At 69.5% G+C, this 56,957-nt stretch carries 55 protein-coding genes and 1 riboswitch (2 of these 56 running past the window's edge); of the genes, 26 read left to right on the top strand and 29 right to left on the bottom strand.

The genetic code is table 11. The features are described 5' to 3' along the window. Positions 1-783, top strand: the 3' portion of a protein-coding gene (locus tag ASE01_RS14505) for a hypothetical protein (protein ID WP_056753315.1). It extends 234 nt beyond the left edge of the window; the window shows 783 of its 1,017 coding nt (coding positions 235-1,017); its start codon lies beyond the left edge, outside the window; it ends in the stop codon at positions 781-783. 26 nt (positions 784-809) lie between these two features. After that, on the top strand, positions 810-2,015 hold the full coding sequence (locus ASE01_RS14500) for a molybdopterin-dependent oxidoreductase (RefSeq protein WP_056753312.1): 1,206 nt from the start codon (positions 810-812) through the stop codon (positions 2,013-2,015). A gap of 32 nt (positions 2,016-2,047) precedes the next feature. Here the strand turns inward: ASE01_RS14500 and arfB are convergent, their stop codons facing one another. Together arfB and ASE01_RS14490 are read right to left on the bottom strand one after the other, a co-directional pair. Next, complete coding sequence (gene arfB, locus ASE01_RS14495) at positions 2,048-2,470, bottom strand: alternative ribosome rescue aminoacyl-tRNA hydrolase ArfB (RefSeq protein WP_056753309.1); 423 nt, start codon at positions 2,468-2,470, stop codon at positions 2,048-2,050. A gap of 13 nt (positions 2,471-2,483) precedes the next feature. Next, on the bottom strand, positions 2,484-4,595 hold the full coding sequence (locus ASE01_RS14490; protein WP_235536031.1) for a molybdopterin-dependent oxidoreductase: 2,112 nt from the start codon (positions 4,593-4,595) through the stop codon (positions 2,484-2,486). Positions 4,596-4,829: 234 nt separating this feature from the next. Here ASE01_RS14490 and rpsO point away from each other — a divergent pair, with 234 nt between their 5' ends. The 5 genes from rpsO to ASE01_RS14465 all read left to right on the top strand — a co-directional run bounded on the left by rpsO (position 4,830) and on the right by ASE01_RS14465 (position 11,408). After that, the gene (gene rpsO, locus ASE01_RS14485) at positions 4,830-5,105 is read left to right on the top strand and encodes a 30S ribosomal protein S15 (RefSeq protein ID WP_056753299.1); all 276 of its coding nucleotides are present in this window, start codon (positions 4,830-4,832) and stop codon (positions 5,103-5,105) included. Positions 5,106-5,346: 241 nt separating this feature from the next. Then, complete coding sequence (locus ASE01_RS14480; RefSeq protein ID WP_056753295.1) at positions 5,347-7,593, top strand: polyribonucleotide nucleotidyltransferase; 2,247 nt, start codon at positions 5,347-5,349, stop codon at positions 7,591-7,593. Then, a complete protein-coding gene (locus ASE01_RS14475) occupies positions 7,590-8,984 on the top strand; it encodes a M16 family metallopeptidase (RefSeq protein WP_056753291.1) in 1,395 nt (464 codons plus the stop codon). Before ASE01_RS14480 ends, ASE01_RS14475 begins: the two co-directional genes overlap by 4 nt. A 10-nt stretch (positions 8,985-8,994) precedes the next feature. Continuing rightward, on the top strand, positions 8,995-9,822 hold the full coding sequence (locus ASE01_RS14470) for an SDR family NAD(P)-dependent oxidoreductase (RefSeq protein WP_056753288.1): 828 nt from the start codon (positions 8,995-8,997) through the stop codon (positions 9,820-9,822). Then, on the top strand, positions 9,819-11,408 hold the full coding sequence (locus tag ASE01_RS14465) for an aldo/keto reductase (protein ID WP_056753277.1): 1,590 nt from the start codon (positions 9,819-9,821) through the stop codon (positions 11,406-11,408). The genes ASE01_RS14470 and ASE01_RS14465 overlap by 4 nt, the downstream gene beginning before the upstream one ends. Here the strand turns inward: ASE01_RS14465 and ASE01_RS14460 are convergent. Both ASE01_RS14460 and ASE01_RS14455 read right to left on the bottom strand, forming a co-directional pair. Continuing rightward, complete coding sequence (locus tag ASE01_RS14460) at positions 11,386-13,161, bottom strand: BCCT family transporter (RefSeq protein WP_157537363.1); 1,776 nt, start codon at positions 13,159-13,161, stop codon at positions 11,386-11,388. The two genes, ASE01_RS14465 and ASE01_RS14460, sit on opposite strands and share 23 nt — an antisense overlap. Before the next feature lie 72 nt (positions 13,162-13,233). Beyond that, positions 13,234-13,749, bottom strand: coding sequence for a class I SAM-dependent methyltransferase (locus tag ASE01_RS14455; RefSeq protein WP_056753270.1), 516 nt, complete (start codon positions 13,747-13,749; stop codon positions 13,234-13,236). A 51-nt stretch (positions 13,750-13,800) separates the two neighbouring features. Between ASE01_RS14455 and dapB the strand changes: the two genes are divergently transcribed. Then, a complete protein-coding gene (gene dapB, locus ASE01_RS14450) occupies positions 13,801-14,583 on the top strand; it encodes a 4-hydroxy-tetrahydrodipicolinate reductase (protein WP_056753266.1) in 783 nt (260 codons plus the stop codon). A gap of 144 nt (positions 14,584-14,727) precedes the next feature. Here dapB and ASE01_RS14445 read toward each other — a convergent pair whose 3' ends face one another. The 3 genes from ASE01_RS14445 to ASE01_RS14435 are packed head-to-tail and all read right to left on the bottom strand — an operon-like array spanning position 14,728 to position 16,297. Continuing rightward, the gene (locus ASE01_RS14445) at positions 14,728-15,033 is read right to left on the bottom strand and encodes an AzlD domain-containing protein (protein WP_056753263.1); all 306 of its coding nucleotides are present in this window, start codon (positions 15,031-15,033) and stop codon (positions 14,728-14,730) included. Then, positions 15,030-15,728, bottom strand: a complete 699-nt coding sequence (locus ASE01_RS14440) for an AzlC family ABC transporter permease (protein ID WP_235536030.1) — start codon at positions 15,726-15,728, stop codon at positions 15,030-15,032. Before ASE01_RS14440 ends, ASE01_RS14445 begins: the two co-directional genes overlap by 4 nt. A gap of 26 nt (positions 15,729-15,754) precedes the next feature. Next, positions 15,755-16,297: a GNAT family N-acetyltransferase gene (locus ASE01_RS14435; RefSeq protein WP_056753256.1), complete on the bottom strand. Its 543-nt coding sequence runs from the start codon at positions 16,295-16,297 to the stop codon at positions 15,755-15,757. Between the two features lie 74 nt (positions 16,298-16,371). On the opposite strand from ASE01_RS14435, the gene ASE01_RS14430 reads away from it, so the two are divergent. Further along, positions 16,372-17,382, top strand: a complete 1,011-nt coding sequence (locus ASE01_RS14430) for an aldo/keto reductase family protein (protein ID WP_056753253.1) — start codon at positions 16,372-16,374, stop codon at positions 17,380-17,382. Here ASE01_RS14430 and ASE01_RS14425 read toward each other — a convergent pair. Genes ASE01_RS14425 through nadA form a run of 3 tightly spaced genes read right to left on the bottom strand, consistent with a single transcriptional unit; the run spans position 17,375 to position 19,873 of the window. After that, positions 17,375-18,040: an EthD domain-containing protein gene (locus ASE01_RS14425; protein WP_200958853.1), complete on the bottom strand. Its 666-nt coding sequence runs from the start codon at positions 18,038-18,040 to the stop codon at positions 17,375-17,377. The two genes, ASE01_RS14430 and ASE01_RS14425, sit on opposite strands and share 8 nt — an antisense overlap. A gap of 45 nt (positions 18,041-18,085) precedes the next feature. After that, on the bottom strand, positions 18,086-18,673 hold the full coding sequence (locus ASE01_RS14420) for a DUF3043 domain-containing protein (RefSeq protein WP_056753244.1): 588 nt from the start codon (positions 18,671-18,673) through the stop codon (positions 18,086-18,088). Between the two features lie 24 nt (positions 18,674-18,697). Then, positions 18,698-19,873 (bottom strand): quinolinate synthase NadA, encoded by a 1,176-nt coding sequence (nadA, locus tag ASE01_RS14415; protein WP_056753241.1) that lies wholly within the window; start codon positions 19,871-19,873, stop codon positions 18,698-18,700. Positions 19,874-19,956: 83 nt separating this feature from the next. Here nadA and ASE01_RS14410 point away from each other — a divergent pair, with 83 nt between their 5' ends. The 4 genes from ASE01_RS14410 to ASE01_RS14395 all read left to right on the top strand — a co-directional run bounded on the left by ASE01_RS14410 (position 19,957) and on the right by ASE01_RS14395 (position 23,178). After that, positions 19,957-21,042, top strand: coding sequence for a glycerate kinase (locus ASE01_RS14410; RefSeq protein ID WP_056753237.1), 1,086 nt, complete (start codon positions 19,957-19,959; stop codon positions 21,040-21,042). A gap of 64 nt (positions 21,043-21,106) precedes the next feature. Then, positions 21,107-21,577 (top strand): DUF4334 domain-containing protein, encoded by a 471-nt coding sequence (locus ASE01_RS14405; RefSeq protein ID WP_056753234.1) that lies wholly within the window; start codon positions 21,107-21,109, stop codon positions 21,575-21,577. Next, positions 21,574-22,692 carry an NAD(P)-dependent alcohol dehydrogenase gene (locus ASE01_RS14400; protein WP_056753230.1) on the top strand — a complete coding sequence of 373 codons (1,119 nt, stop codon included), beginning with the start codon at positions 21,574-21,576 and terminating at the stop codon, positions 22,690-22,692. Before ASE01_RS14405 ends, ASE01_RS14400 begins: the two co-directional genes overlap by 4 nt. Before the next feature lie 69 nt (positions 22,693-22,761). Beyond that, complete coding sequence (locus tag ASE01_RS14395) at positions 22,762-23,178, top strand: HesB/IscA family protein (RefSeq protein ID WP_235536029.1); 417 nt, start codon at positions 22,762-22,764, stop codon at positions 23,176-23,178. Positions 23,179-23,275: 97 nt separating this feature from the next. Here ASE01_RS14395 and ASE01_RS14390 read toward each other — a convergent pair whose 3' ends face one another. Then, positions 23,276-23,488, bottom strand: coding sequence for a hypothetical protein (locus ASE01_RS14390; RefSeq protein ID WP_056753227.1), 213 nt, complete (start codon positions 23,486-23,488; stop codon positions 23,276-23,278). 140 nt (positions 23,489-23,628) lie between these two features. Here ASE01_RS14390 and ASE01_RS14385 point away from each other — a divergent pair, with 140 nt between their 5' ends. Continuing rightward, the gene (locus tag ASE01_RS14385) at positions 23,629-24,561 is read left to right on the top strand and encodes a carbohydrate kinase family protein (RefSeq protein ID WP_235536068.1); all 933 of its coding nucleotides are present in this window, start codon (positions 23,629-23,631) and stop codon (positions 24,559-24,561) included. Here ASE01_RS14385 and ASE01_RS14380 read toward each other — a convergent pair. Then, entirely contained in the window at positions 24,554-24,790 is a 237-nt protein-coding gene (locus ASE01_RS14380) for a sulfurtransferase TusA family protein (protein WP_056753217.1), read from the bottom strand. The two genes, ASE01_RS14385 and ASE01_RS14380, sit on opposite strands and share 8 nt — an antisense overlap. After that, positions 24,787-25,905 (bottom strand): cysteine desulfurase family protein, encoded by a 1,119-nt coding sequence (locus tag ASE01_RS14375; RefSeq protein ID WP_056753214.1) that lies wholly within the window; start codon positions 25,903-25,905, stop codon positions 24,787-24,789. Before ASE01_RS14375 ends, ASE01_RS14380 begins: the two co-directional genes overlap by 4 nt. Before the next feature lie 128 nt (positions 25,906-26,033). On the opposite strand from ASE01_RS14375, the gene coxB reads away from it, so the two are divergent. The 4 genes from coxB to ASE01_RS14355 all read left to right on the top strand — a co-directional run bounded on the left by coxB (position 26,034) and on the right by ASE01_RS14355 (position 30,387). After that, positions 26,034-26,906, top strand: coding sequence for a cytochrome c oxidase subunit II (gene coxB / locus ASE01_RS14370; protein ID WP_056753209.1), 873 nt, complete (start codon positions 26,034-26,036; stop codon positions 26,904-26,906). Positions 26,907-26,974: 68 nt separating this feature from the next. Then, positions 26,975-28,597 carry a cytochrome c oxidase subunit I gene (gene ctaD / locus ASE01_RS14365; RefSeq protein ID WP_082606150.1) on the top strand — a complete coding sequence of 541 codons (1,623 nt, stop codon included), beginning with the start codon at positions 26,975-26,977 and terminating at the stop codon, positions 28,595-28,597. Continuing rightward, complete coding sequence (locus tag ASE01_RS14360; RefSeq protein WP_056753203.1) at positions 28,597-29,013, top strand: cytochrome c oxidase subunit 4; 417 nt, start codon at positions 28,597-28,599, stop codon at positions 29,011-29,013. The genes ctaD and ASE01_RS14360 overlap by 1 nt, the downstream gene beginning before the upstream one ends. A 162-nt stretch (positions 29,014-29,175) precedes the next feature. Further along, positions 29,176-30,387 carry a L,D-transpeptidase gene (locus tag ASE01_RS14355; protein ID WP_235536028.1) on the top strand — a complete coding sequence of 404 codons (1,212 nt, stop codon included), beginning with the start codon at positions 29,176-29,178 and terminating at the stop codon, positions 30,385-30,387. Positions 30,388-30,479: 92 nt separating this feature from the next. On the opposite strand, the gene ASE01_RS14350 is transcribed toward ASE01_RS14355, so the two are convergent. The 4 genes from ASE01_RS14350 to ASE01_RS14335 form a co-directional block, all read right to left on the bottom strand. Beyond that, positions 30,480-32,204, bottom strand: a complete 1,725-nt coding sequence (locus ASE01_RS14350) for a cytochrome b (RefSeq protein WP_056753198.1) — start codon at positions 32,202-32,204, stop codon at positions 30,480-30,482. Then, entirely contained in the window at positions 32,191-33,291 is a 1,101-nt protein-coding gene (locus ASE01_RS14345) for a ubiquinol-cytochrome c reductase iron-sulfur subunit (RefSeq protein WP_056753194.1), read from the bottom strand. The genes ASE01_RS14350 and ASE01_RS14345 overlap by 14 nt, the downstream gene beginning before the upstream one ends. Beyond that, positions 33,288-34,190, bottom strand: a complete 903-nt coding sequence (locus ASE01_RS14340) for a c-type cytochrome (protein WP_082606064.1) — start codon at positions 34,188-34,190, stop codon at positions 33,288-33,290. The genes ASE01_RS14345 and ASE01_RS14340 overlap by 4 nt, the downstream gene beginning before the upstream one ends. Positions 34,191-34,257: 67 nt before the next feature. Further along, the gene (locus tag ASE01_RS14335; protein ID WP_056753190.1) at positions 34,258-34,911 is read right to left on the bottom strand and encodes a heme-copper oxidase subunit III; all 654 of its coding nucleotides are present in this window, start codon (positions 34,909-34,911) and stop codon (positions 34,258-34,260) included. A gap of 116 nt (positions 34,912-35,027) precedes the next feature. Here ASE01_RS14335 and ASE01_RS14330 point away from each other — a divergent pair, with 116 nt between their 5' ends. From ASE01_RS14330 to ASE01_RS14315, 4 genes are all read left to right on the top strand, one after another. Then, a complete protein-coding gene (locus ASE01_RS14330) occupies positions 35,028-35,981 on the top strand; it encodes a cytochrome c oxidase assembly protein (RefSeq protein ID WP_235536025.1) in 954 nt (317 codons plus the stop codon). A 10-nt stretch (positions 35,982-35,991) separates the two neighbouring features. Continuing rightward, the gene (locus ASE01_RS14325; RefSeq protein ID WP_200958852.1) at positions 35,992-36,393 is read left to right on the top strand and encodes a hypothetical protein; all 402 of its coding nucleotides are present in this window, start codon (positions 35,992-35,994) and stop codon (positions 36,391-36,393) included. A 22-nt stretch (positions 36,394-36,415) separates the two neighbouring features. Beyond that, the gene (gene trpD, locus ASE01_RS14320; protein ID WP_056753187.1) at positions 36,416-37,438 is read left to right on the top strand and encodes an anthranilate phosphoribosyltransferase; all 1,023 of its coding nucleotides are present in this window, start codon (positions 36,416-36,418) and stop codon (positions 37,436-37,438) included. A 162-nt stretch (positions 37,439-37,600) separates the two neighbouring features. Beyond that, positions 37,601-39,964 carry a hypothetical protein gene (locus ASE01_RS14315; RefSeq protein WP_056753183.1) on the top strand — a complete coding sequence of 788 codons (2,364 nt, stop codon included), beginning with the start codon at positions 37,601-37,603 and terminating at the stop codon, positions 39,962-39,964. 31 nt (positions 39,965-39,995) lie between these two features. Here ASE01_RS14315 and ASE01_RS14310 read toward each other — a convergent pair whose 3' ends face one another. Next, positions 39,996-40,274 (bottom strand): Lrp/AsnC family transcriptional regulator, encoded by a 279-nt coding sequence (locus ASE01_RS14310; protein WP_056753180.1) that lies wholly within the window; start codon positions 40,272-40,274, stop codon positions 39,996-39,998. A 10-nt stretch (positions 40,275-40,284) separates the two neighbouring features. Then, positions 40,285-42,015 (bottom strand): DEDD exonuclease domain-containing protein, encoded by a 1,731-nt coding sequence (locus ASE01_RS14305; protein WP_056753177.1) that lies wholly within the window; start codon positions 42,013-42,015, stop codon positions 40,285-40,287. 130 nt (positions 42,016-42,145) lie between these two features. Here ASE01_RS14305 and ASE01_RS14300 point away from each other — a divergent pair, with 130 nt between their 5' ends. The 4 genes from ASE01_RS14300 (at position 42,146) to ASE01_RS14285 (ending at position 46,137) form a co-directional block, all read left to right on the top strand. Then, a complete protein-coding gene (locus ASE01_RS14300; protein ID WP_056753174.1) occupies positions 42,146-42,352 on the top strand; it encodes a hypothetical protein in 207 nt (68 codons plus the stop codon). Between the two features lie 138 nt (positions 42,353-42,490). After that, a riboswitch (cyclic di-AMP (ydaO/yuaA leader) is annotated at positions 42,491-42,679 on the top strand. An 86-nt stretch (positions 42,680-42,765) separates the two neighbouring features. After that, positions 42,766-43,689: a C40 family peptidase gene (locus ASE01_RS14295; RefSeq protein WP_235536023.1), complete on the top strand. Its 924-nt coding sequence runs from the start codon at positions 42,766-42,768 to the stop codon at positions 43,687-43,689. 11 nt (positions 43,690-43,700) lie between these two features. Next, positions 43,701-44,894 carry a hypothetical protein gene (locus ASE01_RS14290; protein ID WP_157537361.1) on the top strand — a complete coding sequence of 398 codons (1,194 nt, stop codon included), beginning with the start codon at positions 43,701-43,703 and terminating at the stop codon, positions 44,892-44,894. A gap of 4 nt (positions 44,895-44,898) precedes the next feature. Then, entirely contained in the window at positions 44,899-46,137 is a 1,239-nt protein-coding gene (locus tag ASE01_RS14285; RefSeq protein ID WP_235536022.1) for a M48 family metallopeptidase, read from the top strand. On the opposite strand, the gene ASE01_RS14280 is transcribed toward ASE01_RS14285, so the two are convergent. From ASE01_RS14280 to ASE01_RS14235, 10 genes are all read right to left on the bottom strand, one after another. Next, a complete protein-coding gene (locus tag ASE01_RS14280; RefSeq protein ID WP_056753167.1) occupies positions 46,127-46,306 on the bottom strand; it encodes a Flp family type IVb pilin in 180 nt (59 codons plus the stop codon). The two genes, ASE01_RS14285 and ASE01_RS14280, sit on opposite strands and share 11 nt — an antisense overlap. A gap of 91 nt (positions 46,307-46,397) precedes the next feature. Next, on the bottom strand, positions 46,398-46,583 hold the full coding sequence (locus ASE01_RS14275; RefSeq protein ID WP_056753164.1) for a Flp family type IVb pilin: 186 nt from the start codon (positions 46,581-46,583) through the stop codon (positions 46,398-46,400). 175 nt (positions 46,584-46,758) lie between these two features. After that, on the bottom strand, positions 46,759-47,409 hold the full coding sequence (locus tag ASE01_RS14270) for a response regulator (RefSeq protein WP_056753162.1): 651 nt from the start codon (positions 47,407-47,409) through the stop codon (positions 46,759-46,761). Continuing rightward, positions 47,406-48,983, bottom strand: coding sequence for a sensor histidine kinase (locus ASE01_RS14265; RefSeq protein ID WP_056753159.1), 1,578 nt, complete (start codon positions 48,981-48,983; stop codon positions 47,406-47,408). Before ASE01_RS14265 ends, ASE01_RS14270 begins: the two co-directional genes overlap by 4 nt. A 19-nt stretch (positions 48,984-49,002) precedes the next feature. Beyond that, positions 49,003-49,923, bottom strand: a complete 921-nt coding sequence (locus ASE01_RS14260; RefSeq protein WP_056753155.1) for a type II secretion system F family protein — start codon at positions 49,921-49,923, stop codon at positions 49,003-49,005. Next, positions 49,923-51,833 (bottom strand): type II secretion system F family protein, encoded by a 1,911-nt coding sequence (locus tag ASE01_RS14255; RefSeq protein ID WP_056753154.1) that lies wholly within the window; start codon positions 51,831-51,833, stop codon positions 49,923-49,925. The genes ASE01_RS14260 and ASE01_RS14255 overlap by 1 nt, the downstream gene beginning before the upstream one ends. Continuing rightward, positions 51,830-53,368, bottom strand: a complete 1,539-nt coding sequence (locus tag ASE01_RS14250) for a CpaF family protein (protein ID WP_056753151.1) — start codon at positions 53,366-53,368, stop codon at positions 51,830-51,832. The genes ASE01_RS14255 and ASE01_RS14250 overlap by 4 nt, the downstream gene beginning before the upstream one ends. Continuing rightward, positions 53,365-54,558: an AAA family ATPase gene (locus ASE01_RS14245; RefSeq protein ID WP_056753148.1), complete on the bottom strand. Its 1,194-nt coding sequence runs from the start codon at positions 54,556-54,558 to the stop codon at positions 53,365-53,367. Before ASE01_RS14245 ends, ASE01_RS14250 begins: the two co-directional genes overlap by 4 nt. 11 nt (positions 54,559-54,569) lie before the next feature. Further along, the gene (gene cpaB / locus ASE01_RS14240; RefSeq protein ID WP_082606060.1) at positions 54,570-55,304 is read right to left on the bottom strand and encodes a Flp pilus assembly protein CpaB; all 735 of its coding nucleotides are present in this window, start codon (positions 55,302-55,304) and stop codon (positions 54,570-54,572) included. Positions 55,305-55,480: 176 nt separating this feature from the next. Then, positions 55,481-56,957 carry the 3' portion of an AMP-dependent synthetase/ligase gene (locus tag ASE01_RS14235; RefSeq protein WP_056753142.1) on the bottom strand. Its footprint extends 314 nt past the window's final position, so the window shows 1,477 of its 1,791 coding nt (coding positions 315-1,791); its start codon lies off the right edge, out of view; it ends in the stop codon at positions 55,481-55,483.

Below are 56,957 nucleotides of genomic sequence, written 5' to 3'. Positions count from 1 at the left end.
GTGCTGGCGACGTACGCCGTCGCGACCCTGCGGGCGTGGATCATCGTCGGCTGGGCCGTCCGGCGCACCTTCCGCTCGCTCGGGCTGGTGCTGCCGCTGGTGACGCGCGCGCTGCCCCTGCTGCTCCTGTTCATCACCTTCCTGTTCATCAATGCCGAGGTCTGGCAGGTCGCCGCGAGCCTCGACGGCGGGATCCTCTGGGTCACGGTCCTGCTGTTCGCCGCGATCGCGGTCGGGTTCCTCTTGACCCGATTGCCCGAGGAGCTCGACAACGTCGACGACGAGGTGGAGTCGGCGCAGCTGGTCGAGGCCTGCGCCGGCACACCGCTCGAAGAGGCTGCGCGCGGTCTCGCCGCCAGGGTGGACAAGGTGGGCTCGGTCGATGCCGAGGTCACCGGACTGCAGAAGGCCAACCTGGTGCTGGTCCTGCTGGTCGCCCAGGCCGTCCAGGTGCTGCTCCTGGCACTGGCCGTCTTCGCCTTCTTCATCGTCTTCGGAGTGGTCGCGATGGAGCCGTCGGTGGTCAGCACCTGGACCGGCGGCACCCTCCACCCGCTCGAGGGTCCGCTCGGCGAGGTGGCGGGGGAGCGGCTCAGCCTCGAGCTGCTGCGGGTCTCGACCTTCCTGGCCGCGTTCAGCGGCCTCTACTTCACCGTGTACGCCGTGACCGACGAGCTGTACCGGCGGCAGTTCTTCTCCGTCGTGATCCGCGAGCTCGAGCGGGCGGTCAGCGCCCGGGTGGCCTACCGGTCGCTGCGGGACGGATTCACTGACAATCTCTAGTGACTTAATCGTGTTAATCTTCGGGCATGACGGAGAACCACGTGCGTCGCCGTTCGGTGCTGGGCCTGCCGATCGCCGGACTCGCTGCAGCAGGAGCTGCCCAGGTCGGCCCGCTGGTCGGCCCCTTCCTCGAGCGCGCGGCCGCCGGGTCGCCCTCGATCATCAAGCCGCTGCCCGCAGCATGGTTCACGGACCACGGGACCAACGCCGAGACCCGCTGGGAGTCGGTCGACCCTGATCGGCACCTCACACCTCAGTCGCGGCTCTTCGTGCGCAACCACACCGTGACGCCCGTGATCGACCCCGACACCTACCGGCTGCGGATCCACGGCGACGGGTTGGTTCGCGCACAGGGTGTCTCGATCGGTCTGCGTGAGCTGCGCCGCCGCTTCCGGCACGTCGAGGTGACCTCGGTGCACGAGTGCACCGGCAACGGGCGCAGCTTCTACGACACCCAGCAGGGCCGCAAGGCATCCGGGACGCCGTGGACCCTCGGCGCGGTGGGCGCTGTGAGATGGCAGGGCGTGCGGCTCCGCGACGTCCTGGCGTGGGCGGGCGTGCGCCGCGACGCCGTCTCGGTGCAGGGCGCGGGCCTGGACCCGCACCACGTCGACAAGGGCGTCGACGTCGGTCCGGTGCGCCGGCCCTTCCCGATCGGGAAGGCGCTCGACGACGCGCTGCTCGCCTGGGGGGCCAACGGCGCGCCGCTGCTGCCCGACCACGGGTTCCCGCTGCGTCTGGTGCTGCCCGGGTGGGTGGGCATCGCCAGCATCAAGTGGCTCGGCGACCTCGAGGTGTCGACCAGCGAGCTCACCTCGCCCTGGAACGCCCAGTGGTACAACGTCGGCGGTCCGCTGGGCGTCAACCCGGTGCGATCGGCCTGGGAGCTCCCGTGGGACGCACAGCTGCCCGGCGCTCGCGCGCTCACCCTGACCGGCCGTTCCTGGTCGGGCGCCGCACCCATCGCCCGGGTCGACGTCAGCACCGACGGCGGTACGACGTGGAGCCCGGCCCGGTTGCACCCGGAGCGGGGGCGTGGCCGCGGACGTCGTACCTCCGGGCACAGCTGGTCGCAGTGGAGCCACACGTGGCGCTCGCCGAGAGCCGGCGCCCACGAGCTGCTCGCCCGGGCGACCGACGTGCGCGGGCGCACCCAGCCCGACATCGCGGCGTACAACCCCAACGGGTACTTCTTCGACGCGGTCGTGCGGCACCCGGTCACGGTCGTCTGACCGTCCGAACATCCGGGGGGAGCGGAGTCGGGTCAGTCCTCGACGCGTCCCCGGAGCTGCTTGGTCTGCCCGCGCTGACGCTTCGCCTCCAACCGGCGTTCCTTCGACCCACGGGTGGGCCGCGTCGCCCGACGGGGTGCCGGCGGGGGCGCCAGCAGCTCGCGCACGCGCGCAGCGAGACGCTCCCGGGCAGCCACCCGGTTGCGGTGCTGCGAGCGGTGCTCGTGGGCGACCGCCGTGAGCGGCCCGCCGCTGCGGGCCACCAGGCGCTCGCGCTGCCGGTCGTCGAGCACGGCCGAGGTCGCCGGGTCCCACGCCAGCTCGACCCGGGAGTCGGTGGTGTTCACCGACTGACCACCCGGCCCCGGCGACCGGGAGAACCTCTCGACGAGCTCGGTGTCAGGGATGCTCAGTCCCGTGGGCAGGCCGGGGCCCGACGGGACCTCGAGATCCACGTGCCGTCCCCGGTCAGGAGACGGTGACCGGGACGCCCGACAGGACGGCGTTCCCGGAGACGTCGAGTCGGTCGGGGTCGGTCAGGTCGTTGATCGAGACGCCGACGACCTGGCTCGCGACCGCCAGACGTACGCCGTCGCGCTGGTGCCCGTAGCCGTGGGGGAGTGACACCACGCCGGGCATGACGTCCTCGGTGGCCTTCACCTCGACCTCGACCTTGCCGACCCGCGAGGCGACGGTGACGAGTGCGCCGTCCACCAGGCCGCGTGCATCGAGGTCGGCCGGGTGCATCAGCAGGTGGTGGCGGGTCCTGCCGCGGGTGAGCCGGTCGGTGTTGTGCATCCACGAGTTGCAGTCGCGCTGGTGCCGACGGCCGATGAGCAGCAGCTCCTCGCCCGTGGGGACCTCCTGACGACGGAGCCGGTCGAGATCGCCTGCCACCAGGTCGGGCAGCGCCTGGATCCGCTTGTCGCGGGTGAACAGGCGCGACGGCAGCTGGTCCGGCTGCAGGGCACCGATGTCGACACCCTCCGGGTGCTTGCGGAGCTGGGTCAGCGTGACGCCGGACCTGCCCGTGCGCAGCAGCATCCCGATCAGGAAGGTGGGGCTCATCCGGAGCCTGGCCTCGGCGACGAGACGTCGCCGCAGCGGAGCCTTCCGCTCGAGCCGCCGGTTCACGCGGAGGTGGAGGTCGCGGAAGATCTCCCAGTCGTGACGCTGGTCGCGGGACTTGGGGAAGACGGCCGGGGTGAACCTGGCGGTGTCGCGCACCGCGAGGACGTGGAACGGCAGGTCGTAGTGGTCGCGCTCGAGCAGTGTCGTCGGCGGCAGGATCACGTCGGCGTGCCGGGTGGTCTCGTTGAGGTAGATGTCGATCGACGCACAGAAGTCGAGCCCGTCGATCGCGCGGTCGAGCGCCACGCCGTCGGGTGTCGACAGCACCGGGTTGCCCGCGATGGTCAGCAGCGCCCGCACCTGGCCCTCGCCCGGTGTCTCGATCTCCTCGCGCAGCACGGAGACCGGCAGCTCACCGCCGAACTCGGGCGCCTGTCGAACGCGGGAGCGGAACCGGTCGTGATGACCCCGGCCGATCAGCCCACGCCCGACGGCGTCGATCGCGGGAGAGGTGAACATGGCTCCGCCCACCCGGTCGGTGTTGCCGGTGACGAGGTTGAGCAGCTGGACCGCCCACTGGCAGACCAGTCCGAACTCCTGGGTCGAGACGCCCATCCGGCCGTAGGCGGCCGCGCCGTCCGCTGCGGCGAACTCGCGGGTGATCCGCACGATCTCCTCCGCGCTCACTCCGCTCGCCTGCTCGGCCGCCTCAGGCGTGAAGCCGGCGACGGCGGCCTCGACCGCAGCCAGCCCGTCGACGTACGACGCCGGCGCGGTCAGTCCCTCGGTGAACAGGGTGTGGAGCATCGCGAGCAGCACCCAGGCGTCGGTGCCCGGCCGGACGAAGTGGTGCTCGTCGGCGACCTTCGCGGTCTCCGTGCGCCGCGGGTCGAACACGACCATCCGGCCGCCTCGCTCGTGCAGCTCGCGCAGCCGCCCGGGGAAGTCGGGCACGGTCATCAGTGAGCCGTTGGAGGCCATCGGGTTGGCGCCGAAGACGAGGAAGTACGACGTCCGGTCGATGTCGGGCACCGGGAGCAGCAGCTGGTGGCCGTAGAGCTGGTGGCCGATGAGCTGGTGGGGGAGCTGGTCGACCGAGGTGGCGCTGAACTTGTTGCGGGTGCGGAAGGTCTGCACCATGGTCAGGCCATGGGTCAGCGCACCCAGGCTGTGGGCGTTGGGGTTGCCGAGGTAGAGCGCGAACGCGTCGTCGCCGTGGGCGTTGACGGCGCGTGCGATGCCGTCGGCGACGATGTCCAGCGCCTCGTCCCAGCCGATCTCCTCCCAGCGGGCGTCGGGTCCCTTCCCGATCCGCCGGACCGGACGGCGCAGCCGGTCGGGGTCGGCATGGATGTCGCCGAGTGCCACGCCCTTCGGGCAGATGTGTCCCCGGGAGAGCGGGTCGTCCGGATTCCCGCGGGCACCGGTGACCCGGCCGTCCTCGATGGTCAGGAGGAGACCGCAGGTCGCCTCACACAGGTTGCACACGCCGATCTTCTGTTCCGCCACGCTGGCATCGTCACATGTGCGGGAGGCCAGCGCCATGACCTGCGCGGCCAACCTCGGGCCATCAGCGATTCGTGGCCCCACGAACCCCGCTGTTAGCCTTGTGCGGTTGTCGTCGGAGCAATTCGACGACACACCTTGCCGTCAGAACGGCCGCGGATCGAGAGAGCTCCCGAGATTCCAGGCGGGAGCGCCGCGCAACGAGCACTGTGCCCGAAGGGGCCGGAGGAGAAACCCATGGCAGTCGGAACCGACGCTGAGACCAAGAAGAAGATCGCCGCCGAGTACGGCAAGTCCGAGGGCGACACCGGTTCGCCCGAGGTGCAGATCGCGCTGCTGAGCCACCGCATCAGCCACCTCACCGAGCACCTCAAGAAGCACAAGCACGACCACCACAGCCGTCGTGGCCTGCTCCTGCTCGTCGGCCAGCGCCGTCGCCTCCTCAACTACCTGAAGAAGACCGAGATCGAGCGTTACCGCTCGATCGTCGAGCGTCTCGGCCTTCGCCGCTGATCTGCGCTCCTGCGGAGCGTCCGCTGCGTTGGCGGGCCTCGACGGCCCGCTTCGCTTGACGGCCGCCTTCGGCCCGCCGCCTTGCGGCCGCACACGCAGGAGCACCGATCCGCTTCCGAACGGGTGACCCTCCGGGGTCGCCCGTTCTGCTTTTCTGCGCCCCGGTCGATAAGGTGGCCAACGTCATTCACATCCATTGAGCGGGGCAGCGCGTCCCGCACCGTAGGAATAAGAGAACACTTTGTCTGAACCCGTCATCTCCGCTGTCGAGACCGTTCTCGACAACGGCAAGTTCGGCACCCGCACCGTCAAGTTCGAGACGGGCCTCCTCGCCCGCCAGGCCGCTGGCTCCGTCAGCGCCTACCTCGACGGTGACACGATGCTGCTGTCGGCGACCACCGCCGGCAAGCACCCCAAGGACCACTTCGACTTCTTCCCCCTGACGATCGACGTCGAGGAGCGGATGTACGCCGCGGGCAAGATCCCCGGCTCGTTCTTCCGCAGCGAGGGTCGTCCCGGCGAGGACGCGATCCTGACCTGCCGCCTGATCGACCGGCCGCTGCGCCCGACCTTCAAGAAGGGTCTGCGCAACGAGGTCCAGGTCGTCATCACCGTGATGGCGCTCAACCCCGACGCCCTGTACGACGTGCTGGCGATCAACGCCGCGTCGCTGTCGACCCAGCTCTCCGGCCTGCCGTTCTCCGGCCCGGTCGGCGCCACGCGCGTCGCGCTGATCGAGGGCCAGTGGGTGGCGTTCCCGACCCACAGCCAGCTCGAGGACGCCGTCTTCGACATGGTCGTCGCCGGCCGCGTCACCGAGACCGGTGACGTCGCCATCATGATGGTCGAGGCCGAGGCCACCGAGGACTCCTTCGCCAAGGTCGCCGGTGGCGCCATGGCTCCGACCGAAGAGGTCGTCGCCGCTGGTCTGGACGCCTCGAAGCCGTTCATCAAGCAGCTCGTCGAGGCCCAGGTCGAGCTGGCCAACGTGGCCGCGAAGCCCGTTCAGGAGTTCCCGGTCTTCCTCGACTTCGAGGACGATGTCTTCGCTGCCGTCGAGGCCGCTGTCGGCGCCGACGTCACCGACCTCTACAGCGTCGGCGGCTCGCGCGAGCGCGTCCTGAGCAAGCTGGAGCGCGAGGAGGAGGGCGACAAGATCAAGGTCGCACTCCTCGAGCAGCTCGGCGACCAGTTCGCTGGTCGCGAGAAGGAGGTCGGCGCGGCGTACAAGGCCGTCACCAAGCAGGCCATCCGCACCCAGGTCCTGCGCGACAAGGTCCGCATCGACGGCCGCGGTCTCGCCGACATCCGTCCGCTGCACTCCGAGGTCGACGTGATCCCGCGCGTCCACGGTTCGGCGCTGTTCGAGCGTGGCGAGACCCAGATCCTGGGCGTCACCACCCTCGACATGCTCAAGATGGAGCAGCAGCTCGACACGCTGTCGCCGGAGAAGCACCGCCGCTACATGCACAAGTACGTCTTCGCGCCCTTCTCCACCGGTGAGACCGGCCGGGTCGGTTCACCGAAGCGTCGCGAGATCGGCCACGGCGCGCTGGCGCGTCGCGCGCTGGTGCCCGTGCTGCCGAGCCGCGAGGAGTTCCCCTACGCGATTCGCCAGATCTCCGAGTGCATGGGCTCCAACGGCTCCACCTCGATGGGTTCGGTCTGTGCCTCGACCCTGTCGCTGCTGCAGGCCGGTGTCCCGCTGAAGGCCGCCGTCGCCGGTATCGCGATGGGCCTCATCTCCGGTGAGATCGACGGCAAGCTCGAGTACGTCGCGCTGACCGACATCCTCGGCGCCGAGGACGCGTTCGGCGACATGGACTTCAAGGTCGCCGGCACCAAGGAGTACGTCACCGCGCTCCAGCTGGACACCAAGCTCGACGGCATCCCGGCCGAGGTCCTCGCGAAGGCCCTCAACCAGGCCCGCGACGCCCGTCTGGCGATCCTCGAGGTCATGGCCGAGGCCATCGACGCTCCCGAGGAGATGTCGGTCCACGCCCCGCGGATCATCACCGTGAAGGTCCCCGTCGACAAGATCGGCGAGGTGATCGGGCCCAAGGGCAAGGTGATCAACCAGATCCAGGACGACACCGGCGCGACCCTGTCCATCGAGGACGACGGCACGGTCTACATCGGTGCGACCAACGGTGAGGCGGCCGAGGCCGCTCGCCAGGCGGTCAACGCGATCGCCAACCCGACCATGCCCGAGATCGGCGAGCGCTACCTCGGCACGGTCGTGAAGACGACCAACTTCGGTGCCTTCATCGCCCTGATGCCGGGCAAGGACGGGCTGCTGCACATCAGCAAGCTGCGGTCCATCGCCGGTGGCAAGCGCGTGGAGAACGTCGAGGACGTCGTCTCGGTCGGCCAGAAGCTCCAGGTCGAGATCGCCGAGATCGACGACCGCGGCAAGCTCTCGCTGATCCCGGTCGTCGAGGACGCCCCGGGCGGGTCCGACGAGGCTGCGGAGTCCGAGGACGCGTGAGCACAGCTCGCACCACGACGACGGCCGGTCAGCAGCACGCTGACCGGCCGTCGGCCGTTTCCCGGGCCACGACCCGGACCCTGGAGACCGTGCAGGACGACGGCGGCCTGGTCACCTCGGTCGTACGCCGTACCCAGCTCCCCTCCGGACTGCGGATCATCACCGAGCAGATGGCCGGTGCCCGGTCCTCCTCGATCGGCGTGTGGGTCGGTGTCGGCTCGCGCGACGAGACCACCGCGACCCACGGGGCCTCACACTTCCTCGAGCACCTGTTGTTCAAGGGCACCTCGGAGCGCTCCGCGCTGGACATCTCGATCGCCCTGGACGCGGTCGGTGGGGAGTTCAACGCCTTCACCGCCAAGGAGTACACCTGCTTCCATGCGCGGGTGCTCGCCGACGACCTGCCGCTGGCCGTCGACGTGCTCGGCGACATGATCACGGGCTCGTTGATCGAGAGCCACGACGTCGACGCGGAGCGCGACGTCATCCTCGACGAGATCGCGATGCACGACGACGACCCCGACGACGTCGTCCAGAACCTGCTGGCCGCCCTGGCCTGGGGAGCCGACACGCCGCTCGGACGCCCCATCGCCGGCACCGACGCCTCGATCGAGGCGATGACGCGGGCCCAGATCCGCCGCTTCCACCGGCGCCACTACGTCCCGGCCAACACCGTCATCTCGATCGCAGGCGCGGTCGACCACACAGCCGTCGTACGCGCCGTCAAGAAGGCGTTCTCGCGGCACGACTGGCTCGAGGGTGCCGCGGCCCCGGTCGAGCCGCGGGCGCTGGCCCGGGGACGCCGTCCCGAGGTCGGTGCTGGCTCCGCCGAGGTGCACCGCCCCTTCGAGCAGGTCAACCTCGTCATCGGCCGGGAGGGCCTGGTGCGTGACGACGAGCGTCGCTACGCGCTCGGTGTCCTCAACGTCGCGCTCGGTGGCGGGACCTCCAGCAGGTTGTTCCAGGAGGTGCGGGAGGTGCGCGGTCTCGCCTACTCGGTCTACTCCTTCTCCAGCCAGTACGCCGACTCGGGCGTCGTGGGCGTCGCGGTGGGCTGTCTGCCGGACCGGACCGACGAGGTGCTGTCGGTCGTGCGGGAGCAGCTGGAGCTGATCGCGGAGGAAGGCATCACTGCCGACGAGCTCGCCCGCGGCAAGGGGCAGCTGGTCGGCGGCATGATCCTGGGCCTGGAGGACTCCGGGTCCCGGATGATGCGGCTGGGCAAGAACGAGCTGGTGCACGGCGAGATCGTCGGGATCGACGAGGTCATCCGGCGGATCGAGGCCGTGACGCTCGAGGAGGTCCGCGCCGTCGCTGCCGATGTCTTCGGCCGTCCGGAGCTGCTGGCCGTGGTCGGTCCGGGCGAGAGCGCGGCAGAGCCGATCCTGTAACCTGCGACCCGTGAGCGCTGGGGACCCGAGACGGCTCGATCCGGCCAGCCTCTTCGGCCTCGACGGACGGGTCGCACTCGTCACCGGCGCTGCCGGGTACCTCGGCTCCGCGGTGGCCTCGGCCCTCGCTGCCGCGGGGGCGACCGTGGTGCTGAACGGCCGCAACCGCGAGGCCCTCGACGGCGTCGCGGGCGACATCGCCGTGGCCGGCGGCGCGGCCCACGTCGCGGCGTACGACCTGCTCGACTCCGCCCAGGTGGGCGCCCTGGTGGCGGAGGTCGAGGAGCGCTTCGGGCGCCTCGACGTCGTGGTCAACAACGCCTACCGGGGGACGACGGGCACGCTCGACACGGCGACACCGGGGGACTACGACCACTCGTTCCGGATCGGCATGACCGCGCCCGCCGACCTGGTCGGCCAGGCGCTCGACCTGCTCGCCCGCTCCTCGGACGCGACCCACGCGGCGTCGGTCATCAACGTCGCCTCGATGTACGGCGTCGTGAGCCCGGACCCCGCCGTCTACGGCGACTCCGGCCACAACTCGGCGCCCTACTACGGCGCCGCCAAGGCGGCCCTGCTGCAGTGGACCCGCTACGCCGCGGTGCACCTCGCCCCGCGCCACGTCCGGGTCAATGCGATCACCCCGGGCCCGTTCCCGAAGCCGGCGGTCCAGCAGAACATGCCGGAGCTGTGGGACAACCTGACGGCCAAGGTCCCGATGGGGCGCCTCGGGACGCCCCGCGAGCTCTGTGGCGCCGTCGTCTACCTGGCCTCGGATGCCGCGTCCTTCGTCACCGGCACCAACCTGGTCGTCGACGGCGGCTGGACGGCGTGGTGACCGCGCGGCGGGTCCGCGTGGTGCTCCAGGCCCGCACGAACTCCTCGCGCCTGCCGGCCAAGGTGCTCCTGCCGCTCGGCGGCCTGCCGTTGATCGTGCTCGCTGCCCGGCGGGTGACCTCTCCGGCGCACGAGCTGGTGGTGGCGACCTCCGTCGAGGAGTCCGACGACCGCCTGGCCGCCCTGCTCGCCGAGTCCGGGCTCGATGTGGTGCGGGGAAGCCTGGACGACGTGCTGGGCCGCTTCGTGGCCGCAGTCTCCGACCTCTCCGACGACGACGTCGTCGTGCGGCTCACCGGCGACAACCCGGTGCCGGACCACGAGGTGGTCGAGGCGCTCGTCGAGGAGTTCCTCGCGGCCGACCTCGACTACCTCAAGCTGTCCGACGAGCTGCCCTACGGCCTGGCCGCGGCCGCCTTCAGTGTGGGTGCCCTGCGCCGCGCCGACGGCGCCACCGACGACCCCGCCGATCGCGAGCACGTGACGTCGTGGCTGCGCCGAGAGCTGCGCAGCGGCACGTCCACCCAGCGCTTCGGGATCCCGGAGGGCTCCGCGGCCCGCTGCACGGTCGACACCCTCGAGGAGTACCTCGCCATGGCCGCTGCCGTGGCGCGGGTGGCCGACCCCGTCGGCGTACCCGCGCGGGACCTGGTGGCGCTGCTGGCCGAGCCGGCCGTGCCGGCCGTCGCGTCAGGTCGCGCCGACATCGCCCGGATGTCGCTCGGTGGTGCCCAGCTCGGACTGGCCTACGGCCGCGTCAACACGGTCGGCAAGCCGGACCGGGCGAGCGCCGTCGACCTCGTCCGTCGTGCGGTCGCGGCCGGGGTGAGGACCATCGACACCGCACGGGCGTACGGCGACAGCGAAGCGGTCCTGGGCGAGGCGCTCCTCGGCTCGCCGTCGGTCCGCGTGGTCACCAAGGTGGCGCCCCTCGGCGCGGACGCTCCGGCCGAGGCCGTCGACGCCTCCGTGCTCCGCTCGCTCCACGAGCTCCGGACCCGGCAGCTCGACACCGTCCTGCTCCACCGCGCCAGCGACATCACTGCCGACGGCGGGCGGCGCTGGGACCGGTTGCTCGCGCTGGCCGACCAGGGGCTGGTCCGCAGGCTCGGGGCCTCGGTGCAGAGCCCGGCCGAGCTCGAGCTCGCGCTCGCGACGCCGGGGATCGAGGTGGTCCAGGTGCCGTACCACGCGCTCGACCGACGCTGGGACGCCTGGCTCCGCTCCCCGGAGTCGCTGGACGTGGAGGTCCACGTGCGCAGCGTGTTCCTCCAGGGGCTCCTGCTGGCCCCCGATGCCGCGCGATGGCCCCGAGTCCCCGGAGTGGACCCGGACGGCCTCCTGGAGGCCCTGGACGGCTTCGTGGAGCGCTTCGCCCGGCTGGACCGGGCCGACCTGTGTGTGGCGTTCGTCCAGGCCAACCCGGCCGTCAGCCGACTGGTGCTCGGGGTGGACACGTCAGAGCAGCTGCTGTCGAACGCCGCGCTGGTCGCGCGCGCCCCCCTCGAGGACGACCAGGTCCTCGAGGTCGAGCGGGCGTTCGGCGAGCTTCCCGAGCAGCTGCTCAATCCGGCGCTGTGGAGCTGACGGACCCGGTCTGAACGGGCTGGTCGACCGTCTCCTCGTCGGTTCCCACGGACTCGACGGTGAACGCGAAGTCGTCGCCGTGCTCGGTGACGCCGGTGATGACGGCCTGTTCGACGGCGTCCGCGCCGTAGCGACGACGCACGACCATCGGGTCCTGACGCAGGTCCGCGACGAGAGCGGCCGCGAGCCCGATCATGATCAGCACGAACGGCAGCGCCGCGATGATGGTGATCGTCTGCAGGCCTTCCAGTGCGTCCGTTCCGCCGGCCAGCAGCATCACAGCCGCCACGGCGCCGGTGGCGACACCCCAGAAGATCACGACGACGCGCCGGGGCTGGGTGGTGCCGCGTTCGGACAGGCTGCCCATCACGATCGAGGCGGCGTCGGCGCCGGAGACGAAGAAGATCGCCACCAGGACCATCACCACGATGCTGGCGACGGTGGCGAGCGGAAGGGCGTCCAGGGTGCCGAAAAGCTGGGACTCCAGCCCGCCGGCAGCGGCGATGTCCGTGCCCGATGCCTGCAGGTCGATCGCGGTCCCACCGAGGATGCAGAACCACAGCACGCTCACCACGCTCGGGACCAGCAGCACACCGGTGACGAACTGCCGGATCGTGCGTCCGCGGGAGATCCGGGCGATGAACATGCCCACGAAGGGCGTCCACGACAGCCACCACGCCCAGTAGAAGACGGTCCAGTCCCCGAGCCACTGCTCGGTCGCGGCGCCTTCGGCTCCGGTGCGAGCGGCCATCATGGCGAGGTCGTTGAGGTAGCTGCCGAGCGAGGTCGGTACCAGGTTGAGGATGAACACGGTCGGACCCAGGACGAAGAGGAACAGGGCCAGGGCGAGGGCCAGGACCATGTTGGTGTTCGACAGCCACTGGATGCCCCGCGACACCCCCGACACAGCGGAGAGAACGAAGGCGAGCGTCAGCACGGTGATGATCCCCACCAGCGCGCCGTTGCCCAGGGATCCCCATCCGCCGACGATCTCCAGGCCGCTGCTGATCTGCAGGGCACCCAGCCCCAGCGAGGTGGCCGAACCGAAGAGGGTGGCGAAGATCGCGAACATGTCGATCAACCGTCCGGCGCCGCCGGAGGAACGCTCGCCGAGGAGGGGGGCGAACGCTGCCGAGATGAGCTGGACGCGTCCCTTGCGGTACACGCCGTAGGCAATGGCCAGGCCGACCACCGCGTAGATCGCCCAGGGGTGCAGCGTCCAGTGGAACATCGTCGTCGCCATAGCGGTCTGGGCCGCGGTGTCCGCATCACCGCCGGTTCCCGGCGGCGCCGAGACGAAGTGGGACAGCGGCTCGCTGACTCCGTAGAACATCAGTCCGATGCCCATCCCGGCGCTGAACATCATCGCGATCCACGAGACGGTGCGGAACTCGGGTTCCTCGTCGTCGCGTCCGAGCGGGATGGCGCCGTACTTGCTCATCGCGAGCCAGACGACGAACACCACGAACCCGCTGGTCGTCAGGACGAACAGCCAGCCCGTGTTGGTCACGACCCAGTCCAGTGCGGTGCTGGAGGCGGAGCTCAGCGACGAGGTGCTGGCGAGACCCCAGACCACGAAGGCCGTGGAGACGGCCGCTGCCAGCCCGAAGACCACGGGATCGAGCCCCGTGCGGGCGGGCACCTCGTCGACCAGGGCGTGATCGAGAGCAGGGTGCGGGACGACGTCGGACGCCGGTGAGGTGAGGGCGGCCTCGACGAACTTGGCCGCACGGTGGTCCTCGGTAGGGTTCAACTGATCAGTCACAAGAGGTGGCAATACCCGCGATCGCGAGGCACAGACGTGTGACCTGCGTCACGAGTGCGGTCAGCGCCGGCCGATGATCCCGATGACGGGAGGCATCTTGGAGTCGACGATGTAGACCCGGAAACCGCCGTCGCGCAGCTGCGCGGAAGCCTTCTCGAGGATGTCGGCGACCTGCTCGGGGCGCGAGGTGTCGAAGAAGAGGTTGACCGACCCGCCCGGCATCAGCCGCTCGTGCAGGAGGGCGATCTCCTCGGACGCGTCGCGGACCCAGAACAGGTTCACGTCGAAGGCGAACACCTTGGTCAGGCGCTTGACCGGCACGCGGAGCGTGGCGAGGTCGATCTGACGCACGGTGAGGCGACCGGCCTCGATGTGGGCGGCGCAGCGCTGCTTGGTGCGGTCCACGCCGGCCTCGGACCGGTCGATGGCGAACATCTTGCCCTTGCCCTCGAGCCGGCGACAGATCAGATCGGCAGCGGCACCATTTCCGCAGCCGATCTCCAGCACGTGGTCGTTGGGCTGTACGTCCATGAAGTCCACCGCCCATCGGATCCGGGCCGGGATCTTGTTCACCATGGGGGTCAGCCTGCCAGAACGCTGCCGGCGCTGACGCACTACCTTGGTCCCGTGACTTCACGTGTCGCGGAGAACGCATCTGCAGAGGGGCTCCCGGTCGGCGTACTCGGCGCCCGGGGCAAGGTCGGGGCCGAGGTCGTCAAGGCCGTCGAAGGGGCGGGTGACCTGAGGTTCACCGTCGGGGTCGACCAGGGCGATTCCATCGCCGACCTGCACGAGAGCGGGACCCGGGTGGTGGTGGACTTCACCCACCCCGACGTGGTCATGGACAACCTGCGCTACTGCATCGAGAACGGCATCCACGCGGTCGTCGGGACCACCGGCTTCGACGACGCACGCCTCGAGACCCTGCGCGGCTGGCTGGCCGACAGTCCCGGCACGGGCGTGCTCATCGCGCCGAACTTCTCCATCGGCGCCATCTTGATGATGAGGTTCTCGGCGATTGCCGCACCCTTCTTCGAGTCCGTCGAGGTCATCGAGCTCCACCACCCGACCAAGGCCGATGCGCCCAGCGGTACGGCGCGGCGTACCGCCGAGCTGATCGCCGCCGCCCGCCGCGAGGCCGACAGCCCGCCGATCCCCGACGCGACCAGCACCGGCCTCGAGGGTGCTCGCGGTGCGGACGTCGAGGACGTCCGGGTCCACAGCCTGCGCATCCGCGGCCTGGTCGCCCACCAGGAGGTCGTCCTCGGCGGCCTGGGTGAGACCCTCACCATCCGGCACGACTCGCTCGACCGGATCTCCTTCACCCCCGGCGTCCTCACGGGTGTACGTCGCATCGCCGGCTTCCCGGGGCTCACCGTCGGCCTCGAGAACTTCCTCGACCTCAGCTGACCGCGAAGTGCGGGGTTCTCTCCGCCGAAGTGCGCCGTTTTCTCCATCGAGGTGGGCGTCCGTGCCGCGTCGGCACCCGTGTTTCGGCGTACCTCGGTGGAGAAATCCTGCCCCTTGGCAGGAGAGAACCAGGCACTTCGCGCGTCACAGGAGTCGGAGCAGGGCGGCGACGGCGGCGGAGCCGAACACCACGACGAGGAACGGTGCCCGCGCCAGCAGGAGGAGTACGGCGACCCCGAGCGCCGCGATGCGCGCGTCGAGCACCAGTTCCCCGCCGCCAGGAGCGGCCAGGACCTGCACGGTGACCAGGGCTGCGAGCAGGGCTGGGGGAATCAGGTCGGCGATCCGGGCGACCACGGGGTGCGCGAGCACCCGCTGAGGCACGGACAGACCGGCGAGCTTGAGCAGGTAGCAGCCCAGCCCGGCGCCGAGCACGGCCCACCAGATCACCGCGCGTCCCCCTCGTCGATGCCGGCGGCTGCGTCGGTCGAACGGGGCGCCAGGGCGCCGACCAGGACCGCGACACCCGCAGCGACCAGCACCGGGACCCCAGCGGGTGTCACCGACACCGCGCCCGCCGCCACCAGGGCCGCCAGCGCCGCGGTCAGTCGGGACAGGGGCGAGGACAGCCGCGGCCACAGCAGGGCGAGGAACGCGGCGCCGACGGCTGCGTCGAGGCCCAGGTCCCGCGGATCGCCGAGCTGCTCACCGGCGACCGCTCCGGCGAAGGTGGTGAGGTTCCAGAGCACGAAGATGGTCCCGCCAGTGGTCCAGAACCCCGTCCGGGCCAGGTCCCGGTCGGCGCGGTGCACGGCCATGGCGGTCGACTCGTCGATCAGCACGTGGGCGGCGACGGCCCGTCTCCAGCCGCGGTACTCCAGCAGGGGAGCGAGGCGGAGGCCGTAGAGGGTGTTGCGGGTGCCGAGGAGCAGCGCGGTGAAGGCGCCGGAGACGGCAGAGCCACCCGCCCCGAGCACGCCGACCAGGGCGAACTGCGAGGCGCCGGTGAACATCAGCAGCGACAGCACACAGGTCTGCGCGACGTCGAGACCCGAGGTGACACCGACGGCGCCGAAGCTCAGCCCGTAGGTCCCGGTGGCGATCGCCACGCCGAGGCTGTCGCGCATGACGGTGCGTCGAGCCACGTCCACGGTGGTCAGGCCCCTGCTGGTCAGGCCAGGGAGGTGTGCAGCCGGACCTGCTTGACCGCCTGGGTACCGGCCTCGTCGGCGAGCTCGCGGCTCGCACCGTCGGGTGCCCAGCCGGCGCTGGTCAGGAACGCCCGGCTGATGTCGTCCGCGGCGTCGACCCAGAACACCGCGCGGGTGAAGCCGTCAGCGACGAGCGTGTCGGCGCAGGCCTGCAGCAGTCGCGAACCGTGTCCGGCGCGGGTCCGCTCGGGGTCGATGGTGAACTCGCCGATCTCGCCGTCGACCGAGGCGTCCGCGTCGGGGTCGGTGTTGGGGCCGGTCAGGGCGAAGCCGACGACCTCGTCGTGGACGAGGGCCACCATGGCGCGCTGGCGTGCCTGGGGCGGGCGGCCGAGGGTGCCCCGCCAGGCCGTGGCGAGCTCGTCGGGACCGATGCCCTGCTCCTCCAGCTGCGCAGCCATCCGGTCGTCGTACCGCTGCTGCCAGGCGCGGAGCTGCACGGCGGCCATGGCGGCGGCGTCAGCCGGCCAGCCGACCCGGACGGAGACATCTGCGGCGACCATGCGCCGATACTCCCATCGGAAAGTCCGCGACCCGGCACCGGCACCGGCTGGGCGCACCGCACTAGGGTCGCGGCATGGAGATTCGCAACCTCGGCGCGAGCGGCCTGAAGATCTCGGCCATCGCCTACGGCAACTGGCTCACCCACGGTTCCCAGGTCGAGGAGGACGCCGCGCTGGCGTGTGTCCGCCAGGCACTCGACGAGGGCATCACCACCTTCGACACCGCCGACGTGTACGCCAACACCGCGGCGGAGACGGTGCTCGGCAAGGCGCTGTCGGGGGAGCGACGCGAGGGCCTGGAGATCTTCACGAAGGTCTTCTGGCCGACCGGGCCCGGCAAGCACAACGACCACGGGCTCTCGCGCAAGCACATCATGGAGTCGATCGACGGCTCGCTGCGTCGGCTCGGCACCGACTACGTCGACTTGTACCAGGCACACCGCTTCGACCACGAGGTCCCGCTCGAGGAGACGATGCTGGCCTTCGCCGATGTCGTACGCGCAGGCAAGGCGCTCTACATCGGGGTCTCGGAGTGGCGCGCGGAGGAGATCCGCGCCGCCGCCCTGCTCGCCCGCGAGCTGCGGGTTCCGCTCGTCTCCAACCAGCCGCAGTACTCCATGCTCTGGCGCACCATCGAGGCCGAGGTGGTGCCCGCCTCCCGCGAGCTCGGCATCGGCCAGATCGTCTGGTCGCCCATCGCGCAGGGCGTGCTCACCGGCAAGTACCTGCCCGGCCAGCCGCCCCCGGCGGGCTCGCGCGCCACCGATGCCAAGGGAGGCGCCGACAACGTCGGCCGGTGGCTCAAGGACGACGTCCTGGAGCGGGTGCAGGAGCTGAAGCCCATCGCCGAGTCGACCGGTCTCACCCTGGCCCAGCTCGCCGTCGCGTGGGTGCTGCAGAACGACAACGTCTCGGCGGCCATCATCGGCGCCAGCCGGCCCGAGCAGGTCACCGAGAACGTCAAGGCGGCCGGGGTCACGCTCGACCTCGGGATCCTGACCGCGATCGACCGTGTCCTGGACGGCGTCGTGACGACCGATCCCGGGCGCACCCGGAGCCCGCGTCGCTCGGAGATGTTCAGCTGAGCCGGAACCCGTACCGACTGCTCGGCACGAGGTCGAGCCCGTCGGCGGCGCCGAAGCGGGCGCAGCTGTCCATCAGCGTGGTGAACCGCCGCTGGAGCTCGGCCTCGTCCCCACCGCTGCCGTAGAAGGCGTGCTGGTCGCTCAGAGCGGCCATCGGGAACAGCTCCTCGACGATGCCCGCGACGTCACCACCGCCGGCGGTCAGCGTCCGGACGACCGGGTTCTGGACGTAGCCGAACGTGCCCTGGGTGTCGATCGCCACCTGGGTGTGTCGCTCCAGCCAGTCGGATCGCCAGTCCTGGGGTGTCATCGAGGCCGGTCGGCGCAGGAGGGCGATGTTCGCGAGCGCGTCGGCTCGTACGCCGTCGGGGACCGTGGGCGGGACGAGCGGCTCGCGCTCCTCGACCAGCCACGCATCGAGCTCCGCGTCCAGCCGTCGTACGACGTCGAGGGCTGCGGTCGGATCCTGGTCGGTCCACACCGAGACGACCGCGGTCACGGGGGCACCGGGACCGAACCTCATCGCTCCCGCGACGTCGGCGTCGTCGAGGTTGACCTGCAGGCGGCTCGCCCCGGTCGTGGCGAGGGCGGCGCGGAAGGCGGGGTCGAGCAGGTCGTCTCCCGGCTCGCTGCGGTGGAGTGCGGCAATGAGCTTCACGTCGGGCAACCTACCGTCGGGTGGGTCCACCCGGAGGCGTTCGTCCTACTTGTCGTAGTCCCCGGGGAGCTCCTGGCCGATCTTGATCCGGGCCTTCGGCAACCTCATGAACTTCATCTGCATCGAGCGGGTCAGCGCGTAGTAGGTCGTGCCCTTGAGGAGGTCGTCCGGGAAGCGCTTCCTGAGCTCGCGCCGGAGTCGGAAGCGCAGCACGAGCATGTCCGTGATGACGAACAGCACGGTCGCGAGCAGGACCAGGCTGCTCGCCTGGACCAGTGCGGAGTTGCCGGTGTAACCGAGGACCAGGCCGATGATCATCAGCGGGATGACCATCTCCACGATGGAGAAGCGCCGGTCGACGTAGTCGCGGATGAAGCGACGGATCGGGCCGCGGTCACGGGGCAGGAAGTAGCGCTCGTCGCCGGCCTTCATGCCCTGGCGGATCTTGCGGCTCTCCTCGGCGCGGAACTCGCGCTGCTGGCGCGTGGCGCCCCGCTTGTCGGCGGGTGCCTTCGCGCGTGCCCGGGCGGCGGCCTCGGCCTCCTTGCGGGTCGGCGTCGGCCGGCCCTTGCCGCCGGGCTTGCTGAGGTTGACCGTCTCCTGGACGGGCTCGGACTTGGTGCGCTTGAACACGGGAGCCTCTCTGACCGGACTGAATCAGTCGCGGTGGGTCTTGCCGGGCAGGTCGAGCATGCGCTGCAGCGCGGTGAGCGCGTCTGCCTCGGTCTGCGGGTCGACCTTGATCTGGTTGACGACGACACCCTCGACGAGGTTCTCCAGCGCCCACACGAAGTGGGGCAGGTCGATCCGGTTCATCGTGGAGCAGTAGCAGACGTTGCGGTCCAGGAACATGATGTTCTTGTCCGGGTGCGCGTTCGCGAGCCGCTGCACGAGGTTGAGCTCGGTGCCGATGGCCCAGCTCGAACCGGCCGGCGCGGCCTCGATCGTCTTGATGATGAACTCGGTCGATCCGACGAGGTCGGCCTTGAGCACGACCTCGTGCTGGCACTCGGGGTGGACCAGGACGTTGAGGTCCGGAACCTTGGCACGCAGCTCGTCGACGACGTCGGTCGTGAAGCGGCCGTGCACGGAGCAGTGGCCCTTCCAGAGGATGATCTTCGCCTTGGCGAGCTCCTCGGGGCTCACCCCGCCGTCGGGCTTGTGGGGGTTCCACACCACGCACTCGTCGAGCGAGTAGCCCAGCTTGAGCACGGCGGTGTTGCGGCCGAGGTGCTGGTCGGGCAGGAAGAGGACCTTGGTGTCCGCGCCCTTCTGCGCGAAGGCCCAGTCGAGCGCGACCTCGGCGTTGGAGGAGGTGCACACCACCCCGCCGTTGCGTCCGCAGAAGGCCTTGATGTCGGCGCTGGAGTTCATGTAGGTCACCGGCACGACGACGTCCTGCACGCCGGCCGCGGCCAGCGCCTCCCAGGCCCGCTCGACCTGGGCGATCCGGGCCATGTCCGCCATGGAGCACCCGGCGGCGAGGTCCGGCAGGATCACCTGCTGGTCGGGGCCGGTCAGGATGTCGGCGGACTCGGCCATGAAGTGCACGCCACAGAACACGATGAACTCGGCCTCGGGCCGTGCCGCGGCGTCGCGGGCCAGCTTGAAGGAGTCGCCGGTGACGTCGGCGAACTCGATCACTTCGTCGCGCTGGTAGTGGTGGCCCAGCACGAAGAGCCGGTCGCCGAGTGCTGCCTTCGCGGCCCGGGCGCGAGCGACCAGGTCTGGATCGGAGGCGGCCGGCAGGTCGCCGGGGCAGTCCACGCCCCGCTCCGAGAGCGGGTCGGTGCCGCGGCCGAGGGGCAGCAGCGGGAGGTCCACGGTGGTCATGGGTCCATCCTAGTTTGGGCGGTGCGAGAGACGCCGATCGGTGCGCGCACGCGGACCGCCGCCGGTTCCGACATGATGGCGTCATGCGTGTGCTCGTGGCCCCTGACAAGTTCGCGGGCACTCTCTCTGCCGTCGAGGCTGCGGAGGCGATTGCGGAGGGCTGGCGGCGTCATGCGCCGGACGACGAGCTGGTCCTGGCGCCCATGTCCGATGGCGGTCCGGGCTTCGTCGACGTACTCCACGCGAGCCTCGGTGGCGAGCTGCTCGCGGTCGTCTGCGAGGCGCCCCAGGGCCATGAGGTCCCCGCGACGATCCTGATGGTGGGCGAGACGACCTACATCGAGAGCGCGCAGGCCTGCGGCGTCCACCTGACGGGCGGCAAGCTCGGGGAGTTCGGTACGACGGTCGGCGTCGGCCAGCTGCTCCTCGAGGCGGTCAACGCGGGTGCCGCCCGGATCGTGATCGGCCTCGGCGGCTCCGGCACGATCGACGGTGGCGCCGGGCTGCTGGCCTCGCTGGGGGCGGACGCCGACGTGTCCCTCGACGTGGGCGGGATCTTCCTCGACACCGTGACCACCGTGGACCTCAGCATCGCCCGTGGCCTGGTGGACGGCGCGGAGATCGTCGCGGCGACCGACGTCGACATCCCGCTCACCGGACTCTTCGGGGCGAGCAAGACCTTCGGTGCGCAGAAGGGGCTCGACGAGGAGATGCAGGTGATCATGGACGGCTACCTCGAGCAGTTCGCGACGGCCACCGATCGTCGCCTCGCGCTCGAGCCGGGGGCTGGTGCCGCAGGAGGCATCGGGTTCGCACTGATGCTGCTCGGCGGTCACCGGGTGTCCGGGATCGAGCTGGTGGCCGAGGCCGTCGGCCTGGCCGACAAGGCGCGGTCGGTGGACCTGGTCATCACGGGTGAGGGTGCCTTCGACTTCAGCAGCCGGGCAGGCAAGGTGCCGGCAGGGGTGGCCGCGGTGGCCGCCGACGCACTGCGTCCCTGTGTGGCGCTGGCCGGCCAGGTGCTGGTGGGCTCCCGCGAGATGCGCGCGCTCGGGATGGACGCCGCCTACTCGCTGTTCGACGCCGTGGGGGAGGAGCGGGCCTTCGCGGATCCGGCGGGCTCGCTCGCCGAGCTGGCAGCGCGGGTTGCCCGTACCTGGTCCTCCTGACCTGCGTTCCACTTTCTGCACACGCCCGTGTCCAGATGAGGGGAACATGTTCTAGGTTGTCCGCGTGACCGACATCAGATCCCGCTTCGACGCACTGCGCGGCGCGGACCACGCCGATCCAGCCGACCTCGATGCCCTGTGGGCCGACCTCGCGACCGTGGAGGTCGAGGAGATCCTCGGACCCTGGCGCGGCGGCGACTTCGCCACCGGGCACGTGGCCAGCGCGGTCCTGAAGAAGGTGCGCTGGCACGGCAAGCGCTTCGACGGTCCCCTCGCAGCCGTCCCGATGCTCTGCCGCAACGAGGAGGGGCAGCTCTACTCCAACCTCGAGGCCGGAGGCGGTGGCGAGGCGACCCTGTGGCCCGTCGGCTTCCGTGGCGAGGTCACCGCGACGATGGTCTACGACCGGATGCCTGTCTTCGACCACTTCAAGCGGGTCGACGAGGACACCCTGATGGGCATCATGAACGGCAAGCTCGAGGCGGCCTTCGGCGTGAAGGACCTCTACTACTTCTGGTTGGAGCGCGACGCATGAGGACGACTGCACTGCTCGTGGAGGAGCCCGGCGGGGACTTCACCTTCGCCGAGGTCGAGCTGGACGAGCCGCGTGAGGACGAGGTCCTCGTCCGGATCGTGGCCACCGGCCTGTGCCACACCGACCTGACCGTGCCCACGATGCTGCCGCAGGAGATGCTCCCGACGGTCGTGGGTCACGAGGGCACCGGAGTCGTGGAGAAGGTCGGCGCCGCGGTGAGCGGGATCGAGGTCGGCGACCACGTCGTGCTGAGCTTCCGGTCCTGTCGTGCGTGCGGGCCGTGCGAAGCCGGCGATGTCGGCTACTGCGAGCAGTCGCTGCTGCTCAACTACATGGGCATGCGGCCCGACGGCTCCACGACCATGAAGCGCGCTGACGGCGACCACGCCGGTTCGACGGTCTTCGGCAACTTCTTCGGGCAGTCCAGCCTGGCTCGCCATGCCCTCGCGTACGCCGACAACTGCGTCGTCGTCGACAAGGCGCTCGACCTCACCCGCCTGGCGCCCTTCGCCTGCGGCTTCCAGACGGGGGCGGGCACCGTCCTCAACGTCCTGGACCCCGCGACCGACGAGTCGATCGTCGTCTTCGGCGCCGGCGCCGTCGGTCTCGCCGCCGTCGCGGTGGCCCGCGGGCTGGGCGTCGAGACGGTCGTGGTGGTCGACCCGGTCGCGGCCCGCCGTGCGGTCGCCGAGGGCTACGGCGCCGTCACCATCGACCCGACCGAGACCGACGCAGGCTCGGTCGAGGACCGGGTCAAGGCGCTGACGGCCGGCGGGGCGTCGTACGCCATCGACACCACGGCGATCGCGGACGTGGTCCTGCAGGCCCAGCGGTCCCTGCGCTCGCGCGGGATGCTCGTCGCGCTGGGGCTCGGCGCGGCGGAGTACCGCATCGACGCGATCGACCTCCTGCAGAGCGGCAAGATCGTGCGGTCCTCGATCGAGGGGGAGGCCGATCCGCTGGTGACCATCCCGCAGCTGATCGCGCTGCGCGAGGCCGGACGCTTCGACGTGGACCACCTGGTCGCGACCTACCCGTTCGAGCGGATCGCGGACGCCGTCGCCGACTCGAAGTCGGGCCGTGTGGTCAAGCCGGTCCTCGTCTGGGGGGAATAACCGGGTCTGTGCGACCATTGAGACTGGTCGAACACCTGTTTCGTCCCCGATCTACTTCTTGGAGTGAGCATGAGCGACAGCTGCTGCGGAGGCGGCCACAGCCACGACGCCCCCGGCGCGACCACGACGGTTGCGGCGCCGGTCGACCTCGAGCGACGTGAGGACCAGATCAACCTGAGCCCGGTTGCCGCGGGCAAGGTGAGCAGCCTGCTCCAGCAGGAGGGTCGCGACGACCTCTCCCTGCGGATCTCGGTGCAGCCCGGTGGCTGCAGCGGACTGCGCTACCAGCTCTTCTTCGACGAGCGGTCCCTCGACGGCGACGTCGTCACGGACTTCGACGGCGTGTCGGTCGTCGTCGACCGGATGAGCGTTCCCTACCTCAACGGTGCAGTGATCGACTTCGTCGACACCATCGAGAAGCAGGGCTTCACGATCGACAACCCCAACGCCACGGGTTCGTGCGCGTGCGGTGACTCGTTCAACTAGCACGAAGTGCGAGGTTTTCTCCTCCGAAATCGCCGAACGGTCTGTGCCTCGCACAGACCGTTCGGCGATTTCGGAGGAGAAAACCTCGCACTTCGTGTCAGTCGAGGTGAAGGTGCAGTGCGTTCGCCAGGCGCTGCGCGGCCTCGGAGATCTGGATCTCGCGCTTGCCGGTCTCGCGGGGCTGGTCGGCGTAGTGGATGCTCGGCGCGGGGCGGGTCGCCTTGACGGCAGCCAGCTCCAGTCGGCGGCTGACCGCCTCGCAGTCGGCCTTCAGGTCGCTGGGCCTGGCGATCTCTTCGTAGGGCGTCATGTCTCGACGCTAGGCGTTACTCCGGGGTAGACACAGTGGTACCGGCGGGTAGACCTGCAACGGCTCGGTTAATGTTCGGTGTCGTGACTGCACCCACGGGCTCCTTGCTGATCGCTGGATCGATCGCAACCGACCACCTCATGACCTTCGCCGGCAAGTTCGCCGACTCCCTCGTCGTCGACCAGCTCGACAAGCTGTCGGTCTCCTTCCTGGTCAACGACCTCGAGATCCGCCGGGGAGGCGTGGCCCCCAACATGTGCTTCGGCATGGCCCGGCTCGGCCTGCGGCCGGTTCTCGTCGGCGCTGCCGGTGAGGACTTCACCGACTACCGCTCGTGGCTCGAGCGCCACGGCGTGGACTGCGACTCGGTCCACATCTCCGACAGCAAGCACACCGCGCGGTTCGTGTGCACGACCGACTCGACGATGGCGCAGTTCGCGTCGTTCTACCCCGGAGCGATGAGCGAGGCGAGCCTGATCGAGCTCGCCCCGATCGTCGAGCGTGTGGGCCAGCCGACCTACGTGCTGATCGGTGCCGACGACCCGGACGCCATGAAGCGCCACACCGAGGAGTGCCGCCAGCGCGGCTACCCCTTCATCGCCGACTGCTCACAGCAGCTCGCGTTCGCCGAGGGCGACCTCATCCGCGACCTGATCGAGGGCGCGGCGATCCTCTTCTCCAACGAGTACGAGTCGCACGTCATCGAGAAGAAGACGGGCTGGAGCGCCGAGGAGGTCCTCTCCCGCGTCGGCATCCAGGTGACCACGCTCGGCAAGGACGGCGTGCGGGTCACCACCGCCGACGGCAACTCCTTCGAGGTCTCTGCCGCCAAGGACGTCGCGGCCGTCGAGCCGACCGGCGTCGGTGACGCCTTCCGTGGCGGGTTCCTCGCCGCACTGTCGTGGGGCTCCTCGCTCGAGCGCGCCGCCCAGGTCGGGTGCGTCCTGGCTGCCTACGTCGTGGAGACCGTCGGCACGCAGGAGTACGACTTCACCACCGCCCAGTTCGTCGAGCGGGTGCGCATCTCCTACGGCGACGAGGCCGCCGCCGAGGTCAGCGCCAACCTCAGCTGAGACGTCGTACGACGTAGCGCGGCACGTCGTCGTCGGTGAGCTCCTCGCCGACGTACTCCTGACCGCGCATCCGGCACCACGCCGGGACGTCGTACCTGGCGGCCGGATCGCGCGCGACCACCGCGAGCCGGCCGCCGACAGGCACGTCGGGCAGGGCCCGGGCCAGCTCGATGATCGGGCGCGGGCAGGGCAGGTCGCGGCAGTCGATCTCGACGCCGGGGTCGCTCACAGGCCCGCGTCCTTCCGAATCCGGGCGACGACCTCGGGCAGCACCGTGCAGAAGCCCTCGACCTGCTCGTCGGTCGTGTCGCAGGCGAGCGAGACCCGCACGTTGCCGTGGGTCAGCGCGCCCATCGCCGCGAGCACGTGGCTCGGCTCGAGGGTCGAGGCCGTGCACGCGGAGCCGCTGGCCACGCCGTAGCCCCGCCTGGCCAGTGCCGAGACGATCTCGTCGCCGCCGACGTACAGGCACGAGAAGGTCACCAGATGGGGGAGCCGGCGCTCGGGGTCGCCGACGACCTCGGCGTCCGGCAGGGCGGCCGCCACGGCCCTGAGCCGCGCGACCTGGCGGAACTGCCGGGACGCGACCTCCTCCTGCTCGGCCAGGACCGCCTGGAGCGCTGCTGCCGCCGCGAGGGCGGCCGGCACGTTGGCGAAGCCTCCGGACCCGTCCAGGCCGTCCTCGCCCGGGAACGGGTTCTGCCAGCGGGTGCCGCGGCGCACCACCAGCACCCCCACGCCGGCCGGGCCTCCCCACTTGTGGGCCGAGCCCGTCAGCACCGACCAGCTGCGGGGGAGCGGCACGTGGCCGATCGCCGCCGCCGCGTCGGTCAGCAGGGGTACGCCGTCAGGGAGCTCGGCCTCGTCGACCGGCTGCAGCGTGCCGACCTCCTGGTTGGCGCTCTGCAGTGCCACCACGCCGACGCCGGGCGTCCGGGCCGCCTCGGTGAGCGCGAGGAGGTCGACGCGTCCGGTCGCGTCGACGGCGATGCTGGCGTGCACGGGGGAGGGGCGCCACTGCGCCGCGTGGAGCACCGAGGAGTGCTCGACCGCACTGTGGACGATCCCGTCCCGCCCCGTGGCCGCCGTCAGGCCGAGCAGGCCCCGGTGCACCGCATCGGTCCCCGACGACGTCAGGCCCACCTCGTCGGGGCGGACGTCGAGGCACTCCGCGATCACGGCCCGGGCGTTGTCGAGGAGCAGCCGGGCGTCCCGGCCCGCTCCGTGGAGGCGCCGCGGATCGGCGTACCCGCGTTCGAGGGCTGCGAGGAGGGTGTCGCGGGCCGCGGGATGAAGTCGCGCCGCCGACGCGGTGTCGAGGTACACCTCCGGTGTGCTGCTCACGTCCCCGACCCTACGACCACGCCCGGCTGGTCGCGCCGCGGTCCGCAAGGACCCACCCCGCGACCCGGTCGAGTCCACTCTCCGCTAGTGTTCACGGTAGTTCTGACCCTCGAGAGGAAGGCTCGTTCGTGGGCTGGTGGCACCCCGAGCGCAGGCGCGGAGAGCGACGTTCCCGTCGTCTCGTCCCGCTCGCCGGATTCGTCGTACTCACGCTTGCGCTGAGTGGTTGCTCGACCGACACCCAATGGGAGCGGTTCGGCATGCCGGAGATCAAGTCGGAGCAGGGTGTTCACATCCTGCAGTTGTGGCAGGGCGCGTGGATCGCTGCGCTCGTCTCCGGCGTGATCACCTGGGCACTCATCATCGGCGTCCCGATCTGGTTCCGTCGTCGCAGTGACGACGAGGTTCCCGTGCAGACCCGTTACAACCTGCCGATCGAGATCTTCTACACGATCTTCCCGGTCATCATGGTCGTGGCGTTCTTCTCGCACACGGTGCGCGTGCAGAACATCGCACTCGAGCACATCGAGCCTGATGTCGTGGTGAAGGTCGTGGGCCAGAAGTGGTCGTGGACGTTCAACTACCTCGACTCGATCGACACCCCCGAGGCCGACACCGTCTACGTCTCCGGCACGGGCGATGACATCCCGCAGCTGGTGATCCCGGTCGACAAGACCGTCGAGTTCCAGCTCTACAGCCCCGACGTGATCCACAACTTCGGCATCCCCGCCTTCGCGATGCGGATGGACGTGGTCCCGGGCAACGACAACTCCTACCAGGTGAAGCCGACCGAGGTCGGCGTCTACGACGGTAAGTGCTACGAGCTGTGCGGCGCCTACCACTCGCGGATGCTCTTCACCGTCAAGGTCGTCTCGCAGGCTGACTACGACGCCTACATCGCCGACCTCGCCACCGACCCGGACCACGTCTCCGACGGCCCGGTCCTCGGCGGCAAGTACTCCACTGAGTTGATCAACAAGGACGAGGGAGGCCACGAGTGACTGCCACCGTCGCCCGCAACGCGGACCTCACCGAGCGCAAGCCGCTCGGACAGCAGGTCGTCCGTGTGATGACCACGACCGATCACAAGCTGATCGGCAACCTGTACTTCGGTACTGCGATGGCCTGGTTCGTCGCCGGTGGCGTCATGGCGCTGCTGATCCGGTCCGAGCTCGCCTACCCGGGCAGCCAGGTCGTCAACGAGGAGCTCTACAACCAGCTCTTCACCATGCACGGCACGATCATGCTGCTGCTGTTCGCGACCCCGCTGTTCTTCGGCTTCGGCAACGCGATCATGCCGCTGCAGATCGGCGCCCCTGACGTCGCGTTCCCGCGACTGAACATGTTCAGCTACTGGCTGTACCTCTTCGGTGGTCTCATCGCCGCGGCCGGCTTCCTCACCCCGCAGGGTGCGGCCTCGTTCGGCTGGTTCGCCTACACGCCGCTCTCCGACTCGGTGAACAGCCCCGGTGTCGGTGGCGACCTGTGGATCATGGGTCTGTGGATGGCCGGTCTCGGCACGATCCTCGGCGCGGTCAACTTCATCACCACGATCATCTGCATGCGCGTCCCCGGCATGACGATGTTCCGGATGCCGATCTTCACCTGGACCGTGCTGATCACGGCGATCCTGGTCCTGATCGCCTTCCCGATCCTGGCGGGCGCGCTGCTCTCCCTGGAGGCTGATCGCCAACTCGGGGCCCACGTCTTCGACACATCGACCGGCGGCGCCATCCTCTGGCAACACCTGTTCTGGTTCTTCGGTCACCCAGAGGTCTACATCATCGCCCTGCCGTTCTTCGGCATCATCTCCGAGATCCTGCCGGTCTTCAGCCGCAAGCCGATCTTCGGCTACGTCGGTCTTGTCGGCGCGACGCTCGGCATCGCGATCCTCTCCGTCGCCGTGTGGGCGCACCACATGTTCGTCACCGGCGCGGTCAACCTCGCGTTCTTCTCCGGCATGACGTTCCTGATCGCCGTGCCGACCGGAGTGAAGTTCTTCAACTGGATCGGCACGATGTGGGGTGGATCAGTACGCATGGACACCCCCATGCTCTGGTCGATCGGCTTCCTCACGACCTTCCTCTTCGGTGGTCTGACCGGTGTCATCCTCGCCAGCCCGCCGCTCGACTTCGCGGTGTCCGACTCGTACTTCGTGGTGGCGCACTTCCACTACACGGTGTTCGGAACCGTCGTGTTCGCGATGTTCGCCGGCTTCTACTTCTGGTGGCCGAAGCTCACCGGACGGATGCTCGATGAGCGGCTCGGCAAGATCCACTTCTGGCTGTTGTTCGTGGGCTTCCACACCACCTTCCTCATCCAGCACTGGCTGGGCATCGAAGGCATGCCGCGTCGCTACGCCGACTACCTGCCGGGTGACAACTGGGAGTTCATGAACCAGGTGTCGACGATCGGTGCCTTCGTGCTCGCCTCCTCGATGCTGCCGTTCTTCTACAACGTCTACGTCTCCCGCAAGGGTCCGCTGGTCAACACCGACGACCCGTGGGGCTGGGGCCGGTCGCTGGAGTGGGCCACGAGCTGCCCGCCGCCGCGCCACAACTTCCACACGATCCCGCGGATCCGGTCGGAGTCCCCGGCCTTCGACCTCCACCACCCGGAGATCGCCGCGATCGAGATGTACGACGACGAGCCCGCTCCCGCAGTGGCGCTGACGAAGGACGGAGGCGCCTGATGAAGATCGAGGCATGGATCTTCGGTGTGACCACGATCTTCCTGGTCCTGGTCAGCCCCGCCTACTGGCTCATCACCGACGCCGGTGACTCCGGTGCGGACTGGACGGGCACCTCGGCGCTGGTCGCGACCACGCTGCTGTGCGCCATGGTCTTCGCCTACATCTACGTCCACGCGGCGAAGATGGACGCCCGACCCGAGGACCGCAAGGACGGCGAGATCGCCGAAGGCGCCGGCGAGCTCGGCTTCTTCCCGCCGTACTCCTGGTGGCCCTTCTGGTGCTCGGCGACCCTCGGCATCATCGTGCTGGCCGTGGCCGTGCTGGCCTGGTGGCTGATGATCATCGGCTTCGTCCTCGGCGCTCTGGCCGTCTCCGGCTGGATCTTCGAGTACTACCGGGGCGAGTACGCACACTGATCTGACTGCGCGAACGCGTCGCTGATCGAGCCGGGACAGGACCCTTCGGGGTCGTGTCCCGGCTCGATGCGTCTGCGGGTGTCCCGTGTCGCGTGTCACGTGTGAGGCCATCGACGCGTTTCCGGAGCGGGAATCCGTGGGTGCGGCAGTTAGGCTTTGTCGGTGTTCACCACCCCTCGTCGCCCTCAGCTGCTCCGCGGCCTCGCCGTGCTCTCTGTCCTCGCAGTGGCAGCGAGCGGCTGCGACGGTTCCGGGTTCGTCCCCGGGGCCGGCGATGACGCCGACGCTCCCTCGGCCACGGCGTCTGCCGTGCCGAAGGCGAGCGTCGAGACCAACGTGAAGGCCGGTGCCAAGGGCGTCCCCGTCGACACCCTCCTGCGCGTCGCGGCCGTGGACGGCACGCTGACGTCGGTCACGGTGAGCTCGAAGGCAGGCAAGGTGACCGGGCGCCTGAGCGCTGACAACGCGCGCTGGGTCGCCGGCACCCGTCTCGAGCCAGGTGCCCGCTACCGGATCACCTCGGTCGCCGCGAGCGCAGACGGCTCACCGGTCGAGACCGAGACCGTCTTCACGACCCAGGCCCTCTCGCTCGACCAGCAGACCTATCCCTCGGTCTCGCCGCTGGCCGGTGAGACCGTCGGCGTCGGAATGCCGGTCGTGGTGCACTTCGACCTCCCGGTGAGCGACAAGCCTGCGTTCGAGAAGAACATGCGGGTCACCTCGACGCCGAAGCAGGTGGGGTCGTGGCGCTGGGTCAGCGACAAGGAGGCGCACTGGCGCCCCAAGTCCTACTGGAAGGCCGGCACCGAGGTCAGCGTCGACGTGGACGTCAACGGCGTCTCTGCGGGCGGCGGGATCTACGGCCAGGAGGACCGCGACGTCGACTTCACCGTCGGTGACACGCACATCTACCGCGTCAACGCACGCACCCACCAGATGAAGGTCTTCAAGAACGGCAAGCTGCTCCGTACCCTCCCGATCACCACGGGCAAGGCGGGTTTCATCACCCGCTCCGGCACGAAGGTGATCATGGAGAAGTTCGAGGAGCGCCGGATGAACTCCGAGACCGTCGGCATCCCTGCTGGCTCCGCGGAGGCCTACGACATCAACGACGTCAAGTGGGCGATGCGTCTGACGAACTCGGGCGAGTTCATCCACGCCGCCCCGTGGTCCGTTGGTTCGCAGGGTCGCGCCAACGTCTCGCACGGCTGCACCGGGATGAGCACCGAGAACGCTGCCTGGCTCTACTCGATGACGCGTCGCGGCGACGTCGTCGAGTACGTCGGCACCGACCGTCCCATGGAGCCGGACAACGGCTACGGCGACTGGAACATCAGCTGGCCCAGCTATGTCGAGGACTCAGCGCTGAGCTGATGCCGGCTCGGCGCAGCCCGTAGGGGTCTCACCGCTGACAAATGCCTGAAGGGCGCCACTCCCCGCGGGGGAGTGGCGCCCTTCAGCGTTGATCAGTGACCCGGGGTCGGTCCGTGCCGATTCGGCCCGTTCTCGATCTGGGACTCCAGCTCGTGCAGCTCGTGCTCGGCGTGGTGCTGCGCGTCGTGCAGCTCCTCGGCGGTCGGCTTCTGCACGTTGTCGGAGTAGAACTTCTCCTGCAGCTTGGCCCGCAGCTTGCGGAGCCGAACCTGCCGACCGGCGAGACCGGAGGCCTCGATCTCCTCGACCGTCTCCGGCGTGAGGTCGCGGTCGCGGGCCGTGAGCGTGTAGGCCGTGCCCTCGGCGAGCGGGAGGTGCTTCTCGGCGTACCCACCGTCGGGGGAGCGGACCAGGACACCGGACTCGTAGCCGTGCAGGAGCTTGCCCTCGTCGTGACGCTGGAGCGAGATGCACCAACGCCTCGTGATCATGAAAGCGATCACGGGTCCGATGAAGACCGCTCCGCGCAGGAAGTAGGTGATCTGGTTGATGCTGAGGTGCATCTTGATGGCGATGATGTCGTTGCCGCCCGCGGCCCAGGACAGGCCGTAGAAGGTCATCAGCGCGACCATGATCGCGGTCCGCGTCGGGACGTCCCGCGGACGCTGGAGCAGGTGGTGCTCCCGCTTGTCCCCGGTGATCCACGCCTCGAGGAACGGCAGGGCGATCAGCACCATCAGGAGCAACGGCGGCGCCACCAGGATCGGCAGCATGACGTTCCACGAGAAGTTGATCCCGAAGATGTGCGTCTCCCAGGCAGGGATGATCCGCAGCAGACCGTCCGGCCAGCCCATGTACCAGTCGGGCTGCGAGCCCGCGGTCACCTTCGACGGGTCGTAGGGCCCGTACTTCCAGACCGGGTTGAGCGAGAACAGTCCGCCGAGCAGCGCGATCGTGCCGAAGACGATGAAGAAGAACCCGCCCGCCTTGGCGGCGTAGACCGGCAGCATCGGGTAGCCGACGACGTTCTGCTCGGTGCGGCCGGGGCCGGCCCACTGGGTGTGCTTGTGGTAGACGAGCAGCAGCATGTGAGCCACGATCAGCGCGAGCAGGATGCCCGGGATCAGCAGGATGTGCATGACGTAGAAGCGCGGGATGATCGCGTCGCCCGGGAACTCGCCGCCGAAGAGGAAGAACGACATGTAGGTGCCGACCACGGGGGAGGCCTTCATGAAGCCGTCCGCGGCCCGGACGCCGGTGCCGGAGAGCAGGTCGTCGGGGAGCGAGTAGCCGGTGAAGCCCTCGATCGTGCCGAGGAGCAGCAGCAGGCAGCCGATGACCCAGTTCAGCTCGCGGGGCTTGCGGAACGCACCCGTGAGGTAGACGCGGAGCATGTGGATCATCATCGAGGCGATGAAGATGTGTGCTGCCCAGTGGTGCATCTGCCGCATGAGCAGACCGCCGCGGACGTCGAAGGAGATGTCCAGCGTCGAGGCCATGGCCGAGGACATCTCCACGCCACGGAGCGGATCGTAGGAGCCGTCGTAGTGGACCTCGGTCATGCTCGGGTCGAACCAGAGCGTGAGGAACACGCCGGTCAGCAGGACGACGACGAAGCTCCACAGGGCGATCTCGCCGAGCATGAAGGACCAGTGGTCAGGGAAGACCTTGCGCAGGTTCTTCTTCATGGTCGTGCCGAGGCCCAGGCGCTCGTCGGCCCAGTTGGCGATGGCTCCAGCCTTGTTCGCTCCCTTGGCGGGGGCGGAGGGCGTGGTTCCGTTGGTCGTGGCGACCTTGGTCATGTCACCAGCGGTCATAGTAGTCACGCTCCCAGTAGGTCGGGCCGACGGGCTCGTCGAAGTCGCTCTGTGCAACCAGGTAGCCCTCGGCGTCGACCGAGATCGGCAGCTGCGGCAGGGGGCGACCGGCGGGGCCGAACACCACCTTGCCGGAGTCGGCGAGGTCGAAGGTGGACTGGTGGCACGGGCAGAGCAGGTGGTGGGTCGTGCGCTCGTTCAGCGAGATCGGGCAGCCGACGTGGGTGCAGATCTTGGAGTAGGCGACGATCCCCTCGACGTCCCAGTTCTCGCGACTGTTGCCCTTCGCGTCCTTGCCGGGGGTGATGTCGTCGGGGTTCATGCGCAGCAGGACCAGCGAAGCCTTGGACTTGTGGACCTGCAGCGGGATGCCCTCGACCTCGATCGGGTCGATGCCGTAGCGCTCGGGGTTCTTCAGGGCGTCGGGCTGGGCGTTGACCAGGTCGCCGATCTCGAGGTCGGAGGCGAGGATCGGCGTCCAGATGCCGTCACGCACGATGCGCATCGGCTTGTCCTTGGTGCCCTGGCCCCAGATCGTGTGCTCGAGCTTGTCGCCCGGCAGCGGACCGAGGTCGCGCAGGAGCACGATCGCGGGAAGTCCCAGCAGACCGGTGGCGCCGAGGAGCGAGTTGCGGATCAGCGGCCTGCGGCCGATCCCGGACTCCTCGAGGCCGTCGTTGAGCGCCTGGAGGGTCGTCTCGCGGTCCTCGTCAGCGGAGCGTGCCGAGTGACGCATCTCGACCATCTCGTGGTCGGCCATGAGCTTGCGGGCCCAGTGGATGATGCCCACGCCGATGAACAGCAGGGCGAAGCCGAGGCTCGCGCCGAGGGCCATCGTGGAGGCGCCGAAGCCGGCGATCACGTGCCAGTTGTCACCGATGTCGAGGGTGAAGTAGGCGACCAGGAACAGGAAGGTGCAGATCGCCGAGAGGCCGAAGAAACCAGCCACCTGACGCTCGGCACGCTTCTCCTTGGCGGGGTCGACATCCGTCGGCCGCCAGGTGTGTTCGGGAAGCCCCGGGTCGGCGATGGGCTCGACGGGCTCGAGCTCCCCGCCGTGGTCGTCGTTGTTGTGTGCGTCGCTCACGCTGCCGCCTCGTCCTTCTTCTTGCTTGAGCGGGTGGTGTGTGCGGCAATCCAGACCGCGAATCCGACGAGTGCGCCGATGCCGACCAGCCACACGATGATGCCTTCGCTGACCGGGCCGAGCCCGCCGAGGGTCAGGCCGCTGTAGCTGGGCGTCTTGTCGATGGTCTCCAGGTAGGCGATGACCGCCTTCTTGTCCTCGGGCGGGATGTTGCCGTCGGAGAAGGTGTCCATCGTCTGCGGGCCGGTCAGCATGGCCTCGTAGATGTGCTTGGAGTCGACGCCACGGATCTTCGGGGCATAGCCGCCGCGGGGCATCGCTCCGCCGGAGCCCTCGAAGTTGTGGCAGGCCGTGCAGTTGGCGAGGAAGATCTGTCCACCCCGTGCGACCAGAAGGACCTTGTCCTCCTCGTCCTGCTTGCCGTCGCCGTTGAGGTCACCCGGGTTGTCGGTGTCGTAGAGACCGCCGTCGGGGATGGCCGGACCGGTGCCGAGGGAGGCGACGTACGCGGAGAGGGCAGCGATCTCCTCCTCGGTGTAGACGACCTCCTTGCGGGGCGCCTGCGAGCCGGGCTGGGCCATCGGCATGCGGCCGGTGCCGACCTGGAAGTCGACCGCAGCTGCGCCGACGTCGGTCAGGGCCGGACCGTACTGCGAGCCGCCCTGGGTCAGGACGCCCTCGCCGTTCTGGCCGTGGCAGAAGGCACAACCGACGAGGAAGAGCTCGCGGCCTTCCTTGACCAGCTCTTCGTTGTTCTGGTCGGTGTCTGCCTGGGCAGGCGCGAAGGCGGCGTAGAGGCCACCGGTGAGCAGGAGGCCCAGCAGCAGCACGACGAGGCCGGCGATCGGGCCGCGGCGGTGCCGCGAGAGGCGACCGGCGGAGCGGTTCAGGAGGCGCACAATCAGTCCTTGCAGGTCCGGAGCGGGCTGGCGTTCCAACAGTTCTTCGTCATCGGCGACGCACCCGTCACTTGATCAGGTAGATCGTGGCGAACAGACCGATCCACACCACGTCGACGAAGTGCCAGTAGTACGAGACGACGATCGCGCTGACCGCCTGCTCGTGCGTGAACCGCTTGGCGACATAGGTGCGTCCGAGGACGAAGAGGAAGGCGATGAGACCGCCGGTCACGTGAATCCCGTGGAAGCCCGTGGTCAGGTAGAACATCGTGCCGTAGCCATCGTGCGGGATGGTCACGCCGTGGTGGATCAGCTCGGCGTACTCGAGCGCCTGGCCGCCGACGAAGACGGCACCCATGACGTAGGTCAGGATGAACCACTCGCGCAGGCCCCACTTGTTGACCTGGAGCAGCGTGCCGGTGCGTCCGACCTGGCCGCGCTCGGCCGCGAAGACGCCGAACTGGCACGTGAACGAGGACAACACGAGGATGGTCGTGTTGATGCTCGCGAACGGCACGTTCAGCAGCGCGGTGTTGTCCGCCCACATGTCCGGCGAGACCGACCGGATCGTGAAGTAGGACGCGAACAGGGCCGCGAAGAACATGAGCTCGCTGGACAACCAGATGATGGTGCCCACCGCGACCATGCTGGGTCGGTCGTGTTGGCCATGAAGGCGCGAGGCAGGGAGAGTTGCCGAAGCTGAGATCGCCACGGTTGCCATTATGGCGGTTCCGGTCTGTCTCGGCATCTTGACCCCCCGTTCTGGCCCGTCACCGGGCACGACCTACGCTCGAACAGGCCCCGATCGGGCCACCGGAACGAGCTGAGGAGGCACCCGTGGGGCACGTGATGACGGCGTTGGTGGAGAACCTTCCACGCTTCGACGCGTCGGCGCTCCTCACCGAGTGGTCCCTGGCCCCGCTGCCCCTGGTCGTGACGGTCTGGGGAGCTGGCCTCTACGCCCTCGGCGTCCTGGTGATGCGCAAGCGGGGCGACGCCTGGCCGGTCGGCCGCTCCCTGGCCTGGGGCATCGGTCTGCTGGCGTTCTACCTGGCGACGTCGTCGGGCCTGGCGGCGTACGACACCGTGCTGGTGAGCGTCCACATGGTCCAGCACATGATCCTGTCGATGATCGTGCCTCTCTCGCTGGCGCTCGGTGCACCGGTCACCCTCGCGCTGCGGACCCTGCCGCGACGCCCGCGGGGCTGGCTGCTCGCCGTCCTGCACTCCCGCGTCGCCAAGGTCCTCGGGTTCCCGCCGCTGGCCTTCGGTCTCTACGTGATCTCGCCGTGGGCGCTCTACTTCTCCGGTTGGTACGACGCCTCGCTGTCCTCGGTCTTCGTGCACGAGATGATGCACGTCCACCTGGTCGCGGTCGGCGCGCTGTTCTTCTGGCCGATCGTGGGCGTCGATCCGCTGCCCGGACGGGTCGCGCATCCCTTCCGCGTGCTGCTGACGGTGATGACACTGCCGTTCCACGCCTTCCTGGGGGTCACGATCATGGGGCAGTCGACCCTGCTCGGTGGCGACCACTACCCGTCGCTGCACGACGGGCCGATGGGCTCCTGGCTGCCGGATCCGTTCGTGGACCAGAACCTCGCCGGCGGCATCCTCTGGGGCGCCGGCGACCTGGTCGGCGTCGTGTTCTTCGTGGTGCTGTTCGTCCAGTGGGTGCGCTCCTCGATGAAGGAGGCCGAACGCGAGGACCGCCGCCTCGACCTGCTGGAGCGCCGTGAGCGACTCGCCACCGCCAGCGGGGAGCGCCCGCAGTCCGGGACCGACACCGAGTAGCATCGCGGACGTGTCCTCCCCGAAGACTCTGAAGGTCCTCGTCTACAGCGACGACGTGCACACCCGCGAGCAGGTCATCCTGGCCCTGGGGCGTCGGCCCCATCCCGACCTTCCGGAACTCGAGTACGTCGAGGTCGCCACCGAGCCGGTGGTGATCCAGCACCTCGACGCCGGTGGTCTGGCGATCGCGATCCTCGACGGCGAAGCAGTCCCCGCCGGCGGCATGGGAATCGCCAAGCAGCTCAAGGACGAGATCTACGACTGCCCGCCGCTGCTGGTCCTCACCGGCCGGCCGCAGGACGCCTGGCTGGCGACCTGGTCGCGCGCGGATGCGGCGGTGCCGCACCCGATCGATCCGATCCAGCTCGCCGAGGCGGTCGTCGCGCTGCTGCGCGCCCGCGTCCCGGCATGACCCTCGTCGAGGTGCACCCGCGATGACGTGGCCCGACGTCCTCGGCTCGCTCGTCGCCGGGGAGGACCTGAGTCCTGCCCAGGCCACCTGGGCGATGGGCGAGATCCTCGCCGGGGAGGCGACCCCTGCCCAGATCGCCGGCTTCGTCGTCGCGCTCCGCGCCAAGGGCGAGACCATCGACGAGCTCACGGGGCTGGTCGAGGCGATGTACGGCGTGATGACCCCGATCCGGGTCCCGGGCCGTCTGCTCGACGTCGTCGGCACGGGCGGTGACCGGTCCTTCTCGGTCAACATCTCGACCATGTCCGCCATCGTCGCCGCCGGTGCGGGCGCGCGGGTGGTCAAGCACGGCAACCGGTCGGCGTCCTCCCAGGCAGGAACGGCCGACGTGCTCGAGGCGCTCGGTGTGCGCCTCGACCTGCCGGCTGCGCGCGTGGCCGAGGTCGCGGTCGAGGCCGGGATCACGTTCTGCTTCGCCGCGGCCTTCCACCCGGCGATGAGGCACGCCGCCGTCCCACGCAAGGAGCTCGGGATCGGCACCGCGTTCAACGTGCTCGGCCCGCTCGCGAACCCGACCCGGCCGGCCGCCCAGGCGATCGGCTGCGCCGACCCGAAGCTGGCCCCCGTCATGGCCGGGGTCTTCGCCGCCCGTGGTGTGGACGCCTGGGTCTTCCGCGGCGACGACGGCCTCGACGAGCTCACGACCACCACGACGTCCTCGCTGTGGGTCGTCCGTGGGGGCGAGGTCGTCACGGCGAGCGTGGACCCGGCGGCCCTCGGGCTGGCGCCGGCGACCACCGAGGACCTGCGGGGCGGCGACGCGACGCACAATGCCGGCGTCGTACGCGAGCTCCTGGCGGGCAAGCTGGGGCCCGTGCGCGAGGCTGTCCTGCTGAACGCAGGTGCTGCCCTGGCGGTCTACGACGCACCGGGGGAGCCGCCGCTCGAGGCGCTGGCCGCCGGGATCGTGCGGGCTGCCGAGGCGATCGACTCCGGTGCGGCCCAGGCGACGATGGACCGCTGGATCGCTGCGGCGTCTGCCTGACCGGGACCCGAGCCCGGCGGAGTGGTCCGAAAGGACTACGAGGTCTGACCGGTTTCCCTCTGCGGGGACGGATGGCCTCGACTAGCGTGCCCATGGCTGACCTCGCAGGGAGACCGCGTGACTCGCGGATCGTGGTCGGGTCCGGGACCGTTGGAGGGAAACATGTCGGTGCGTCGCGCGTTCTTGTCGTCGTTGGTCGTGGTCGTCGCAGGGAGCGTTCTCACGGGCGTGACCGCTCCAGCGGGCGCCGACGTCGACCCGGTGGTTCTGCAAGGGGCGCTCGACCTGCCCGCGGGGGTCACCGCGACCGTCACGGGAAGCGCCGCCGTCGCGACCCAGGCCTTCAACGACTTCCCGTCGCGCGGTTCGCAGTACCTCCTGCTCTCGACCGGGAACGTGAGCCAGGTGTTGCTCGCCTCGCCTCTCGCCATCGACGATCCGGCCACGGTCGGGGACGAGCGCGACCCCGACCCTGACGCACTCAGCACCGATCGCGGAGCGGACGGTGTCCCCGACATGACTCGTCTGTCGTTGAGCGTGGATCCGTCGACGAACGCCGGCTGCCTCTACATCGACTTCGCGATGGCCACCGACGAGACCGTGCGCCCCGCCGTCACCGGCACCGTCAGCGACAGGATCTCGGTCACGCGGCGCGCTGACACCGAGGAACCCGCCGCCGAGTATGCGATGAACGCGGGACGCGGCTACTTCCAGCAGGAGGGTTGGCCTTCCCAGCCGCGCCCCTACTCGGTCAACGACGTCGACTACTGGCAGGAGCCTGGAAGTCGGTCCGATGTTCTCGGCGGTCAGTTGGAGACGCCCCGCCTCGAGCGATGGACCAGGCTGAACCACGTCACGACCCGTGACACGGTCAGGGTGCCCCTGAACTTCAGCAACGGCGCCGAGATCATCGACTTCGACGTCGCTGACGCTCCGAACGACGCGGGTGAGATCGACACCGCCGCGTTCGTCGACAACGTGCGGCTCAGTGCCAACTGCTCCAACGGCACCGCAGCGCAGCCGTCGCAGCCCTACGGCGACGGCAGCATCGAGGGCGAGCGTCGAGTCGGGTACCCGCTCAGCTACGACCCGTTCCCGGCGACCGCCGCCATCGAGCGCTATGACGCTGCCGACAACGGGTGGACCTACCCGGGCAAGGTGACGCCGGTCGACCTGCGGTTCCGTTGGTACCGCACCAAGCAGATCTGCCCGACGGGCGGTTACTACAGCGGCGACATGAACAACTGGACCCCGATTCCTGACGCGGACCGACAGTCCTACGTCCCGACGAACCTCGACTACAAGCGCTGCCTGATCGTCATGGTCAGCGGAGTGGTCGACGGCCGCCCGACCGGTACCTTCCCGAACACTTTGGAAGCAGGGACGGCGCCGGAGAAGTGGTACGTCACCCTGCCCATCGACAACGGAGTCTTCCAGGACGGCTCGACGCCGACCGTCAACCACGACGGTTCGCCGAAGGTCGGCGAGACGATCACGGCCTCGCCGGTGCGGACCCGTCCGCTCCAGGAGTCCTGGACCTATCAGTGGTACGCCAACGGTTCGACCATCGCCGGTGCGACCAGCAGCTCGCTGGTCCTCGCGGCGGCGCAGCGCTCCAAGGTGATCACGGTCAGGACGACTGCCCATCGCAGTGCCTTCGACACGCGAACCTGGACCAGTGCGGAGACGCCCGCTGTCCTGGGCGACGTGATGGAGTCGACGGGATCACCGAGCATCGTCCCGCAGGAGGACGGCGAGGCGCCGTCGGTCGGCGACGAGCTGACCGCTGAGGCAGGTCCGGGTTGGCCGGCGAACACCGCGTTCACCTACCAGTGGAAGCGGGCGGGGACATCGATCGCCGGCGCGGACCAACCGATCTACAAGACCGTGACGGGTGACGCCGGCAAGCTGCTGACCGTCACCGTGACGGGTTCGAAGCCGGGGTTCGATCCCGTGTTTGCCACGAGCCCTGCCGTCACCGTGAACGGTGCGTTCATGGATGGCGCGTTGCCGACCATCACCGGCAAGGTCAAGGTCGGCGAGATTCTCACGGGCGCCGCGGCCGGCTGGTTGCCGTCGTACTCGACCCTCACGTACGCGTGGTACACGGGTGACACGCTGCTCAAGACCGGCTCGAGCCGTACCTTCACGATCACGTCCGCGCTGGTGGGACGCTCGATCCAGCTCCGGGTCACCGGGGCGAAGTCCGGATACGCGAGCAGGACCCGGGTGAGCACACCGACATCAGCGGTGGCTCGCGGGACCCTGGTACCGGCCACGCCCAGGATCTCGGGCACGCTCCGCGTCGGTCAGACCCTGCGAGCGGTGACCGGGCTCTGGAGGCCGAGCGGCGTCACCTACAAGTACCAGTGGCGGGTCGGTACCACGATGCTGAGCGGAACCACCAGGACCTCGATCAAGCTCGGGTCCAGCGCCAGGGGCAAGCGCGTCACGCTCTGGATCACCGGCTCCAAGTCGGGCTACACCACCGTCAAGAAGTCCGTCATCAGCGGCACGGTGCGTTGACTCACAGGCCGCTGATCGGCAGGCAGAGAGGTCAGTCCAGGCCGAGGGAGAATGTCGCCTCGAGATCGTGGCGGGAGTAGGCGCGGTAGGCGATGTGGGTCTCGGTGTCGACGACACCGTCGACCTTGTTGAGCCGGTCCGCGACCACCGCGGCGATGTCGTCGTGGCTGCGGACCCGGACCAGCGCGATCAGGTCGATCTGGCCGGTCACCGAGTAGACCTCGCTGACCCCGTCGAGGGCGGCGATCGCCGCCGCGACCTCGGGGATCCGTGCGGTCTCGGCCTGGACGAAGACGATGGCGGTGATCATGCGCCCCAGCCTAGGCCGTGCGGATGTCAGGTGCGGTCGGGGTGAGCAGCAGCTGCGTGTGCCGCGCGGCGCCCTGGACCGGGCAGGTCCACTCGCCCCGGACGTCGACGAGGCGGATGCCGGGTGCCTCCAGCCAGCGCAGGATCCGCTCGGTCTCCTCGGCGGTCGCCGCCGGGGTGGGGCCGACCGTCGGCAGCACCGTCTCGGCGCCCAGCTGCAGCGTCTCGACCCAGCTGAGGGCGTCCGCGCCTGAGGGGATGACGCCCGCTGCAGCCAACCGACCGTGCCGCACGACGTGCACGCTCCAGCGGCCGTCGTCCTCGCGGCGGGCGGCCACCACCTCGGGGCACCGGGTCAGCGCTGACAGTCGCTGGGTGCGCGCGGCCCCACGGATGAAGGCGGCGAGCCGGTCCCGGTGCTGGGCCGCCTCCTCGAAGCGCTCCTGGTCGGCGAGCGCGGACATCCGCGCCTGGACCAGCTCGACGATGTCGTCGGGACGCCGCATCAGGGTGTCCTGGATCTGCCGCACGACGGCGCCATAGGACTCCGCGTCCACGCTGCCGTCGCACGGGGCCAGACAGCGGTCCATCTCCGCCAGCACGCAGGCCGAGCGCGACGGCGTCCTCCCGAAGCGGTCGTTGCACTGCCGGATCGGGAAGACCTCGTGCAGAGCGGCCAGGGAGCTCTCGGCGCTGGCACGCGAGGAGAAGGGGCCGACGTAGTCCGCGTCGTCCTCGAGCACGCGCTTGACCAGCGACAGGCGGGGCCACGGCTCGCGGGTGAGCTTGAGCCAGGTGACCTTTTCCGGGTGTCGTGAGCGGCGGTTGTACGGCGGCTTGTGCTCCGCGATGAGGCGGAGCTCGCGCACCTCGGCCTCCAGGGGTGTCGCGCACTCGATCCCGGTGACCGAAGCGGCGAGCTGGACCATCTGGCCCATCCGGGTCCGTTTCTCCGAAGCGGTGAAGTAGGTGCGGACCCGACGCCGGAGGTCTCGCGAGGTGCCGATGTAGAGCACGCGCTGCTGCTCGTCGCGGAAGAGGTAGACGCCGGGGGCGTGGGGGAGGCCGTCGGCGAGGTGGCGCTTTCGACGGGTCGCGGAGGCGACCTTTGAGGAGTAGCCCTGGAGCTCCTCGAGGGTCTGCACGCCGAGGGCGCCCAGCCGCTCGATCAGGCCGTGCAGCACGTCGACGGTGGCCCGGGCGTCGGACAGCGCACGGTGGTTGGGGGTCGTCCCGGAGCCGAAGACGACCGCGAGCGAGGACAGCTTGTGGTTGGGCGCCTCGTCCCGGGTCACCACGTGACGCGCCAGCTTGACCGTGTCGAGCACCTCGAAGGCCGGCCACGCGAGGTCCTGCTCGGCGGCGAAGTGCTTGAGGAAGCCGACATCGAAGCGGGCGTTGTGGGCGACCAGTACGGATCCGGTCGCGAACTCGAGGAACGCGGGCAGGGCGGTGTCGATGGCGGGCGCGTCGGCGACCATCCGGTTGGTGATGCCGGTCAGCACGGCGATGAACGCCGGGATCGAGGTGTGCGGGTTGACCAGGGTCTGGAACTCCCCGACCACCTCGCCGCCACGCACCTTGACCGCGCCGATCTCGGTGATCCGGTCGCCGGCACCGGGGGAGCCGCCCGTCGTCTCCAGGTCGACCACGCAGAAGGTGGTGTCGCGCAGCGGCCTGCCCAGCTCGTCGAACGATCGCTGGTCCGCCCACCGGGGGGCAGGGGCGACGGCGGAGCTCATGGGTCGACGGTAGGCGGGAGGACCGACGCAACGGGGCCGACTCACCGGGAGGCTCCGGGGCAGGGCTCGCCGAGGGACCGCGATCGTGCTCCGGCCGTGATCCGTCGGACCCTCCTGTCACTCTCGCCACATGACGACGAGGATCGACTGCGACACCTGTGTGGTTCGGGGACTGGCCTGCCACGACTGCGTGGTGACGGTGCTGCTCGGACCACCGCCCGAGTTGATGATCGACGACGAGGAGCTGCGCGCTCTCGACGCACTCGCCGAGGGGGGACTGGTGCCGCCACTGCGCCTGGTGCGCCCAGTCTCGGCGCCCGTGGTGGAGTCCGCGTGACAGGAGTGGCCCGTGGGGCAGGTGTGATGTGCTCCTCGTGGATTGTGTCCACAACACGCTCGGGAGGGTTTGGCCGCGACGGGGCGCCCGATTAGGCTGCTCGCTCAGGTGTCCGTGGAAGTGGATCGACCGATCCGCGCGGGCATCGCGCTGAGTCCGGGGCCATTCGTGGTCCCGGAGCCGGGGAACCAACCACATCTGGGGTGAATCCCGCACGAGGTGCGCGTACGACGACCCGATCGGGTCGGCGGACACGCGAGGAGTGCGGGTAGGGCAAGTCGTGCCCGAACCCGTCAGCTCACCCGGTAGGCGTACGACACCGCAAAGGGGACCGCCAGCTCGTGCTGAACGGCCGGAAACGCACCACCGCATCGCTTGCTGCACTGGCACTGACGGGCACGATCGCCCTGTCGGTGAGCTCCCCGACCAGCCCCGCCCAGGCCGAACCGGACATCGACACCGTCCGCGACCGGGTCGAGCGGCTCCTGCACCAGGCCGAGCAGGCCTCCGAGCGCTTCAACGACGCGCGCCTCGAGCTTTCCGAGCTCAACGGCGAGCTGGACTCCCTGGAGGCCGACCAGAGCCGCCAGAGCGACGAGCTCGACGGAGTGCGCGCCGATGTGCGCGACGCGATCATCCAGCGCTACCAGGCCGGTGGTCTCGGCCCGGCCGGCGAGCTCCTCGCCTCCGACTCCGACGCCTTCCTCGACGAGCTGTCGACGCTGTCGACGGTCGACGGCATCCACGACTCGCTCCTCGCCGACTACGACACGGAGCTCGACGCCTACAGCATCCGCCGTGACCAGACCGAGGACCGTCGTGACGACGTCCGCGAGCTGAAGGCCACGCTGAAGACCGAGAAGAAGTCGGCCGACGGCAAGCTCGCCCAGGCTCAGGCACTGCTCTCCAAGCTCGAGGACGAGGAGCGGGCCGAGATCCTGTCCCGCGGCGGCTACCGCGCCCCCGACGCCTCCTCGATCCCCGCGTCGGGTCGCGCCGCGATCGCGATCCGCTACGCGCTGGCCCAGGTCGGCGACTCCTACGTCTTCGGTGCGGCCGGTCCCAACGCCTTCGACTGCTCCGGCCTGACGATGATGGCCTGGGGCCAGGCCGGTGTCAGCCTGCCGCACTCCTCGCGCGCGCAGATGGGCAGCGGCACACCCGTGTCGCGCAACCAGCTGCAGCCGGGTGACCTCGTCTTCTACTACAGCCCCGTCAGCCACGTCGGGATCTACCTCGGCAACGGCATGATCGTGCACGCCGCCAACCCGGGCGCGGGTGTGAAGGTGTCGAGCGTCGACGAGATGCCCTACGCCGGCGCGGTCCGGCCTGGGTGACCCACCTCCGGGTGAGCCGACGGGTCGTCCCGTCGGTGCTGTTGCTGGCGGCTCTCGTGACCGGGGGCTGCTCGCCCGAGGAGTACGTCGCTCCGCCTCCGGCCGAGCGCGCGGAGGTCGCTGATCCCGCCGCCGCGGCGCGCACGCTCACGGCGCTGCAGGACGCGCTCGACGACCCGGACGCCGCTGCCGCCCTCGGTGCGGATGACGCGTCGTCGTCCCTGTTGGCGGCAATCGCCGAGAACGCCACAGCGCTTCGGCTCAGCGACGTCACCTTCGGCTACGTCACCGAGACCGGCCGCACCTCCGACGAGGACGGTTGGGACGGCCTGGTCGCGATGACCTGGCGCTTCGACGGCTTCGACGTGGCCTCCGCCCGCGCGGAGATCCCGGTCTCCTTTGCCGACGGAGGTCGCCGGATCGCGGGGATCGGCTCCGACGGTGGGCGTCTCCCGCTCTGGCTCACCGGGCCGGCGGCGGTGCGCCGGGTGCCGGGGGCGGTCGTGATGGCGACGGGTGGTGACGTCGACCGCTACGCCGGCTGGGCACGTACGGCCGTGGCCCAGACCCGTGAACTGCTCGGTGGCCGCGCCGGGCTCGTCGTCGAGATCCCGGACGACACCGCAGCCCTCCACCGTGCCCTCGACGCGGACCGGGGGAGCTACGACGCGATCGCGGCCGTCACTGCGCCCGTCGACGGCTCGAGCGCGGTGGGCAGTCCCGTCCACGTCTTCGTCAATCGCGCCGTGTACGACGACCTCGACCCGGTCGCCGGTCAGGTCGTGATGACGCACGAGGCCGTGCACGCCCTCACCGGCGCGACCGCCGCCCGTGGGGTGCCGCTGTGGCTGCTCGAGGGCTTCGCCGACCACGTCGCCCTGCGCGGACTGGATCTTCCGATCTCGCGGACCGCCGGTCAGGTCATCGAGAAGGTGCGTCGCGACGGCCTTCCAAAGGCGTTGCCGGCCGACACCGAGTTCGACCCGTCGACCAGCCACCTCGGGTCGGTGTACGAAGCGGCCTGGCAGGTCACCGAGACCCTCGTCGAACGTCGTGGCGAGCAGGCACTCGTGACGTTCTACCGCGCGGTGCTGGACGGCACGGCCTGGGCGAGCGCCCTGCAGCGCGGGTTCGGCTGGTCCGAGGCCGACCTCACGACCGCCTGGCGCCGCCAGCTCGGCGTGCTGGTCGACATGTCAGAGTAGGTCCGTGGACACGCGACTGGACTCCCGTCGGGTCGCTCTGGGCACCGTGGTGCTGGGCCTGGCCGTGTTCGTCGTCGTGGCCGTGATCCGGGTTCCCTGGCAGCCGGTCCCCGGAGGAGTGCCGGCCGCGGCGTCGGCGTCGTCGGTGTTCTCGCCCGACCAGATCGCACTGGCCGAGCACTTCGCCCGCTGGGCGAGGCTCTGGAGCTGGTCCTCGCTGGTCGTCTCGCTCGCCCTCGCCTGCTGGCTCGGCTTCGGTCGTCGTGGCCGGGAGTGGGCGGAGCGGGTGCCCGGCTGGTGGTGGGTGCGCGTCGTGCTCGTCGTCGCCGCCCTCACGCTGGCCGGCCGCCTGGTGACGCTCCCGTTCGGCATCGCGCTGCGCCGCTTGCGGCTGGAGGAGGGCCTCTCGACCGGGACCTGGATTGCCTGGACCGTCGACCTGCTCAAGGGAGAGGCGATCTCGATCGTCGTCACCTCGATCGCGGTGATCGTCCTGGTCGGATGTGCCCGACGCTGGGACCGGTTCTGGCCGGCGGTCGCCGGCGCCATCGGTGCCGGGCTGGTTCTTGCGGGGTCCTTCGTCTATCCCGTGCTCATCGAGCCCGTGTTCAACCAGTTCGAGCCCTTGCCCGAAGGCCCGCTGCGCACCGAGGTCCTCGCGCTGGCCGAGGCTGAGGGCGTGCAGGTGGATGACGTCCTGGTCGCGGACGCCTCGCGTCGTACGACGACGCTCAACGCCTACGTGTCCGGGTTCGGCCACACCCGGCGGGTCGTGCTCTACGACACCCTGGTGGACGACACGCCGCGCGACGAGACGTTGTCGGTGGTCGCGCACGAGCTGGCCCATGCCCGCCACGGGGACGTGGTCACCGGTACGGCGCTCGGTGCAGCCGGGGCGCTGGTGGGGATCGGTCTGCTGGGACTGGTCCTGACCCTGGGGGAGCGGCGCAACCCGGCCGAGGTCGGGACCGTGCCGCGGGTGCTCGCCCTGGCGGCGGTGGCGATGCTGCTCTCTGCCCCGGTGCAGAACGGTGTCAGCCGACTGATGGAGATCCGGGCCGATCAGACCGCCCTGGAGCAGACCGAGGATCCGGCGGCCTTCATCGATCTCCAGCGCCGCCTGGCGCTGCGCTCCCATGCTGATCCGACTCCACCGGCGTGGTCACAGTGGTGGTTCGGAAGTCATCCGACGGTGTTGCAGCGGATCGGCCTGGCAGCGGACCTCGCTGCGATCAGGGAGTGAAGTCGACGTCGAAGAGGTCGGCCACGCTCAGGCCGAAGACACCCACGGCGAGGACGATGGCGGCGGCGATCAGGCTGATCAGCAGCGCGTACTCGACCGAGCTGGCTCCGCGTTGCCGGTCGAACGCGGTGGGCCCGAGCCAACATGCGCAGATGGTGGCGATCGCCATGGTGTGTCTCCCCAATGGGCAGTGAGTGAACGGCAACGGCCGCGCTGTCGAGGACAGCGCGGCCGTGGGTGCCAGCTGACTGGCTGTGAGATCAGGGTGCGATCGCGGTGTTGGTGTCGGTGAAGATGCCGTCGAGCGTGCCACCGAGGATGGCGACCGCGCCGACGATGACGGCGGCGATGAGGGCGACGAGCAGGCCGTACTCGACGGCGCTGGCGCCACGGTCGTCCATCTTCGCGAAGCGGGCGTTGAGCAGGATGTTCAGGTACTGGATCATCGGGGTCTCCCTGTGTACTGGTGTGTTCTGTGTCCCCGGGGAGTGTTCCCCGATGAGGAGTACTCTGCCCGATTCGGGGAGGGCCCGTATCGGGAGTTCGTCTCCTTGCCGCTAGTCACTTCGGACTATTTCGTGGACGTGACCGGCGCCACGTCGGATCAGCGTTCGGCGCTGCTCAGCGCGCGGCCGGCTGCACGGTGGACAGGAGCCCGATCCGCATCGCCGTCACCAGTGCCTGGGCGCGGTTCGCGGCGCCGAGCTTCTGGTAGATCCGGGCGATGTGCGACTTGGTCGTCGACTCCGAGAGGTAGAGCTTCGCTCCGATGGCCGCTGCGTTGAGCCCCTCGGCAAGCAGGAGCAGCACGTCGTGCTCGCGCTCGGTCAGTGCGGTCGACTCGGCGGACTGCCGACGCATCATGGCCCCGACCAGTCCGGCACAGACGAAGGCACGAGGGGAGACGGCTGCGTGGCGCGCTGCCTTGATCACCTCGGTCGAGGGGGCGTCCTTGCCGACGAAGCCCGAGGCGCCGGCCTGCATGGCGGCGAAGATCTGCTCGTCGCCCGAGTGCATCGTCAGCACGATCAGGCCCACCCGGTCGTTCTCCTTGCGCAGGGTGCGCACCACGTCCAGCCCGGTGCCGTCCTGCATCTGGAGGTCGGTGATGACCACGTCGGGAGTGAACTCGTGATAGCGCTGGATGCCCTCGGCGACGGAGCCGGCAGTGGAGACGACGTCGAGGTCCGGCTCGAGGTCGAGGACCGCTCCGAGCCCGTTGCGGATCAGTTCGTGGTCGTCGATCAGCAGGACGGTGATCCGCTCAGTCATGATTTCTCCTCTGGGGTGGTCACCGTCGGCCCGACGCCGACTGAGGTCCGCGGGATCTTGACCGACACCGAGACGGTCAGGCCCCTGCTTGCGTTGTCGCGAACCACGAGCTCCGCACCGATCAGTCTCGCACGCTCACGCATGATCTTCAGCCCGTGCGAGTCGTCTCGTGCGGATTGGAGGCCGACACCGTCGTCGGTCACGGTGATGATCGCCTCCGGTGCGTAGACCTGGCACCGGACGTCGATGGAGGTGGCGCGCGCGTGCTTGACGGCGTTGTTCATCGCCTCCTGGGCGATCCGGAACAGTTCTGCCTCCACCTCGGGCCGCAGTCGGGCAGGTTGCTCGTCGAGCCGGACGCGGATCGGGATCCCCGAGGACTCCGACAGGTGACGGGCGACATTGCTGATCGCGGCGCCGAGGCTCTCGGCCTCGCCGATGCTCGTGCGCAGGTTCATCACCGAACGTCGCACCTCCGCCACCACCACGGAGACCCGCTCACGGAGCATGCCGAGGGCCTTGGCCTGCTGCTCGTCTGCCGGACGGGCCGCCAGCGCGTCGATGATGTAGCCGAGTGAGGCGATGTCCTGGGCGACGCCGTCGTGCATCTCGCGGGCGAGCCGGTTCCGCTCGTCGGCCGTTGCCGCGTCCCGGAACTGGGCGAAGAGGAGTGCTGCATCGAGCTTGACTGCGTTGTCGCTGACGCTCTCGGCGACCTCGGCGAGGCTGATGGCGCTGGAGCCGGGCTCACTGCCGGCCGGCCGGAGTCCGGCGACGATCGCCTGGTGGCTGACCCGGAACGCGAAACCCTGCCCGATCTCGACGGTCGGTCGATCATCTGCTGCCCCGTGACGTACGTCGCCGGCCAGGGTCTCGCAGGCGGCCGTGTCGCCTGCCTCGAGGTCGACCGTCGACGCGACCGGGGTCAACGCGTCGCCCCGCAGGACGTAGAGCACCAGGCCGCGATTGGGGATCCGGTCGCTGACGTCGCTCAGCATCTCGCCGCCGAGCGAGCCGACGTCCAGACCAGAGCTCAGGCTGCCCGCGAGCCCGATGAGCTGGCGGAGGTGTTCCTGGGCATCGCGATAGGGCGCCAGGGGGTCCGAGCCCCGTGGGGCGGTGAAGGTGACGCTCGCGATCATGCTGAGGCCCAGGCCCGCCATGGTCCAAGTGAAGATGGACACGGCCTGCTCGGAGGTCAGCTGCTCCCACCACATCAGGGCCAGCGCGACGACGGTGATGGCCTCGACGAGGACGGTGCGGACCATCGTGCGGATCCCCGCCACGGCCGTGGCGTAGAGCGGTGGCACGACGAGCGCGGCGAGGATGGACGGACTGTGGACCATGCCGAGTGCGCTGATCACGCCGACCGTCGCGGCTTCCGTGGTCGGGCTCAGGGACAACCGCAATTCCCGCCGGGTAGCAGTGACTCCTTGGTAGACCCACACGGCGCTCAGCGCGAGCAGCGCGAGCAGCCCTTCCTCCTGATGGAACCAGAGGATGGGGCCACCGATCGCGAGCAGGGCGAAGAATCGCGCTGCGCCGACGACGGCGAAGGTCTGGCTGCTGGCCACGGTCCGAGCCTAGGCCCGACTACCCATTGAAGGCATCGATGGCACTCAGGACGGCGGGCCCCATCACGATGACGAAGAGACAGGGCAGGATGCACAGGACCAGAGGCACCATGATCTTCACCGGGACCTGCTGTGCCTTGGCTTCGGCGTACTGGCGCCGCTTGACCCGGATCTCCGATGACTGGACGCGCAGGACCTGACCGATGGGGATGCCGAAGGAATCAGCCTGGACCATCGCACCGACGAAGGCCTTGAGGTCATCGACGTTCGACCGGTCGCCCAGGGCGCGCAGCGCGTCGGCACGGCCCATGCCCAGCTGCATCTCCCGCAGGACGCGGGACAGCTCCTCGGCGAGGGGTCCGGTCGTGTTGCGGGCGACCTGCTGGAGTGCTGCGTCGAAACCCAGTCCGGCCTCGACACTGATGGTCAACAGGTCCACTGCGTCAGCAAGCGTCCGCTTGATCTCGTCGGCGCGGTTGTAGGCACACTGGTACAGGTAGAGGTCGGGGGCGAAGAAGCCGCCCAGGGCACCGACCGCTCCCAGGAGGACGAGCCAGGTGATGCCCAGACCGAGCAGGCCGCCGTAGACGAGGCCCAGAACGGGGAAGATCACCGCGCACAGGACCTTGAGCGAGACGATGCGGTCGACGGTCCAGCCGCGCGGATTCCCGGCGATCTCGAGCTTGCGGCGCAGTCGCTCAGCCTGGTCGGCCCCGGTGATGCGGCGACCGAAGGACAACGCTCGTGCCTGCATCGGGTCGATCACGCGATCGGCAAAGGAGCGGTCTGCCTCCGAGGCGAGGGCTGCTCCTTCTGTTCCGTGCTGTTCGAGGGCACGCAGCGCCCGTTCGAGGCCATCAGGTGCTTCGTTCCTCGTCAACGCAGTGCTGAGAACGGCTGCGGCACCGACCAGGAGGAGGAAGGCGAGAATCAGGATCATCACACGTCCACCTTCACCAGGCGCGACATCCAGAACACGCCGACGATGAGCCACAGCACACCGGCACCGAGGATGAACCATCCTCGAGGGTCGGCCACCAGAGGATTGAGGAAGTCCGGGTTGGTCAGCAACAGATAGAGCGCGAAGACCGGCGGCAGTGCGCACAGGATGACCGCAGACATCCGGCCCTCGGCTGACAGCGAAGTGACCTGCCGACGCAGGTACGCCCGTTCGCGCATCGTGGCAGCGACCGTGTTGAGCAGCTCGGCGAGGTTGCCGCCCACCTGGCGCTGGATCCGGATCGCCATCACCGACCAGCCGAAGTCCTTGCTCTCGAACCGCTGGGCGACACCGTCGAAGGCATCCTCGAGGGACATACCGATCCGGGCCTCCACCAGCACCCGCTTGAACTCCGAAGCGATCGGCTCGGGCCCTTCCCTGACCACGGTGTCGACGGCCTGCGCCAGCGACAGTCCTGCGCTCAACGCGCCGGAGATGAGCTGGAGCACCTCGGGCAGGGCATCGTCGAACGCCTTGCGGCGTCGGTTGGCACGGAAGCGGAGAAAGAAGGGCGGAATCACGAACCCGATGAGCAGGAAGACGCCTCCGACGATCAGGTTGCCTCGACCGACCAGGAAACCGACGACACCTGCCCCGAACACGGTGCCGATGTGGACGAGGAGCCACTCCGAGGGCTTGAACTCGCTGCCCGCGGCCGTCAACTTCGTCGTGAGGCGTTCGTTGAGGCCGCTGTTGCGAGCCAGAACCCCGGCCGCAGCCGCCTTGGCCTGGTCGAGAACGGGCTCTGAGGTCTGTTTGGGCTGAGCCTTCTCGAAGCCGCGGGTCTGGGTGCTGTAGGCCTCGACCCGCTCGATGATGCTCATCGGCCCCGGGCGCGCGGGGACGAGGAGGACAGCGACGGTGATGAGGCCGAGGGCAAGGACTCCGAGACCGGCGTAGAGCACCCAGTCCGGGGTGTTCCAGCCTCCGGGGCTCTCCAGTTCGGGGAGCGCTTCGGGGGTGCTGATCTGTGAATCACCCTGGATCGGCGCGAGAGCCCGGGCGACGATTGGCTCGCCGCCGGTCTGCAGGATGACCTCGACGGTCGCCTGGGTGGCGTCGAAACCAGTCGGCAGCGGCGCGGTGACCAGGACCTGCGCGGCCAGCACCCTGGCCTCGTCCCGGAAGGCGACCGCCAACTGGTCGCCGCTGCTCTCGATGACTCGACCGTTGCCGGCCTCGGTCATGGACCGAAGCGGCGTGAGGGCGGCGCCGGTCTGTCCAAGGCTGACCATGTCCACGAGCGTGTTCGTGTCCGAGATCCTGCGCGTGACGTCGTCCAGAACTGCGGTGCCGCCCGTGTCGGCACCGTCGGAAAGGACCAGCACGGTGCGCTGACCGGCATCGCCGGCGGTGTCCACAGCAGCGATCACACCGTCGTACAAGCGCGTGTCGCGGTCGAGCTCGAGATCGTCGACGACCGCCCGGGCGGCGTTGCGGTCCGTGGTGGGCTCGAGGGCCACGGTCACCTCGTTGTCGAAGTTGACGATGCCGACCTCGACATCGTCGGGCACGGCATTGAGATAGGTCTTCGCAGCGTCCTTCGCGGCGTCGAACCGGCCGTCGGTCGACATCGACTGGCTCGTGTCGATCGCGAGCACCGTGGTGCGCTTGATCTCGGACCCGGCCTCGGCGGCGGTCGCGGTCAGCGTCACGCCGTCCAGCGTCGCCTCAACGCGTGAGAGGTCGACGTCGACGCCGGGCGGGATGTCGACCAGGACCCGGAGCCCGTCACCGGTCGACTCGACGTGAGCGATCGTGCCGTCCTCGGCCGACGCGGCAGCGAGCGGCAGCAGGAAGGCGGTCAGGAGACCAGCGAGGAGCAGGAGGGACCGACGCGCCGCGGTCACGGTCGGTCCGTTCGGAACAGGGTCGGATCGATCGCCACGTTGGCGTAGGCGAGCTTCTCGACGAACTTCGGTCGGAGACCGGTCGACCGCAAGCGCCCGAGCACCCGGCCGTTCTCGTCGAATCCGGCGCTGTTGTCGAACACGAAGACGTCCTGGAGGGTGATGATGTCGCCCTCCATCCGCTCGACCTCGGTGATGTGCGTGATCCGGCGGGATCCGTCCTTGAACCGGGACTGGTGCACGATCAGGTCGACGGCCGAAGCCACCTGTTCGCGGATGGCGCGGACCGGCAGGTCCATGCCCGCCATCAGCACCATCGTCTCCATGCGAGCGAGGGTGTCACGGGGGCCGTTCGAGTGCAGGGTGCAGATCGAGCCGTCGTGGCCGGTGTTCATCGCCTGCAGCATGTCCAGAGCGGAGGCGTCACGGACCTCACCGACGACGATGCGGTCGGGGCGCATGCGCAGGCAGTTGCGCACCAGGTCGCGGATGGTGACCGCGCCCTTGCCCTCGATGTTGGCCGGTCGTGACTCGAGCCGGACCACGTGCTCCTGCTTGAGCTGCAGCTCGGCCGCGTCCTCGATCGTGACGATCCGCTCATCGGTCGGGATGAAGGACGACAGCACGTTCAGTGTGGTGGTCTTGCCCGCGCCCGTCCCCCCGGAGACGATGACGTTGAGCCGGCCCCGGACGCAGGCGTCGAGGAAGTCAGCGGTCTGCGGCGTCAGGGATCCGAAGTTGATCAGGTCCTGCACCGTCAGCGGGTCGGTCGAGAACTTCCGGATCGTCAGCGCCGAGCCGTCGATGGAGAGCGGCGGCACGATCGCGTTCACACGGCTGCCGTCGGGCAGTCGGGCGTCGACCATGGGCGAGGACTCGTCGACGCGTCGGCCGATCCGCGAGACGATCTTGTCGATGGTGCGCCTCAGGTGCGCCTCGTCGGCGAAGTGCGCGTCGGCCTTCATCAGCCGGCCGCTCTTCTCCAGCCAGACCTCACTGGCACCGTTGACCATGACCTCGGAGACCTCCGGGTCCCGGAGGTAGGGGTCGATCGGTCCGTAGCCGAGGATGTCGTCGGTGATCTCCTGGGTCACCCGGGCCCGGTCGGCGGCACTGAGCGGTCGGTCCTGGGCGCCCAGCACCTCGGAGAGGACGCTGCGGACGGTGTTGTCGAGCTCGTCCTGGTCCATCTCAGCGTCGTACAGGTGCGGCCCGAGCCGCTTGAGCAGCTCGGCGTGCACACTGGTCTTGAGGTCCTCGATCCGGTCGGCTTCAGGGTTGCCGAGGGTGCGTCGCGCGTTGGGCCGACCGTCGGCCGTTGCCGCCGCCGCCCGGGCTGCGAGCGGTCCGGTCGTGGCCGGTGTGCTGCCGGCGGGCTCGGCCTTGGTCAGGGACGGCGCGGCGGCAACCGGAGTGGCGCCCTGAGCAGCGGCGGTGGGCTCGGGCGCCTGCTCCTGGACGGGCTCTGCGGCATGACGACCTGCGGCGGCGGCGTCGCGCCGCGCTGCTTCGAGCCGTTCGGAAAGGCTGCTCATGAGTTCCTCCCACGACGGAAGAGGCCCCGGGACCGGGACTGCTCGGCCGGCGCACTCGCCGCGCTGGCGGTCGGGATCGAGACCGGTTCCCCGGTCACCGAGGCGGCCAGCTCGGCGTAGGCGATGCTGGCCGGGTGGTTCGGCTTCTGGGACACGATCGGGGTGCCGGAGTTGGTGGCCGCAGCGATGTCCATCGCCGAGGCGACCTGGGAGCTCACCGGCATGCCGAGGATGCTCTCGACCTTCTCTACGCTGATCCCGACGGCGTCGTCGGCCCGGTTGAGGAGCAGGTGGCGGTGGCCGCGGGCGATGTTGAGCATGTCCATCGTCTCGAGCGCGACCTTGACGTTCTTCAGCGTGGGGACGTCGAGGGTGGCGACGATGACGCACTCGTCGGTCTCGTCCAGTGCTGTCAGGGTCGCATCGTCGAAGGACGGTGAGGTGTCGACGACGATGTAGTCGAATCCGTCGCGCAGTGCGCGCAGGATCCGCGAGATCAGCAGGGGAGTGATCCGTTCCCGCACGTCCGGGTGGGCCGGTGCGGCGAGCACGGTCAGGCTGTCCTCGTGCCGGGTCAGCAGGCCTTCGAGCATGGCCAGGTCGACGGAGTCCTCCGAGCCGACGGCCTGCTCGATCGAGTGCGTCGGGAAGAGCTGCATCGTGATCGCGACGTCGCCGAAGGCGAGGTCGAGGTCGACCAAGCACACCTTGCGGGCGCCGCGGTCGGTCAGGGCGAGGGCGAGGTTGACCGAGGAGGTCGTCTTGCCGACGCCGCCCTTGGGGGAGAACACGGTGACCACGCGACCGAGCTGGCGTGCGCCGCCGGGGCCGCGCAGTGCCATGTAGAGCTGGTGGGCGCGCTCGACCGCTTTCGTCAGCCCCTTGTCCTCATTGCTGATCGCGACGACGTCGCGGATGCCCGCGTGCATCGACCGGGTGAGGATGTCGGTCTCGGCGCGCTCGCGGACGAGGATCACGCTGACAGTGGGCCGCTTGATCCGTAGGTCCTCGGCACAGTCCAGCGCGGTCTCCAGCGACAGCGTCGGACCGATCACGACGGCGTACTCGTCGGCGTGCTGGTCCAGCCAGGCGTGCATGCGGTCGATGGAGGCCACCGAGTGGGAACCGGTGGGCATCGCTGCGAGCAGCGGAGCGATGGAGGCGGAGTCAGCCTCGACGATGACGGGCATGTCCGCGCTCCTCAGTCGAAGAGATTCTCGCGGTCGACCTGAGGGCCGACCTTGACGGTGCTCGCGTCGTTCAGGAGAGCGATCGTGAGCTCGCCGTCCTTTTCCGCGAACCGGATCTTCTCAGCCTCGCGTTGGCTGAGAGCGAGAGTGACCAGGCGCTGGATCTCCTGGTCGTTGCCGTCGACCTCGCCCGATGTGTCCTCCTCCGGCACGAAGGTCTTGAGACCGTCGGCGAGGACGGTGACCCGGGGCAGGAGCATCCGGGTGAGGATGGGCTTGTTGCTCTCGATGATCGTGGCGATGATGGAGACCTCGGCACCGGTCTTGATGAACCGACCCACACGACCGTCGTCCTTCACCAGCACCGAGATCGCGATCTTGCCCTCGGGGATCGGCAGCACCGAAGCGGCCTGGACGTCCTCGACTGCGCCGAACTTGAGCGGGATGAGCTGCTCACCGGGGTAGATGGTGGTGAGCGCGACCTTGTCCCGCAAGGGCTTGGAGTCGTCGTCGGCACCCTCGAGCAGTTGTGCCCGAGCCACGTTGGTGAGCTGGACCTTCCCGCTCTCCAGCGCCTCGTCCAGGCTCTCGCCCGGCTCGATCTGCTGCGCGGCGGTCAACACCTCGACGGTGTCGAACTTGTCGGCCGCCCGCGTCTCTGCGCCTCGCGCATAGACGAAGACGAGCGCCACTCCGAGCGCGGCAACCACCGCGGCAACGACGAGCAGCAACCTGCGACGATCCATAACTGAGCCTCCCGCTCCCCATGCAATCCCATTTGCTGTTCCCCGGTGCAGCAGGCCGAGGCTAGCGGGGGGCGAGCCGGAGGTGTGCGCAATATCGCCAATTGCGACGAATGTTGCCCGATCGCAACCCTGGAGTGGTTCGTCAGGACTATGGTCCCGGGACCTTCCGCCGGTTCTCAGGCGTAGAGCGCCGCGATCTCGTCCCGGCTCTCACGCATGACCACGTTGCGCTTCAGCTTCAGGCTGGGCGTCACCTGCCCTGCCTCCTCGGTCCAGTCGTGGGGCAGGATCGCGAACTTCCGGATCGACTCCGCCTTGGAGACCGCCTTGTTGGCCTCGTCGACCGCGCCCTGGATCTCGGCGCGCAGGTCCTCGTCCTCGACCAGGTCGGCGATCCGGCCGGACTTGCCGTGGTGCTCGGCCCAGGCGGGGAACGCCTCCTCGTCGATGGTGACCAGGGCGCCGATGAAGGGCTGGCCGTCGCCCACGACGAGGCACTGGCTGACCAGCGCGGCGGCGCGCACCCGGTCCTCGAGGACGGCGGGGGCGACGTTCTTGCCGCCGGCGGTCACGAGGATCTCCTTCTTGCGCCCGGTGATCCTCACGAATCCCTCGTCGTCGACCTCGCCGACGTCCCCGGTGTGGAACCAGCCGTCGCCGTCGAGGGCCTCGGCACTCGCCTCGGGGTTGTTCCAGTAGCCGGTGAAGACCTGACCGCCACGGAAGAGCAGCTCCCCGTCGTCCGCGATGCGTACGGCGGTGCCGGGGATCGGGCGGCCGACGGTGCCGACCTTCTGCGCGTCCGGGAGGTTGACCGTCAGCGCCGCCGTCGTCTCGGTCAGGCCGTAGCCCTCCAGCACGGTCACGCCGATGCCCCGGTAGAAGTGGCCGAGCCGGTCACCGAGGGGCGCACCGCCCGACACCGCGAACTCACAGCGCCCGCCCAGCGCCGCGCGGAGCTTGCCGTAGACCAGCCGCGCGAACAGGGCGTGCTGTGCGCGCACTCGCACCGGGACCCGCCCGCCGTCCAGTGCGCGGGAGTAGGTGATCGCCGCCTCGGCGGCACGGTCGAAGATCTTGCCCTTGCCGTCGGCGGTCGCCCGCTGGGAGGCGGTGTTGAAGACCTTCTCGAACACCCGCGGGACGGCGAGGATGAAGGTGGGCTGGAAGGTGGCCAGCTGGGGGAGCAGGTTCTTGATGTCGGCGCTGTGACCCAGTCGGGTCCGGGCCTTCACGGCTCCGACCTGGATGATCCGGGCGAAGACGTGGGCCAGGGGGAGGAAGAGGAGCGTCGAGGCGCCCTCGGTGTCGAAGAGCTGTTCCAGCTCGTCCACCGCGACGCACAGCTCGGTCTGGAAGTTGTCGTGCGTGAGCATGCAGCCCTTGGGCCGTCCGGTGGTGCCCGAGGTGTAGATGAGGGTGGCGAGGGCCGACGGTCCGCCGGCGCTGCGTCGTACCTCGAGGTCGTCGTCGGGGACATCGGTGCCCAGCCGGCCCAGCTCGTCGACGGCACCGTCCTCGATCACCCACAGGTGCGCCAGCTCGGGGAGCTCGTCCCGGCACGCCTCGACCTTGGTGCGGTGCCCCTCGTCCTCGACCACGACGGCCCGGGCGCCGGAGTCGGACAGGATCCAGTGGACCTGCTCGGTCGAG

Source organism: Nocardioides sp. Root190 (assembly GCF_001428565.1).
Lineage (GTDB): Bacteria > Actinomycetota > Actinomycetes > Propionibacteriales > Nocardioidaceae > Nocardioides.
This window is presented reverse-complemented; position numbering and strand designations above follow the sequence as displayed.

Bases quoted from the DNA above. Each gene is read 5' to 3' on its own strand.
- ASE01_RS14280 (WP_056753167.1), bottom strand. From the start codon at position 46,306: ATGGCGATCGCCACCATCTGCGCATGTTGGCTCGGGCCCACCGCGTTC.
- ASE01_RS14400 (WP_056753230.1), top strand. From the start codon at position 21,574: ATGAGGACGACTGCACTGCTCGTGGAGGAGCCCGGCGGGGACTTCACC.
- ASE01_RS14455 (WP_056753270.1), bottom strand. From the start codon at position 13,749: ATGGTGAACAAGATCCCGGCCCGGATCCGATGGGCGGTGGACTTCATG.
- ASE01_RS14275 (WP_056753164.1), bottom strand. From the start codon at position 46,583: ATGATCCAGTACCTGAACATCCTGCTCAACGCCCGCTTCGCGAAGATG.
- ctaD (WP_082606150.1), top strand. From the start codon at position 26,975: ATGACCACGACCGATCACAAGCTGATCGGCAACCTGTACTTCGGTACT.
- ASE01_RS14385 (WP_235536068.1), top strand. From the start codon at position 23,629: ATGACCTTCGCCGGCAAGTTCGCCGACTCCCTCGTCGTCGACCAGCTC.
- ASE01_RS14315 (WP_056753183.1), top strand. From the start codon at position 37,601: ATGTCGGTGCGTCGCGCGTTCTTGTCGTCGTTGGTCGTGGTCGTCGCA.
- ASE01_RS14260 (WP_056753155.1), bottom strand. From the start codon at position 49,923: ATGATCCTGATTCTCGCCTTCCTCCTCCTGGTCGGTGCCGCAGCCGTT.
- ASE01_RS14250 (WP_056753151.1), bottom strand. From the start codon at position 53,368: ATGAGCAGCCTTTCCGAACGGCTCGAAGCAGCGCGGCGCGACGCCGCC.
- ASE01_RS14245 (WP_056753148.1), bottom strand. From the start codon at position 54,558: ATGCCCGTCATCGTCGAGGCTGACTCCGCCTCCATCGCTCCGCTGCTC.
- rpsO (WP_056753299.1), top strand. From the start codon at position 4,830: ATGGCAGTCGGAACCGACGCTGAGACCAAGAAGAAGATCGCCGCCGAG.
- ASE01_RS14360 (WP_056753203.1), top strand. From the start codon at position 28,597: ATGAAGATCGAGGCATGGATCTTCGGTGTGACCACGATCTTCCTGGTC.
- ASE01_RS14395 (WP_235536029.1), top strand. From the start codon at position 22,762: ATGAGCGACAGCTGCTGCGGAGGCGGCCACAGCCACGACGCCCCCGGC.
- ASE01_RS14390 (WP_056753227.1), bottom strand. From the start codon at position 23,488: ATGACGCCCTACGAAGAGATCGCCAGGCCCAGCGACCTGAAGGCCGAC.
- nadA (WP_056753241.1), bottom strand. From the start codon at position 19,873: ATGACCACCGTGGACCTCCCGCTGCTGCCCCTCGGCCGCGGCACCGAC.
- ASE01_RS14350 (WP_056753198.1), bottom strand. From the start codon at position 32,204: ATGACCGCTGGTGACATGACCAAGGTCGCCACGACCAACGGAACCACG.
- ASE01_RS14410 (WP_056753237.1), top strand. From the start codon at position 19,957: ATGCGTGTGCTCGTGGCCCCTGACAAGTTCGCGGGCACTCTCTCTGCC.
- ASE01_RS14300 (WP_056753174.1), top strand. From the start codon at position 42,146: ATGACGACGAGGATCGACTGCGACACCTGTGTGGTTCGGGGACTGGCC.
- ASE01_RS14310 (WP_056753180.1), bottom strand. From the start codon at position 40,274: ATGATCACCGCCATCGTCTTCGTCCAGGCCGAGACCGCACGGATCCCC.
- ASE01_RS14500 (WP_056753312.1), top strand. From the start codon at position 810: ATGACGGAGAACCACGTGCGTCGCCGTTCGGTGCTGGGCCTGCCGATC.
- ASE01_RS14435 (WP_056753256.1), bottom strand. From the start codon at position 16,297: ATGGTCGCCGCAGATGTCTCCGTCCGGGTCGGCTGGCCGGCTGACGCC.
- ASE01_RS14430 (WP_056753253.1), top strand. From the start codon at position 16,372: ATGGAGATTCGCAACCTCGGCGCGAGCGGCCTGAAGATCTCGGCCATC.
- ASE01_RS14305 (WP_056753177.1), bottom strand. From the start codon at position 42,015: ATGAGCTCCGCCGTCGCCCCTGCCCCCCGGTGGGCGGACCAGCGATCG.
- cpaB (WP_082606060.1), bottom strand. From the start codon at position 55,304: ATGGATCGTCGCAGGTTGCTGCTCGTCGTTGCCGCGGTGGTTGCCGCG.
- ASE01_RS14270 (WP_056753162.1), bottom strand. From the start codon at position 47,409: ATGACTGAGCGGATCACCGTCCTGCTGATCGACGACCACGAACTGATC.
- trpD (WP_056753187.1), top strand. From the start codon at position 36,416: ATGACGTGGCCCGACGTCCTCGGCTCGCTCGTCGCCGGGGAGGACCTG.
- ASE01_RS14335 (WP_056753190.1), bottom strand. From the start codon at position 34,911: ATGGCAACCGTGGCGATCTCAGCTTCGGCAACTCTCCCTGCCTCGCGC.